Here is a 49,246-nt window from a genome sequence, read left to right as displayed (position 1 = left end):
CCCGAAGCCATGCTGGACTCGATTCAGCGGGCATTACGTCCCGGGGGCAAGCTCGCGATTATCGATTTTCGCAAGGAGCCAGGGGAAAGTTCCGCCTGGGTGATGTCCCATGTCAGGGCGAATCGTGATGAAGTAGTCGACGAAGTAACTGCCGCCGGTTTTATCCTGATCCGTGAGCCGCAGATGCTCGAAGAAAATTACTTTTTGATTTTCCGCCGTCCGTGAATCAATCATTCGAAAATCATCTCCAGGCGCAGCGTCACCGATTGTTCGGCGTCAAAGTCGTTTTCACGCTGGTATAACACCCTGGGGAGCAACTCCATAAACAGATAATCGGAATGAATATTCTGGCGATACCGGATTTGTGCCAGGTAGTCGGTGGCATGCCAGCCCGGCTCGGTAATACCGTAAACCCCGATCTGGTAGGCCATCCCGCGTCGGGGGCTCAGGCTGTGCAACAGGGAAAAAACCTGGCTGGGCTCATAGTAATCATTTTCATCGGTATAACGAACAAAGCTGGAAGAGCGGAACAGAATATCGTCGGTAATACCGTAGTCCAGGACAAATTTGGTGTCCGATCCGAAGCCTTTTTCCTTGAAGGTATAAAAGGTCTGGCTGGGCCGAAACAGCCAGTTACCGGTTTTGTAGTTACGATCCATGCGCAAGCGCAGGTAAATATCGATCGGCTTGTCGAATTTGACACCAATTGAAGGCTTGAAACGCCATTCTTTCTCGTCACCCAGTGTCGCCTGAATCCCGCCGTAATACGCTCTCTCCCGGGCGGCCTCGCTCGGGGAGTCTTCCAGCGTCCTGTCCAGATCATCGCGCTGTTCTTCCGGATCGCTCTCAAAGGTCAGTTTGAGCTTCTCCTCGGTTCGCGGCAGGCGCATCTTGACTTTGACATCACCGATATAGCGGGTATCGCCGACCTCATCAAACACCATATCGGCCGTGAGTCGCACATAACTGCCGGTCTTGTCATAAAAAACCCGTTCCTCGGCGAAAAATTCGTCCATGGCCGTCGCCATCTCATTCAACCCATAGGACAAGCTGCCCTGGGGCCGATCGAGAAAGGAAAAAAAAGGTTTGCTGGCGGAACTGTCATCAATCGACGAGTTTTGCCGATCCAGGCAGTCGTCATCAAACGGTTCGCACTCTCCCGCTTCAGACTCAGGCGATGCAGCCAGTGACAAGCCTGACCACATCAGTAGCGTCAGGCTGGTAAGCAGACATATCTGAGAGAAAGGCTTCACGTTATACAATAAGACAAGGTGACGGTTACGATTAAGGGATGACTCACTTATTATTATAATAGTGAGCCATATAATGGATAGAGCCTAGCCGGGCAACCTCAGGCTGTCAATTACCGCCAAGCGCAATCGATCGCTGTCATTCGCTCTCAACACAGACCTTACGCGATAAAAAACGGCAAAGCCACTTGGGGAAGTTATTTTCATGCAGCGTCTTGATTAATCACGCAGATATCATATGCACCAGGCTGATTCGCGGCCCTTTATGTCTCTGTGTTTAAAATCTTTTCCTGAAGCGCTGGACAAAACTTTCGAAAACTCACTCAAGGCGTTCGGGTTCGGCCTTGCCAAGAATCCGCGCCAGCTGGATCCGGCTGGTGTCCCGAATGCTCTGCGGTGAAAGGCGACGATCCTGGAACAGGAACTTTTTCAACAGCGCATCCTGTTGATAGATGATCTGTTCCGCGTTTGGACTGAAGGCCTGCTTATAACTCAGGCGGGCGATGTGCCCCAGATTGATGCCGCGTCCGTCGGACAGGATCAACATGTGCGGATAGAGCCGCCGGGCGGGATCCGGGGCGGGAAAGTCCACTACATCCAGCAGCGTCACCGGTTTGTTCTCCAGTGTCACCGCCAGGTTGATATCGCTGGGTTTGATCAGCACCAGATAGATCGACTCACCGATCATGTCGCGTACCGAGGCCAGTTGTCGATCGTAATCCGCCGAGGGCCAGAGATAGCCTTCGTGTTGCGGTTTGTGGGACGCTTCCGGTTCGGCCATATTCAGCTGACAGACTATTCAGTAGTTCTCATCCTAATATAAACGGCCAGCGGCTTACAATGCCCGACTCGGTTAACTATTTTGCCGTCTTTGCACGGAAGTATCGCCATTTCTATGCTTTACTCTAATTCAACTTTCATCAGGAAGTGACATTATGAAACTCAACCTTGCCAGACAAATTCCACTTCTACTCGCCCTCTCCCTGAGTGCGCCATTGGCACTGGCCCAGGATGCGGATGCACCGATTTACGGCCAGCAACTGATGAGCGAGGAGGAACGGGTCGAACATCGCGAGCAAATGCGTAACATGGACTCCGAAGAGGAACGCGAAGCCTTTCGCAAGGAACACCATGAACGGATGCAGCAACGGGCTGAGGAGCGGGGTGTCGAGCTGCCCGATGAGCCCGGCCAGCGCGGCATGGGTATGCGTCGCGACGGAGAACGTGGCCGGGGCATGGAACCGGGTCAGGGACGTGATCAGCACATGGAACAGGGTCAGGGTCGTGGCCAGGGCATGGGCGGCGGCAGAGGCTCCGGCCAGGGCAATAATGAAGGCGGTTATTAACACGCCGCGCTGCCTGCCGACCATGAACGGTCGACTCTAATAACAAAACCCCGCTACGGCGGGGTTTTGTTTTGTCAGACAGGCTGCATCATTCAGAACGGAATATCGTCATCGAAATCCCCCATCGGGACCGGCTCGGGCTGACCACCACCGCTACCGGCACCACCACCGCTGCTGCTCTGACCGCTGTCGTAGTTGTTGTCAAAATTGGCGGTACCGCCGCCGCGCGAGTCGAGCATCTGCATTTCGTTGGCGACGATCTCGGTGGTGTAGCGATCGTGGCCCTCTTTGTCCTGCCACTTGCGGGTCTGCAGTTTACCTTCGATATAGACCTTGGAGCCCTTCTTCAGGTACTCGCCGGCAATCTCGCCCAGGCGGCGGAACATCACCACCCGGTGCCATTCGGTCTTCTCCACCTGTTCGCCGGTGTTCTTGTCTTTCCAGCTTTCGGAGGTGGCGATCGACACATTGGCAATCGCCGCGCCGTTGGCGGAATAGCGCACTTCCGGATCGCGCCCCAGGTTGCCTACCAGAATTACTTTATTAATGCCCCTTGCCATGTTCGTCCTCTCCCTTCGTGCAATGATTACGCTGATGTTCAGCCTTGTGCTGTTACCGAATAGGCAAACAGCGCTGTTTGATCCAGTTTCGGCTTGTCGACCTTGAGGTAGGCGACGCCCTCCTCGGCAACAATAATGGCTTCGATTACCCCCGGCACTGCGCTCAATTTGCGGACCAGCTCCTCGGCCTGCTGCTCGTCCAGGTTGCCCACATTCAACAGCTGGCTGGTGTAATAAGACGGCTGACGCATGCTGACCACCAGCAGCAGCCAGATCCCCGCCAGGGCCATATTAAACAGGAACAGGCTGGTCAGCGTATAGTGCTCCGCCAGCCAGCCGCCGGCCGTCCCGCCGACAAACACCCCCAGAAACTGCGCCGTGGTGTAGGCGCCCATGGCCGTGCCCTTGCGGGTCACCGGCGCCAGTTTGGCCACCAGGGACGGCAGGCTGGCCTCCAGCAGGTTGAACGCCACAAAAAACAACCATAGCACGAAGACCATGCCCGCCATAGAGTCGATGCCCGACGCCAGAGCGGCCTGGACCGCCAGCATCAGCCCGACGGCGAAGACAAGTATCTGTTTTACCATGCGTTTTTTCTCGGCCAGGAAAATAAACGGCATGATCACCAGCATCGACAGGAACAGTACCGGCAGATAGACCCGCCAGTGGCTGGCCCCGGGCAGGCCGAAGCGCTGCTCCAGCAGCCCCGGCACCACCACGAAATTGGCCATCAACAGCAGATGCAGGATGAAAATCCCGGCGTCAACCCGCAGCAGCTGGGTATCGCGCAGCACCTGACCCAGCGAGGTCGTCTCCACCTCGGTGTCGCGGTGAAAGCGCACACTGACCGGTCTCGGTACCGCCCGCAGCACCAGCACGATGCCCAGCGCGGCCAGGCCCGCCGTAACCCAGAAAATCCCCGGCACCCCGAACCAGCCGTGCAGCAGCGGTCCGACCACCATGGCCAGCGCAAAGGAGAGCCCGATGCTGATGCCGATCAGGGCCATGACCTTGAGCCGGTGTTCCTCGCGGGTCAGGTCCGCCGCCAGCGCCAGCACCGCACTGGCAATGGCGCCGGCGCCCTGCAGGGCCCGGCCCAGGATCACCCCCCACATGGAATCTGACAGGGCCGCAATGACGCTGCCAAGCGCGAACACCAGCAGGCCGCCGAGGATCACCGGCTTGCGGCCGATGCGATCGGAGAGCATGCCCAGGGGAATCTGCAGCAGTGCCTGGGTCAGGCCGTAGATGCCCAGAGCCAGTCCGGCCAGGGTCAGGGTATAGCCGTGCAACTCGTGGGCGTAGAGGGTGAAGACCGGCAGGATCATGAACAGCCCCAGCATGCGGGAGGAGAATACCCCGGCCAGGACCAGCGCAATGCGCCGCTCGCCTTTGGTCATCGCGTTATCGTGCATTGATTAAGTTCAGGAGAAGTCCAGCTTGAGAAAAGCGGGATAGTCCCAGTCAGACTATCGGTAAAAAGCCGATGTTAGCAGGAACCTCCCGCCCGGGAAACACTGACCCGGCAAGCCCACCAAATACGCATTCCCAATGCCGGTACAGGGATGAAGTGCGCCAGTACCGCGTAAAGTCAAAATGACACCATCATGAGCAACCTGCCTCGTCCCCCGATCACAGAAACAACGTATCGGCTTCCCCGTGATGGCGAAAACGTCGTATAGTAGCGTGTTTGGCTGTAGCAGGAAGAATTCATGGACACGATCCACATCAAGGGTGCCCGCACCCACAATCTCAAGAACATCGATCTGGATCTGCCGCGCGACAAACTGATCGTGATTACCGGCCTGTCCGGTTCCGGCAAGTCGTCGCTCGCCTTCGACACCATCTATGCCGAGGGCCAGCGCCGTTACGTGGAATCATTGTCCGCCTATGCGCGCCAGTTCCTGTCGGTAATGGAAAAACCCGATGTGGATCACATTGAGGGGCTGTCTCCGGCCATCTCGATCGAGCAGAAGTCCACGTCGCACAACCCCCGCTCCACGGTCGGCACCATCACTGAAATCTATGACTATCTGCGCCTGCTGTTCGCCCGTGCCGGCGAGCCGCGCTGCCCGGAACATGACATTGTGCTCGACGCACAGACCGTCAGTCAGATGGTGGACCACATTCTCGCCCTGCCCGAGGCTACCAGGCTGATGCTGCTGGCGCCGGTGATTGACAATCGCAAAGGCGAGCACGACCAGGTGTTCGACACCCTGCGCGCCGAGGGCTATATCCGCGCCCGGGTCGACGGCGAGGTGGTGGAACTGGATGATCTGCCCAACCTGGACAAGCGGCGCAAGCACACCATCGAGGCGGTGGTGGATCGTTTCAAGGTGCGCGCCGATCTGCAGACCCGGCTGGCCGACTCCATCGAGACCGCACTGAATCTGGGCGGCGGCGTGATCCGGGTCGCCTGGATGGACGACGACCACCCGGATCTGGTCTTCTCCGCCAACTACGCCTGCCCGGTCTGCGGCTACTCGCTGAGCGAGCTGGAGCCGCGGCTGTTCTCGTTTAATAATCCTGCCGGCGCCTGCCCCGGTTGCGACGGCCTGGGCATGCGCCAGTATTTCGATCCCCAGCGGGTGGTCAGCCACCCGGAACTGAGCCTGAGCAGCGGCGCCATCCGCGGCTGGGACCGGCGTAATGTCTATTACTTCCAGATGCTGCTGTCGCTGTCGCGCCATTACGACTTCGACATGGACGCCGCCTTCGAGGATCTGCCGCAATCGCTGCAGCAGATCATTCTCCACGGCAGTGGCGAGGAGAAGATTGAATTTGTCTATTTCAACGAGCGCGGCGGCGAGCACAAAAAGCGCCAGCCGTTCGAGGGGGTCATTCCCAACATGCAGCGCCGCTATCGCGAGACCGAGTCCAACGTGGTGCGCGAGGAGCTGGCCAAATACCTGAATCATCAGGCCTGCCCCGAGTGCCACGGCACCCGGCTGAACAGCCAGGCCCGGCATGTGTTTGTCACCGACAAGACCCTGCCCGATGTCACCGCCATGGCCATCGATACGGCGCATCATTTTTTCAGTACCCTCGAGCTGCCCGGCCGACGCGGCAAGATTGCCGAGAAAATCCTCAAGGAGATCACCTTGCGGCTTAACTTCCTGGTCAACGTGGGACTGGAGTATCTGAGCCTGGATCGCAGCGCCGACACCCTCTCCGGCGGCGAGGCGCAGCGTATCCGCCTGGCCAGCCAGATCGGCGCCGGGCTGGTGGGGGTCATGTACGTGCTCGACGAGCCCTCCATCGGCCTGCACCAGCGGGATAACAGCCGGCTGCTCAATACCCTTTATCATTTAAGGGACCTGGGTAACACCGTGATCGTGGTAGAGCACGACGAGGAGGCGATTCTGAGCGCCGATCACGTACTGGATATCGGCCCCGGGGCCGGCGCCCACGGCGGCCATATCGTGGCTCAGGGCACGCCACAGCAGATTATGGCGAGCCCCGACTCCCTGACCGGCCAGTACCTGTCAGGCCACAAGGCCATTGCCGTCCCGGCCCGACGCACCCCCACCGGGGAGCGCTGGCTGTCGATCCGCGGCGCCCGGGGTAACAATCTGCAGAATGTGACAATCGACATCCCGGTGGGGCTGATGACCGCCGTCACCGGGGTCTCCGGCTCGGGCAAATCGACCCTGATCAACGACACTCTCTATCTGCACGCCGCCGCCGAGATCAACCAGGCGGGCCAGGAACCGGCGCCCTGCGACGAGATCGTCGGCCTCGGCCAGTTCGACAAGGTGGTGGACATCGACCAGAGCCCCATCGGCCGCACGCCCCGCTCCAACCCGGCCACCTATACCCAGCTGTTTACCCCGATCCGGGAGCTGTTCGCCGGCACCCAGGAGGCTCGCGCACGAGGTTACAACCCGGGACGCTTCAGCTTCAACGTCAAGGGCGGGCGCTGCGAGGCGTGCCAGGGCGACGGCGTGATCAAGGTGGAGATGCACTTTCTACCGGATATCTACGTGCCCTGCGATGTCTGCAAGGGCAAGCGCTACAACCGCGAGACGCTGGAGATCAAATACAAGGGCAGGAACATCTATGAAGTGCTGGAAATGACCGTCGAGGATGCCCTGAGCTTTTTCGACGCCGTGCCGGCGATCAAGCGCAAGCTGCAGACCCTGATGGATGTGGGCCTCACCTATATCAAACTGGGTCAGAACGCCACCACCCTCTCCGGCGGCGAGGCGCAGCGGGTCAAGCTGGCGCGCGAGCTGTCCAAGCGCGACACCGGCAATACCCTGTATATTCTGGATGAGCCGACCACCGGCCTGCACTTTTACGACATCGAACAGCTGCTGGCCGTCCTGCACCGCCTGCGCGATCACGGCAACACCATCGTCATCATCGAGCACAATCTGGATGTGATCAAAACCGCTGACTGGATCATCGACATGGGGCCCGAAGGCGGTAACAAGGGCGGTGCCCTGGTCTGTGCCGGCACGCCCGAAGAAGTGGCCGAACACCAAAACTCACATACCGGCGTTTATCTCAAGCCGGTGCTCGAGGCCCGGCAGAAACGCGAAAAGAAGCGCGCATAGCCTTTTAGCAATAAACCACCGAAGACACCGATAACCCAGTACCGACAACACCGAAAATAATCATTCGGTGAGTTTCGGTGTCTTCGGTGTTTCGGTGGTTAGCTGTGCTCCCCGGATTTTTTCGTGATCTGACAAACAGTCAATCAATCGCTATGCTGTTGACATGACATTACGAAATACTTTTGGGCTGGTCATTCCGTTGCTGGCAGGCAGCGTCTCTGCGGCCGAGCCGACGCCCGAACAACTGGAGTGGCTGGAAAGCGACGAGCTGACGCCACCCGAATTTCAAGTCAATATGGGCGAACTCGAGTTTCTGGCCACCCCGCCGGACAAACCGGTGCCCCATTCGGACAATACCTTCTGGATCGAACCCGGTACGTTACAAAATGGCTGGCTGAAACTGCGCCAGTGTCACGAGAACCTGGATCCGGTCCCGGAACTGGAAGTGACCTATCAATACCAGCAAATGCGTGACCTGAGAATCGTGGAAAACCACAACATCGGCCATGCAGAAGTGATCGCCAACTCGATACAGATGACCGATCTGCAACGCAACAACCGTCTCTGCGTCGAGGCCCGGATCCGGGTATTTTACAAGGAAGGGGAAACATACAAGCTGATCAACGGTCCCTATCACCGCCGCTTTCTCGACGGCTACTATCCTTATCATGTCACCTTGCGGATGCATTATCCGGCTGAACTGCTTGCAGCGGGCGCGATACAACCCGCCGCCCGCCCCGGTCTGACAATACAACGTCAAACGGGAAAGTTGACCATCGAGGCGTGGTTCGAAGGTCGGCTGATGACCGAAGTCATCTTTCATCGGCAGCACTAATCTTCGTCAGCCAGCTTGATGGTCTCGCCAATCTGAAGTCGCAGATGTTCGCGAATACTGTCGCTGTCCATCGCCAATTCCACCAGCCCCGATGAATTACGGTACCAGAACGGCCGGCCCTTTTCCGCCAGGGAAAAGGTCCGCGCGTAATAGAGTTTCTGCTCGCCGATCAGCAATTGCTGATCGCTGCTGAGTGCGTCGGCACGGATCCCGGTCATGGCGTTGCCATAGTGATCGAAATAGATGATCTCGTACAGATCCGACGGCCAGTCGAGACTCAGCAAGTCCGTGACGGAAATCTGTTCGGCCTCCGGCATGCGCCCCAGCGCCAGTTGCGCCGCCACCGGCGCGAACAGATCCCGGCCGTGGAAGGAGTCGGACAGTTGCGGCGGACGCCAGGTGATTTCCCAAACCTCAACCTCCCCGGCCAGTTTGATCACCGTATTGAACAGCATGTTAGCGGGTCCGACAAACCAGCGGTTGTCTGCCCGCACGATGACCGGTCGCCGATGCGGATGCCCGACGCCCGGATCCACCACTGAAACAAACACCGCCTGCTCCGGGAATGGCTCACATAACGCAGCCAGCAGATAGGCTGCAGCACGAGGATTGAATACCGGGGCATCGTGCATCAGATCGATGACCGGCACATTCGGGGCATGTCGGGCCAGCACGCCCTTCATCTGCCCGACATAGGGTCCCTCATAGCCAAAATCAGTGAATAAAACAATCATCCCCATTCCCCCATTCACTCGAACAGCGAACTTTCCACCATCAACTGCTGACGGTGTGAGTTACACCGAAAACACCGATTGACACTGAACTCACTGAATTTTTATTTTCGGTGTCTTCGGTGGTCTTCAGTGTATTCAGTGGTTCCTGTTATTTGTCGAGGCAGCGACACAAACAAAAAAGCCGGGCATTGCCCGGCTTTTTACTCTGAAACTGAACCCGTAGTTCAGGCTTCGGCGTTTTCGCTTGCAGTTTCCTCGGCGGAAGATTCCGGTGCCGGGCGATCGACCAGTTCGACATAGGCCATCGGTGCGTTGTCGCCAGTACGGAAACCGCACTTGAGAATCCGCAGGTAACCGCCGGGACGTTCCTGATAGCGTGGACCCAGTTCGTTGAACAGTTTGGTCACGGCCTCGCGATCGCGCAGGCGGTTGAACGCCAGGCGACGGTTGGCCACACTGTCCGTCTTGGCCAGCGTGAGCAAGGGTTCGACTGTGCGCCGCAATTCCTTGGCCTTGGGCAAGGTGGTGCGGATCAATTCATTCTGGAACAGGGAAACCGACATATTACGGTACATCGCCTTGCGATGCGGGCTGTTCCGGTTGAGCTTTCGACCACTTTGACGGTGACGCATGGTTCTAAATCCTAAACTAGATTCGTTAAACAGTCAGAAGCTTCAGGAAGCTTCCTTGTCCTTCAGGCTTGCCGGCGGCCAGTTTTCCAGGCGCATACCCAGTGACAATCCACGGGAGGCCAGCACGTCCTTGATTTCGGTCAGGGACTTCTTGCCCAGGTTCGGTGTTTTGAGCAGTTCCACTTCGGTGCGCTGAATCAGATCACCGATGTAGTAAATCTGTTCTGCCTTCAGGCAGTTGGCGGAGCGGACAGTCAGCTCCAGATCGTCGACCGGACGCAACAGAATCGGATCGATTTCCGGTTCCTGCTCGGCGGGGCTGGTCTCTTCCTTGCCACGCAGATCGACAAAGGCAGAGAGCTGGTCCTGAAGAATCGTTGCCGCACCGCGGATCGCTTCTTCCGGATCGATAGTGCCGTTGGTTTCAAGTTCGATTGTCAGCTTGTCCAGATCGGTACGCTGTTCAACACGCGCGCTGTCGACCACGTAGGCAACACGCTGTATCGGGCTGAAACTCGCATCCAGTTGCAGGCGACCGATGGGATGATCCTCTTCTTCCTCGTCACCCCGGGTATTGGCGGCTTCATAACCCCGCCCACGGGTAATCTTGAGAGTCATGTTCAACTCGCCTTCCTTGGTCAGATTGGCCAGCACATGATCCGGATTGATTACTTCTACATTCTGAATCAGCTGAATATCCGCGGCAGTAACCTGACCGGGGCCTTTTTTGTTCAGCGTCAGGGTGGCTTCGTCCTCGCCCTCCATTCGCAGGGCAACACCCTTGAGATTCAGCAGGATGTCAACGACATCTTCCTGAACACCTTCAATAGTGGTGTACTCATGCAGGACACCCTCGATCTCCACTTCGGTGATGGCGGCGCCGCTCATCGAAGACAGCAGGATTCGACGCAGGGCATTACCCAGAGTATGTCCAAAGCCACGCTCGAGCGGCTCGAGAGTGACTTTGGCATGGGTATCGCTGATTTGCTGAATATCAACAATTCGCGGAGTCAGAAAATCTGATACTGAGGCCGTCATCTATGTCCTCTCAATTTAATGTTCAAAAGTCCCTGTGTCGTGCTCAAACTGATTACTTGGAGTACAGTTCGATGACCAGGTGTTCTTTGATATCAGTCGGCAATTCGCTGCGTTCCGGTACGCTCTTGAACGTACCCGTCAGCTTGTCGGTATCGACTTCCAGCCATTCGGCAAATCCCCGGTTCTGGGCAGCTTCGGTGGCGCCCTTGATGCGCAGCTGATTGCGGGCTTTTTCCGCAACAGCAACAACATCGCCTGCCTGGATCTGCATGGAAGGGATGTTCACCTTGCGACCGTTAACGGTAATCGCATTGTGCCGAACCAGTTGACGCGCCTCGGAACGGGAAGCACCAAAACCCATGCGGAAAACAACATTGTCCAGACGGCATTCCAGCAATTGCAACAGATTGTCACCGGTCGAGCCTTTGAGACGATCGGCTTGTTTGTAATACCCGCGGAACTGTTTTTCCATGATGCCGTAGGAGCGACGCATTTTCTGCTTTTCACGCAGCTGGGTCGCGTAGTCGGACAAACGACCACGGCGCTGACCGTGTTGCCCCGGCGGAAACGGGCGATTTTCAATCGCACATTTACTGCCGTAGCATTTCTCGCCCTTTAAAAACAGTTTTTCGCCTTCACGGCGGCACAGGCGGCATTTTGAACCAATATATTTAGCCAAGGTATTCTCTCCCGCTTATACGCGACGTTTCTTCGGAGGACGGCAACCATTATGCGGAATGGGCGTCACGTCTGCGATGTTGGTGATACGAAAGCCTTTTGCATTCAATGCACGTACGGCGGATTCGCGTCCCGGACCCGGGCCCTTGACCCAGACTTCCAGATTTTTCATTCCATATTCCTGCGCCATCTCACCGCAACGTTCGGCGGCAACCTGGGCGGCAAACGGCGTGCTCTTGCGCGAACCGCGGAAGCCGGAGCCACCGGCAGTCGCCCAGCACAGCGCATTGCCTTGACGATCAGAGATAGTCACGATCGTGTTATTAAATGATGCATGGACGTGAGCAATCCCGTCGGAGACATCGCGTTTGACTTTTTTACGTGTACGAGTAGCTTTAGCTTTGGTTGCCATATTTCCAGAAACCTAATTTAATGAAACTTATCGTCTAATCGGTTTGCGCGGTCCCTTACGGGTACGGGCATTGGTCCGGGTACGTTGGCCGCGCAGCGGCAATCCACGGCGATGACGGATTCCACGGTAGCAACCCAGGTCCATCAACCGTTTGATATTCATAGATACTTCCCGACGCAGATCACCTTCCACGCTGATCTTGCCGACTTCGTTACGCAGTTTCTCGACCGCGTCGTCATCCAGATCACGAATCTTGGTGCTCGGGTCAATCCCCGCGTCGTCACAAATCTTCCGGGCGCGGGTACGGCCAATGCCGTAAATCGACGTCAGCGCGATATCCGCGTGCTTGTTCACCGGGATGTTGATGCCTGCAATACGGGCCATCTAGCCTTACTCCTAAACGTTCAAATCTTTATTTAACAATTCCCAACCAGGCCTTGCGAAACGGGCAATTTTAATCGCTAACTGCCTGCCCTAGCAAGGCTTTTTCCGTTTTTTCACTCGCGCCGGGTCAGCCCTGGCGCTGTTTGTGGCGCGGATCGGTACAGATCACCCGGATCACGCCATTGCGCTTGATGATCTTGCAGTTCCGGCACATTTTCTTGACTGATGCACGCACTTTCATCGCAGTCTCTCCAAATTCCAGTTCAGCTCGGGCCGCCCCTCAGGCTGGATGATCAGCCCGTCGACGCGGGATACAGAGGTCTTTCACTCGTGGCCCCCGAGGGGACCCTGTCTGGCGGGGCCGGGGTTTATACCCCTGCCCAGGTTCAGGTTGTTCAGCGCAACATGCCCGAGGGACCCTGGCCCTTCAGGTTGGCCTTTTTCATCAAGCTTTCGTACTGATGCGACATCAGCAGCGACTGGGTCTGGGCCATGAAGTCCATCACAACCACGACCACAATCAGCAGCGAGGTCCCGCCAAAATAGAACGGAACCCCCCAGGCCAGAATCAAAAATTCCGGTAACAGGCAGACGGCGGTGATATATACCGCGCCAACCAGGGTCAAACGCCCCAGAATCGAATCGATATAACGGGCCGTCTGTTCACCGGGGCGAATGCCGGGGACAAAGGCACCGGAACGCTTCAGGTTGTCTGCTGTTTCTTTCGGGTTAAACATCAACGCCGTATAGAAGAAACAGAAAAATATAATCGCAACAGCATAGAGCAACACATACAGCGGCTGCCCAGGCGACATCATGGTGGAGATATCCTGCAGGATACCTGCCGCCCCGTCGGTACTGCCGCCAAACCACCCCAGCAAGGTGGAGGGAAACAGAATAATGCTCGAGGCAAAGATCGGCGGTATAACGCCGGCCATGTTGATCTTCAACGGCAAATGGCTGCTTTGCGCCGCATACATCTTGCGCCCCTGCTGACGCTTGGCGTAATTGACCGTGATCCGGCGCTGGCCACGTTCCATAAAGACCACAAATGCGGTCACGCCAAGGGCCAGGGCAAATAGCACCAGAATCTTGCCGTAGGCCAGATCGCCGGTCCGGCCCATTTCCATCGTTGTCCCGAGCGCCGTCGGCAGCCCGGCGACAATACCTGCAAAAATAATCAGTGAAATACCGTTACCGATACCGCGCTCGGTAATCTGTTCACCCAGCCACATCAGGAACATGGTACCGGTCACCAGCGTCACCACGGTCGTAAAGAAGAACGTATTGTGATCGATGATCACCAGCCCTTCCTGACGTGACAACGCGACCGCGACACCCAGTGCCTGAAAAGTCGCCAGACCCAGCGTCGCTAACCGGGTGTACTGGGTAATCTTGCGTTTGCCGGCGGCCCCTTCCTTACTTATCTGCTCAAGCTTGGGGTGGACCTTGGTCAGCAACTGCATGATGATCGAGGCCGAGATATACGGCATGATCCCCAGTGCAAACAGCGACAACCGGGCCAGCGCCCCACCGGAGAACATGTTGAACATGTCCAGTATGGTGCCGCGCTGTTGTTCCACCATTTGTGCCAGTGATTCGGGATCAATGCCCGGCACAGTAATAAAAGAACCAACCCGGAATACCAGCAGGGCACCGAGTACGAACAACATGCGTTGACGCAGCTCGGTAAACTTGCCCCCGGCCATCGCATTGGCCATTCCCTGTCGCGAAGCGCCCATCCCTCGGCTTACTCTTCGACCTTGCCGCCGGCGGCCTCAATAGCTTCCCGGGCACCTTTGGTGACGCGAATGCCTTTGAGGGTAACAGCTTTTTCAAGCTTGCCGGATAACATGATCTTTGCCCGTTGAATTTCCTTGCTAATCAGATTGGCCTTTTGCAGCACTGCCATATCAATCACGTCGGCATCGAGATTATTCAGTTCATGCAGGCGAATTTCATCGGTGACACGCGCAATACGTGATTTGAAGCCGACTTTCGGCAGACGGCGTTGCAAGGGCATCTGACCGCCCTCGAATCCCACCTTGGTGAAACCGCCGGAACGGGCTTTCTGTCCTTTGTGACCACGGCCGCCGGTCTTACCCAGACCGGAACCGATTCCCCGGCCACGACGTTTGGCCGGTTTTCTTGCTCCCTCGGTCGGCTTGAGGTTATTCAAACGCATTCTCAATTCTCCTCAACCTTTACCATGTAATGAACCCTGTTGATCATGCCTCGAGTACACGGGGTATCTTCTACCTCAACAGTGTGATGCATACGACGCAAACCCAGGCCTGTAACACAGGCTTTATGTGAAGCCAGTCGACCGTGCATGCTGCGCACCAGAGTTACTTTGATAGTCTTGTCAGCCATGATTTATTCCACAATGTCCTTGACACTCTTGCCGCGCTTGGCCGCAACCTGCTCCGGCGAGGTCATGTTTTTCAGACCATTAATCGTTGCACGCACGACATTAACCGGGTTGTTACTACCGATACATTTTGCCAGTACGTTGTGCACGCCAACCACATCGAACACGGCGCGCATCGGGCCACCGGCGATAACACCGGTACCATCTGAAGCCGGCTGCATATACACCTTGGCGGCGCCATGCTCAGCATTGATCGAGTATTGCAATGTGTGGTTGTTCAACGGCACCTTAACCATGTTTTTGCGCGCATCTTCCATGGCCTTTTGTATGGCAACCGGTACTTCGCGTGCCTTGCCGCGACCAAAACCGACACGACCGTTACCATCACCGACAACAGTCAGGGCCGAGAAGCCGAAAATTCGTCCACCTTTGACCACCTTGGCAACACGACGGATACCAACCAGGCGTTCCTGTAAGTCTTCAGCGTTCTGTTCTTTGTCAAATGCAGCCATAATTCATTAACCTTTAGAATTGCAAGCCGGCTTCGCGCGCAGCGTCCGCCAGGGCCTTGACCCGGCCGTGATATTTAAAGCCGGAGCGGTCAAAAGCCACACTGGTGACACCTGCCGCTTTGGCCTTTTCCGCAATGGTTTTGCCGACTACTGCCGCGGCATCAACATTGCCTGTATTTTTGACATTACCTTTAACATCAGTCTGCACGGTACTGGCTGCGGCCAAAACTTCACTGCCATTGGCCGCAATCACCTGGGCATAGATATGCCGGGGTGTGCGATATACCGACAGACGCGGCACAGCCAGCTCACGAATCTTGGCTCGAGTGCGGCGTGCACGACGTAAACGAGTAGTCTTTTTATCCATCGTTTTACCCTGCCCTTATTTCTTCTTGGCTTCTTTGCGGATAATACGCTCATCCGCGTATTTCACGCCCTTGCCCTTGTAGGGTTCGGGCGGTCGAAAGCCGCGGATTTCCGCCGCGACCTGGCCAACCTGCTGTTTGTCGATACCGCGGATCACGACCTCTGTTTGGCTCGGTGTTTCAGCCGTGACACCTTCCGGCAGTTCATAGTTAATCGGATGCGAGAAGCCCAACGTCAGATTCAGTACTTTGCCCTGTGACTGCGCTCGATAACCGACACCGACCAGCTCAAGTTTCTTTTCAAAACCGTCGCTGACCCCGGTAACCAGGTTATTAATGACAGCCCTGGCAGTACCACTTTGCGCGATCGCTTCCGGACCTTTCTCACGAGGCAAAAAGGTGAGATTGTCCTCTTCGCGAACAATTTCAACAACTGGATGCACGGTGTGCTCCATAGTGCCCTTTGAACCTTTCACACTGACATGCTGGTCATTAATTGTGACCTCCACACCAGAGGGAATACTAATTGCTGTTATTCTCGCCATGACGCGCTACCCTAGAATTACTGCACGGTACAAACCACTTCACCACCGAAGCCGGACTTACGCGCGGCACGGTCGGTCATCAGACCCTGGGAAGTGGAAATAATTGCAACACCCAAGCCACCCATCACACTCGGCAGCTCATTCTTACTCTTGTAAATGCGCAACCCAGGACGACTAACCCGTTTGATTTTTTCAATAACCGGCTGCCCCTGGTAATACTTCAGTTGAACAATCAGCTGAGGCTTGGCATCGTCGTCACCACCCTTGCTGAAGTCGGCAATATAACCTTCATCCTTCAGCACCTGGGCAATTGCATGCTTCTCTTTGGAATAAGGCATGCTCACGCTCGTCTTGCCGGCGCCAAGTGCGTTGCGCACTCTTGTCAACATATCTGAAATCGGATCTGTCATCATTTCGTTATTTCTCCAGGCTCTCAGCTCTTGCCATCAGCCTAATCTGTTACCAACTACCCTTGCGCAGACCAGGCACGTCACCCTGCATGGTGTGCTGACGCAGTTTGTTACGGCACAGCCCGAACTTACGATACACAGCATGCGGGCGACCGGTAATCCGGCAGCGACGCTGCAAACGGGCCGGGCTGGCATCGCGCGGCAATTTCTGCAGCTGATGCTGGGCTTCCATCCGCTCTTCAATCGAGAGACTCGGATCCTTGACCCTGGCTTTTAATGCCGCGCGTTTATCGGCGTATTTTTTAACTGTCTTGATACGCTTGGCTTCGCGCTCAACCATGGAAACTTTTGCCATGTTCTTCTCCTACCCTTGGCCTTTCAGCGGAAAGTTAAACGCCGCCAGTAGCGCGCGCCCTTCCTCATCGGATTTAGCAGTCGTGGTGATAGTAATATCCATCCCCCGAATCGCGTCGATCTTGTCATACTCGATTTCCGGGAAAATGATCTGCTCACGAACGCCCATGCTGTAATTTCCACGACCATCGAACGATTTCGCATTCAGACCACGGAAGTCGCGAACACGCGGGATCGCAATATTAATCAGTCGATCCAGAAACTCATACATGCGTTCACTGCGCAGCGTGACCTTGCACCCAATCGGGAAACCTTCGCGCACCTTGAAACCGGCAACGGACTTTCGTGCGTTGTTCACGATAGGCTTCTGACCGCAAATCCTGGTCATATCGGCTACCGCATTTTCCAGAATCTTCTTGTCACCAATAGCTTCGCCCACACCCATATTAAGTGTAATCTTGGTGATCTTGGGTACTTCCATCACGCTCTTGTAACCAAACTGATCTTTCAGACTGGAAACAACAGTTTCTCGGTAAAAATCCTGCAATCTTGCCATTGTTGCAACCTAAACGATTAAGCGTCTAAAACTTCGCCATTGGATTTAAAGTAACGGACCTTGCGACCATCTTCGAGGGTCTTGAATCCGACCCGGTCAGCTTTGCCGGTTACCGGGTTATAGAGAGCCACATTGGAAATATCCAATGGCTTTTCCATTTCCACAATACCGCCTGCAGCACCGGCAGCGGGATTCGGTTTCTGATGTTTTTTGACGACATTGATGTTGTCGACAAGAATACTGTCTTCATCCATCATCACACGTGAAACGGTGCCACGCTTGCCTTTGTCTTTGCCTGTGATGACAATAATTTCATCACCTTTTCGAATCTTGTTCATGGCTTTACTCTCTGCCTTACAGTACTTCAGGTGCCAGTGAAATGATCTTCATGAACTTTTCTGTACGCAGTTCACGGGTAACCGGACCAAAAATACGGGTACCGACCGGCTGTAGCTGGGTATTCAGTAATACGGCTGCATTGCTATCAAAGCGAATCAGCGAACCGTCAGGACGACGCACACCTTTACGGGTACGTACGACTACAGCATTGAAAACTTCGCCTTTTTTAACACGACCACGCGGGATCGCTTCTTTGATGCTCACCTTGATAATGTCGCCAACACCGGCGTAACGGCGCTTGGAACCACCGAGCACTTTAATACATTGTACGCGACGAGCACCGCTATTATCGGCGATGTCGAGCATGGTTTGCATCTGAATCATCTTGAGCGACTCCGCTAAACTCTATTCAATTCAGGCCTTAAATAATCGCGGCCCGTTCAACAATCGATTCCAGTGCCCAGGTTTTTGTCTTGGACAGCGGACGACAGGAGGTAATGATAACGATATCGCCTTCATTACACTCGTTATTGGCGTCATGAGCGTGCAACTTGGTGGAACGCTTGATGAATTTTCCATACATTGGATGCTTCACTCGACGTTCGACCAACACGGTAATGGACTTGTCCATTTTGTTACTGACAACCCGCCCGGTTACGGTGCGTTTTACTGATTCACTCATTATGCCTTACCTGCTTTCTCATTCAGGATGGTTTTAACGCGCGCGATATTGCGACGAACAGCCTTTAACTGATGAGTACGATTCATCTGACCGGTCGCCGTCTGTATGCGAAGATTAAACTTTTCGCGCGTCAGCTCCAGAAGCTCTTTATTCAGATCTTCAATATTCTTTTCACGCAATTCGCTAGCTTTCATTACAGTACCGTCCGCGTTACAAATGTGGTGGTGATCGGAAGCTTGGCCGCAGCGAGGCGGAACGCTTCACGCGCCACTTCTTCTGAAACACCTTCCATTTCATACAACATACGTCCCGGCTGAATCTGGGCCACCCAGTATTCAACATTACCTTTACCTTTACCCTGACGAACTTCCAGCGGCTTCTGGGTAATCGGCTTGTCCGGGAAAATACGAATCCAGATCTTGCCGCCACGCTTGATATAGCGGTTCATGGCACGACGAGCCGCCTCAATCTGGCGGGCCGTAATCCGGCCACGGCCGGTGGCTTTCAGACCGTACTCACCAAAGCTGACCTTGCTACCACGTTGAGCAAGTCCGCGGTTACGGCCTTTCTGTTGTTTACGAAATTTTGTCCGTTTCGGCTGCAGCATGCTTCAAACTCCCAATCTCAACCCGCTGCCGATTTTGCAGCTTCGGATTCACTGTCAGCGTAATGCCCGATGATCTCACCCTTGAAGATCCAGACCTTGACACCGATGATGCCGTAAGTGGTTTGCGCTTCGGCCAGACCGTAGTCGATGTCTGCCCGCAGGGTATGCAAAGGTACACGTCCTTCGCGGTACCACTCAGTACGTGCGATTTCGGCGCCGTTCAGGCGGCCCGCAACGTTGATCTTGATGCCCTGGGCACCCAGACGCATGGTGTTCTGTACCGCACGCTTCATGGCACGGCGGAACATGATGCGGCGCTCAAGCTGTTGGGCCACGCTCTCGGCAACCAGCTGGGCATCCAGTTCCGGCTTGCGCACTTCTTCAATATTAATGTGCACTGCCGGCAGACCCATCATTTGGGTCACTTCGTTACGCAGACGCTCGATATCTTCACCTTTTTTTCCGATAACCAGACCGGGGCGCGCAGTGTTAATAGTGATATTTGCGCTGCCCTGGGTCCGTTCAATCTGAATCCGGCTGACAGAAGCCTGTTTCAGGCGCTGTTTGAGAAAATCACGAACAACGAGATCCTGATTCAGGTAATTAGCATAATTCTTGTTATCGGCATACCATTTAGACGTCCAGTCCTTGACGATACCAAGACGAATGCCTGTAGGATGTACTTTCTGACCCATCAGCTTCTCTCTTACTTTTCTGCCACAGTCACACAGATGTGACTGGTGCGTTTAAAAATATGGTTGGCCTGGCCCTTGGCACGTGCTTCCCAGCGCTTGTAGGTCGGACCTTCATCAACAGTGATCTTTGTAACCTTCAGCTCATCGATATCCGCGCCGTCATTGTGCTCCGCATTGGCAATCGCGGATTCCAGCACTTTTTTCACGATACTGGCGGATTTTTTGGAACTGAAAGTCAGGGCCTGCAATGCGCGCTCGACCGGAAGTCCCCGGACCTGATCAGCCACCAGGCGACACTTCTGCGGCGAAATGCGTGCATAGCGTAATTTTGCAGCGGTTTCCATTTTCTAAAACCTCTTACCTGGCTTTCTTGTCAGCCACGTGACCCTTGAAGGTCCGCGTCGGCGCGAATTCGCCCAGTTTGTGACCGACCATGTTTTCAGAAACAAGGACGGGCACATGCTGGCGACCATTATGTACAGCGATTGTCAAACCCACCATTTCCGGCAACACCATGGAACGACGCGACCAGGTCTTGATGGGTTTCTTGCTGTTTGTTTCCACTGCCTGATCGATCTTTTTAACAAGATGCAAATCAACGAATGGACCTTTTCTGATAGAACGTGGCACTGTGCTAGCTCTCTCTATCGGTTATTTCTTGATACGACGACGACGGACGATCATCTTATCCGTACTCTTGTTACTCCGGGTCTTGTAACCCTTGGTCGGCACACCCCAGGGGGTGACCGGGTGACGGCCGCCGGAGGTACGGCCCTCACCACCGCCGTGCGGATGATCGACCGGGTTCATAACCACACCGCGAACGGTGGGACGCACACCCCGCCAGCGCTTGGCGCCGGCCTTGCCGAGTTTACGCAGGCTGTGTTCACTGTTGCTCACTTCACCAATGGTGGCGCGGCAATCTGCATGCACGCGACGCATTTCGCTCGAGCGCAGGCGAATCGTGGCGTAATCGCCTTCGCGCGCAACCAACTGCACGGAAGCACCGGCGCTGCGGGCCAACTGGGCGCCTTTGCCGGGTTTCATTTCAACGGCGTGAACAGTAGTTCCCACCGGGATGTTACGCAGCGGCATGCAGTTGCCCGCCTTGATCTGGGCACTGGTACCGGAAACTACGGTATCACCCGCTTTAACACCCTTGGGCGCCAGGATATAGCGACGCTCACCGTCTTTATAAAGGACCAGCGCGATACGCGCGCTGCGGTTGGGATCATACTCGATCCGCTCGACGGTTGCATCGACGCCATCCTTGTTACGCTTGAAGTCGATCAGGCGATAATGCTGCTTGTGACCACCACCCTTGTGGCGTGTAGTAATCCGGCCCTGGTTGTTACGACCACCAGTGCGGGACTGCTTTTCCAGCAACGGCGCATGCGGTTTGCCCTTGTAAAGATCGTCGGTAACGACCTTGACGACAAAGCGGCGCCCAGCGGATGTCGGTTTTGACTTTACAATCGCCATTTTTAATTCCTTAAACCTTACTCAGTGCCCATAAAGTTGATGTCCTGACCGGCTTTAATGCGCACATAAGCTTTTTTCCAGTCTTTGCGGCGGCCGGTGCCAAACGAAGTACGCTTGGTCTTACCTTTCACGTTTGCCACCTGAACACCTTCTACTTCGACGTTAAACAGCAGTTCAACCGCCTTTTTAACTTCAACCCGGGTCGCACTGGGTACAACCTTGAAGACCACCTGATTGGCGCTATCCGCCAGGAGGGTGCTTTTTTCGGAGATGTGCGGCTGCAGCAACACGTTCATCAAACGTTCCTGATTCATGCCAGCACCTCCTGAAGCTTTTCAACGGCGGCAGCGGTCATTAACACTTTGTCATGGCCCACCAGATTGACCGGATCGACATAGCCGACTTCACACAGGCCGACCTTGTACAGATTACGGGCCGACTTGAACAGCGCATCGTCAATTTCGTGGGTCACAATCATCACATTGTCCATACCCAGGCCGGCGAGTTTTTCCACCAGCTCTTTGGTCTTCGGCGCATCCAGCTTGAGATCGTCGATGACCACCAGGCGCTCCTGGCGAACCAGTTCCGACAGGATGGAACGCATTGCAGCGCGGTACATCTTGCGGTTCAGCTTCTGCGACCAGTCCCGGGGCTTGGCGGCAAACGTCTTGCCACCGCCTGTCCAGATCGGACTGCGAATGGTCCCGGCACGAGCGCGACCGGTGCCTTTCTGACGCCACGGCTTGCGACCACCACCACTGACATCGGCGCGGTTTTTGTGCGCACGCGTCCCGGCACGGCCACCCACCAGATAGGCGGTCACGGCCTGATGCACCAGGGTTTCGTTAAAGTCAGCACCGAACACGGCATCTGAAACCTCGACGGATTTCTTGGAGGCCTTGCCTGTGGCTGTTGTTAAACCTAATTCCATCGTCTGCGTCCTCTTAACCTGCCTTGACCGCGGGGCGTACGATGACACTGCCGCCCTTGGATCCGGGTACAGCACCCTTGACCAGCAGCAGATTGCGATCGTTGTCGACCTTGACCACTTCCAGATTCTGGGTGGTACGGTTTTTGTTACCCATCTGGCCGGCCATGCGCTTGCCTTTCAGCACCCGGCCCGGCGTCTGACACTGGCCGATAGAACCCGGGGCACGATGCGCCAGCGAGTTGCCATGGGTCGCGTCCTGGGTGTGGAAATGGTGACGTTTGACCGCACCGGCAAAACCTTTACCTATACTGGTGCCTCTTACGTCAACTTTTTGTCCGGCTTCGAACATATCCACCTTGATTTCACCGGCGAGCGAGAAATCCTCGCCTTCGCCGTCCGCCAGGCGGAATTCCCACACGTCACGGCCCGCTTCGACACCGGCCCTGGCAAAATGCCCGGCCTGGGGCTTGGTGACACGGCCGGCTTTACGTTTGCCGGTGGTCACCTGAACGGCGCGATAACCGTCCGCGTCAACTGTTTTCAGCTGGGAAATCCGGTTGGGTTCAACCGCGATCACAGTCACCGGCGTCGATACGCCGTCATCTGTAAAGATCCGGGTCATTCCCACCTTGCGCCCAACTACACCAATAGTCATTTGTCGTGCTCCACTCAGCAATCCGGTTAGTTCAACTGAATCTGAACATCCACGCCCGCGGCGAGATCCAGCTTCATCAGGGCGTCCACGGTCTTGTCCGTCGGATCCACGATATCCATCAGACGCTTATGTGTACGCAGTTCATACTGGTCACGCGCATCCTTGTTGACGTGCGGCGAAATCAGGATCGTGTAATGTTCCTTTTTCGTCGGCAGCGGAATCGGGCCTTTAACATGGGCACCGGTACGCTTGGCCGTTTCAACAATCTCGCGGGCGGATTGATCGATCAGACGATGATCAAAAGCCTTGAGACGGATGCGAATGTTCTGGTTCTTGGCTGCCATATATGTTTACTCAATAATCTTCGATACGACACCGGCGCCGACGGTCCGACCGCCTTCGCGAATCGCAAAGCGCAGGCCTTCTTCCATCGCAATCGGGGCAATCAGGCTCACGGTCATCTGCACGTTGTCCCCCGGCATGACCATTTCCACCCCTTCGGGCAGGTCACAGGCACCGGTCACGTCGGTAGTCCGGAAATAAAACTGCGGCCGATAGCCGTTGAAAAACGGGGTGTGACGCCCGCCTTCGTCCTTGGACAGAACGTACACTTCGCACTCGAACCTGGTGTGCGGCTTGATGGAGCCCGGCTTGCACAGGACCTGGCCGCGCTCGACGTCGTCACGCTTGGTGCCGCGCAGCAGCACGCCCACGTTGTCCCCCGCCTGACCCTGGTCCAGCAGCTTGCGGAACATTTCCACGCCGGTGACAGTGGTCTTGGCGGTGTCTTTCATGCCGACGATTTCCACGTCTTCACCCACTTTGACAATCCCGCGCTCGATACGCCCGGTCACCACGGTGCCGCGACCGGAGATGGAGAACACGTCTTCGATCGGCATCAGGAAGGTGCCGTCAATGGCCCGTTCCGGCGCCGGAATGTAGGCGTCCATTTCCGCCACCAGCTTCTCGATGGAGGGCACGCCAATTTCGGAGCTGTCCCCTTCCAGCGCCTTGAGCGCGGAACCGGTGACCACCGGGACGTCGTCGCCGGGGAAGTCATAGGAAGAGAGCAGCTCGCGCACTTCCATTTCCACCAGTTCCAGCAGTTCGGCGTCGTCCACCATGTCCGCCTTGTTCAGGTAAACAACAATGCTCGGCACGCCCACCTGGCGGGACAGCAGAATGTGCTCGCGGGTCTGCGGCATCGGGCCGTCGGCGGCCGAAACCACCAGAATCGCCCCGTCCATCTGCGCCGCACCGGTGATCATGTTCTTCACATAGTCCGCATGGCCCGGGCAGTCCACGTGCGCGTAGTGACGGTTCTCGGTTTCGTATTCCACGTGCGCGGTGGCAATGGTGATGCCGCGCGCTTTTTCTTCCGGCGCGCTGTCAATCTGGTCGTACGCCCGGCTTTCACCGCCGAACTTCTCGCCCATTACCTTGGTGATCGCCGCCGTCAAGGTCGTCTTGCCATGGTCTACGTGACCAATGGTCCCGACATTCACATGCGGCTTCGTACGTTCAAATTTTGCCTTGGACACCGTCTTACCCTCTAATTCTGTTTATGTATTGAATCAGGATGCTTTCTTAATCACTTGCTCTGCGACACTCGCAGGCGCTTCACTGTATTTGGCAAACTCCATGCTGTAGCTGGCGCGTCCCTGGGTCGCGGAGCGCAGGTCGGTCGCATAACCGAACATTTCCGCCAGCGGTACTTCAGCATGAATCAGCTTGCCGGCCGGGCCGTCTTCCATGCCCTGAACCATCCCGCGACGGCGGTTCAGGTCGCCCATGACGTCCCCCATATACTCTTCCGGGGTCACGACTTCCACTTTCATCATCGGCTCCAGCAAGACCGGATTTGCCTTTCTGGCGCCTTCTCTGAACCCCATGGAACCGGCGATCTTGAAGGCCATTTCCGAGGAGTCCACCTCGTGGAAGGAGCCGTCAAACAGAGTGACTTTGACGTCCACCATCGGAAAACCGCCGATAACGCCATTTTCCATCTGTTCCTGAATCCCTTTGTCAACCGACGGGATGTATTCCCTGGGAATCACACCGCCGACAATGTCGTTCACAAATTCGTAACCGCCGCCCTGTTCCTGCGGCTCAATCCGCAGCCAGACGTGACCGAACTGACCGCGCCCGCCCGACTGGCGTACAAACTTGCCTTCCTGCTCGACCTTCTTGCGCAGGGTCTCGCGGTAGGCCACCTGCGGCGCGCCGACATTGGCGTCAACCTTGAACTCGCGCTTCAGGCGGTCGACGATAATATCCAGATGCAGCTCGCCCATTCCGGAGATGATCGTCTGCCCCGACTCCTCGTCGGTATGTACCCGAAACGAGGGATCTTCCTGGGCCAGTTTCGACAGGGCGATCCCCATCTTTTCCTGGTCGGCCTTGGTTCTCGGCTCGATGGCCACCGAGATAACCGGCTCGGGGAACTCCATCCGTTCCAGGGTGATTACCTTGTTCGGGTCACACAGGGTTTCACCCGTAGTAACATCCTTGAGCCCGACAGCGGCGGCAATGTCGCCGGCGCGGACTTCTTTCAGCTCTTCGCGCGAATTGGAGTGCATCTGCACCAGTCGCCCAATTCGCTCTTTTTTGCCCTTGATAGGGTTGTAAACCGTATCCCCGGCTTTCACCACGCCGGAGTAGACCCGGAAAAACGTCAGACTGCCGACAAACGGGTCGGTGGCGATTTTAAACGCCAGCGCGGCAAACGGCTCGTCATCATCCGACTTGCGCAGCGCCTCGGTCACGTCGTCTTCCAGCACGCCCCTGATCGCCTTCACTTCAATCGGCGAGGGCATGTAGTCAACCACCGCATCGAGCATGGCCTGCACGCCCTTGTTCTTGAACGCCGAGCCGCACAGCACCGGCACAATTTCGTTGGCCAGGGTGCGGGCCCGCAGGCCCTGCTTAATCTCGTCAGCGGACAGGTCGCCGTTTTCGAGATAACTTTCCATCAACGCTTCGTTCGCTTCGGCGGCAGCTTCCACCATCTGCTCGCGTAGCGCCTGCGCCTTGTCCTGCAATTCAGCGGGGATGTCCCGCTGATCGTAAGTGGCGCCAAAATCAGTTTCGTTCCAGTAAATCGCCTTCATCCGAATCAGGTCGACGATACCCTGGAAATTTTCTTCGGCACCGATATTCAGCTGAACCGGCACCGCATTGGCGCCGAGGCGCTTTTTAATCTGTTCGACCACGCGCAGAAAATCGGCGCCGGCGCGGTCCATCTTGTTGACGAAGGCCATGCGCGGGACTTCGTACTTGTTCGCCTGGCGCCAGACTGTCTCTGACTGGGGCTCTACCCCGCCGACCGCGCAAAACACGGCACAGGCGCCATCCAGTACCCGCAAGGAGCGCTCCACCTCGATGGTGAAGTCCACATGCCCCGGGGTATCAATAATATTGATCCGGTGCTGCGGATACTGTTGATCCATGCCCTGCCAGAAGCAGGTCGTGGCGGCGGAGGTAATCGTAATGCCGCGCTCCTGTTCCTGCTCCATCCAGTCCATGACCGCCGCGCCGTCATGGACCTCACCAATCTTGTGCGAAATCCCGGTGTAGAACAGGATCCGCTCGGTCGTCGTCGTCTTGCCGGCATCGATATGGGCCATGATGCCGATATTGCGATAACGATCGATTGGTGTTTTGCGGGCCACTCTCTTTAACTCAGTATCAAATTACCAACGGTAGTGGGCAAACGCCTTGTTCGCCTCCGCCATCCGATGGGTGTCTTCGCGTTTTTTCACGGCCGAGCCGCGATTTTCGCCGGCTTCCAGCAGCTCGCCGGCCAGCCGCGCACCCATGCCTTTTTCGCTGCGCTTGCGCGCAGCTTCCACGAGCCAGCGCATGGCCAGCGCATTGCGCCGTGCCGGACGGACTTCGACCGGCACCTGGTAAGTCGCGCCACCGACACGGCGGGATTTGACCTCAACCATCGGCCGGATGTTGTCCAGGGCTTTTTCCAGCGCCTCGACCGCGTCCGCGCGGGTCTTGCCCGAGACGGTCTCGAGCGCGCCGTACACGACTTTTTCGGCCACGGATTTTTTGCCATCGAGCATTAACATATTGATAAACTTGGCAATCAGTTCCGATTTGTATTTCGGATCCGGCAGGATTGCCCGTTTTTCTGCTTGTCGCCTTCTTGCCATCGTCTATTCCGCGTTGTCAGTGATTCAGCGTCAATTCGCTGCTATTAATAATGAACCTAGGATTTGGGTCGCTTGGCGCCGTATTTCGAACGGCCCTGCCGACGGTCTTTAACCCCGGCGGTATCCAGCGAACCACGTACCGTGTGATAGCGCACACCCGGCAGATCCTTGACACGGCCGCCACGAATCAGCACGACCGAGTGTTCCTGCAGGTTATGGCCTTCACCGCCGATATAACTGGCGACTTCATAGCCGTTGGTCAGGCGCACACGGGCCACTTTACGTAACGCCGAGTTCGGTTTTTTCGGCGTAGTGGTGTAAACACGCGTACAGACCCCGCGACGTTGCGGGCACGCTTCCAGTGCCGGGACGTTGCTCTTCTGGGGCCGGCGTTTGCGCGGCTTACGTACTAACTGGTTAATGGTTGCCATAAGTCTTTGTCTTTCTTAGTCCAGAAAATAAACGACAGGCCGGCGCACCGACCTGTCGTGAGGCGCGAGATTTTATGGGGCTGCGGGGTTCCTGTCAACAGTATCCCGCCCCCGATCGCGAATTTTTGGGGTTTTTAGCCCCGCAGCCCGGGATAAACCCGATCGCCACGCACAGCTGCCCACCGACCCGCGGCGTCAGGCAAAAGCCATGACTCTACATGCGGGTATATGGGCAACCCGGCCGGGGATCAGTTTTGCTGATCCACCGATTCGGCGTCGCCCGACGATTCGATCTCGGCCGCGGCGGCCGCCAGTGCAGCTTCGGCCGATTCGGCCTCCTTGCGCTGACGCCGGCGCTCCTTGTGAAACGCCTGGCCGGTCCCGGCCGGAATCAGCCGACCGACGATGACGTTCTCCTTGAGACCGCGGAGATCGTCGATCTTGCCGGTGACGGCTGCTTCGGTCAGTACCCGGGTGGTCTCCTGGAAGGAGGCCGCGGAGATGAACGATTCGGTCGCCAGCGAGGCCTTGGTGATGCCCAGCAGAACCGGCTCGAACAGCGCCGGCTGACGGTCTGCTGTCAGCATCCGCTCGTTCTCTTCCAGCATCCGGGAACGCTCCACCTGCTCGCCCTTGAGGAAGCCGGTATCGCCCGGGGAGGTGATATCCACCTTGCGCAACATCTGACGCACGATCACCTCGATGTGCTTGTCGTTGATCTTCACACCCTGCAGGCGGTAGACGTCCTGCACCTCGTTGACGATATAGCGCGCCAGCTCCTCGACACCCAGCAAACGCAGTATATCGTGGGGGTTGGGCTCACCTTCGGCGATGATCTCACCTTTTTCCACATGCTCACCTTCGAACACGGTGACATGGCGCCACTTGGGAATCAGCTCCTCATAGGTGTCGCCTTCGTTCGGTGTGATCACCAGACGCTGTTTGCCCTTGGTCTCCTTGCCAAAGCTGACCGTCCCGGAGATCTCCGCCAGGATGGAGGACTCCTTCGGTTTGCGCGCTTCGAACAGATCGGCCACCCGCGGCAGACCCCCGGTGATGTCACGGGTCTTGGAGGATTCCTGCGGAATCCGCGCAATGGCGTCACCCACGCTCACCGCATCCCCGTCCTTGAGGGAGATGATCGCGCCCGACGGCAGATAATAGTGCGCGGGCAAATCGGTGCCGACGATATTCATGTCGTTGCCGGCCTCGTCGATCAGCTTGACCATCGGTCGCAGATCCTTGGCCTGGCTGCTGCGCTGCTTGGGATCCATGACCACCAGACGGGAGAGACCGGTCACCTCGTCGACTTCGGCCTGTACGGTGACCCCCTCGATGATATCCATGAACTTCACCTGACCCTCGACTTCGGTGACGATCGGGTGGGTATGCGGATCCCAGTTGGCAACGATCTGGCCGGCCTCGACGGCATCGCCATCATTGGCCGAGATCACCGCCCCATAGGGCACCTTGTAACGCTCGCGCTCGCGCTTGTTCTCATCCAGCACGGTGATTTCCCCGGAGCGGGAGACCGCAACGTGGTTGCCACTGGCGTGCTGGATAGTCTTGATATTGTGCAGCCGCACCGTCCCCTTGTTCTTGATCTCGATGTTGCTGACCGCCGCAGAACGGCTGGCGGCACCCCCAATATGGAAGGTCCGCATGGTCAGCTGGGTACCCGGCTCACCGATGGACTGAGCGGCGATGACGCCCACCGACTCGCCCTGGTTGACCAGGTGTCCGCGGGCCAGATCGCGGCCGTAGCAGACGGCACAGACACCATGCAGGTTGTCACAGGTAATCGGCGAGCGAACCTGAATGTGGTCGATCCCCATCCCTTCGAGTTTGGCGACCCAATGCTCATCCAGCAGGGTCCCGGCCGGAATAATCACTTCGCCATCGGCGCCCTCGGCATCCTCGGCGGTCACACGACCCAGCACCCGCTCGGAGAGGGGTTCGACCACGTCGCCACCCTCGATGAGCGAGGAGATCAGCATGCCGTTGTCGGTGCCGCAATCGTCGCCGGAAACCACCAGATCCTGGGAGACATCCACCAGACGGCGGGTCAGGTAACCGGAGTTGGCAGTCTTCAGGGCGGTATCCGCCAGCCCCTTACGAGCACCATGGGTGGAGATAAAATACTGCAGAACCGACAGGCCTTCGCGGAAGTTGGCGGTAATCGGCGTTTCGATAATGGAGCCGTCCGGCTTGGCCATCAGACCACGCATCCCGGCCAGCTGACGAATCTGTGCCGCGCTACCGCGGGCGCCGGAATCGGCCATCATGAAGATCGAGTTATAAGACGGCTGGCGGACAATATTGCCGTCCTTATCCTTGATCTCATCGACGCCCAGCTTGTCCATCATGGCCTTGGCGATCTGATCATTGGTGTGCGACCAGATATCCACGACCTTGTTATAACGCTCGCCGTTGGTGACCAGACCCGAGGTATACTGCCCCTCGATCTCCTTGACCTCTTCTTCAGCGGCAGCCAGGATTTCAGCCTTCTCTTCGGGGATTTCCATATCATCGGCACCGAAGGAAATCCCGGCCTTGGTGGAATAGGCAAAACCGGTATACATAATCTGGTCGGCAAAAACGACTGTCGCCTTCAGTCCCAGCTTGCGATAACAGGCATCGATCAACCCGGAGATCGCCTTCTTTTTCATTTCCATGTTAAAGAGGCTGAACTCCATGCCTTCCGGGGCGATTTCGTACAACAGGGCACGACCAACAGTTGTTTCCTGCAAGGAGACCTTCTCGGTCTTGTTCCCCTCGTCATCAATTTCGAATTCATGGATACGCACCTTGACCCGGGCCTGCAGATCCACGACCCCGTTGTTATAGGCCCGATCCACTTCCTTCACATCGGCGAAGACCATGCCCTCGCCCTTGCCGTTGACCCGTTCACGGGTCATCCAGTACAGCCCCAGCACCACGTCCTGGGACGGCACGATGATCGGCTCGCCGTTGGCCGGCGACAGAATGTTGTTGGAGGACATCATCAGCGCACGCGCTTCGAGCTGCGCTTCCAGCGAGAGCGGCACGTGCACGGCCATCTGGTCGCCGTCGAAATCGGCGTTGAACGCCGTACAGACCAGCGGATGCAGCTGAATGGCCTTGCCTTCGATCAACACCGGCTCAAACGCCTGGATACCCAGACGATGCAGGGTTGGCGCACGGTTGAGCATCACCGGATGTTCACGGATGACCTCTTCGAGGATATCCCACACTTCCGGGCCTTCGCGCTCGACCATTTTCTTGGCCGCCTTGATGGTGGTGGCCAGGCCGCGCCGTTCCAGCTTACTGAAAATAAAGGGTTTAAACAGCTCCAGGGCCATTTTCTTGGGCAGACCGCACTGATGCAGACGCAGCGCCGGGCCGACCACGATCACGGAACGACCGGAGTAGTCGACACGCTTGCCCAGCAGGTTCTGGCGAAAACGGCCCTGCTTGCCCTTGATCATATCAGCCAGGGATTTGAGCGGACGCTTGTTGGAGCCGGTAATCGCCCGACCGCGACGGCCGTTGTCCAGCAGCGCATCGACCGATTCCTGCAGCATGCGTTTTTCGTTGCGCACGATGATGTCCGGCGCGTTCAGATCCAGCAGCCGTTTCAGACGGTTATTACGGTTAATGACCCGGCGATAGAGATCGTTCAGATCGGAGGTGGCGAAGCGGCCGCCTTCCAGCGGGACCAGCGGACGCAGTTCCGGCGGCAGCACCGGCAACACGGTCATGACCATCCACTCCGGCTTGTTGCCGGACTCGACAAAGGCTTCGATCAGCTTGAGGCGCTTGCCGAGTTTCTTGAGTTTGGTTTCGGACTTGGTGGCGCCCATATCTTCGCGCACCTTCTCGGCTTCCTGCTGCAGATTGATATTGCCCAGCAGGGCCTGGACCGCTTCGGCCCCCATGCGGGCGTCAAATTCATCGCCGAACTCTTCAATCGCTTCCAGGTAAGCTTCATCGGTCAACAACTGACCCCGCTCCAGGGTCGTCATGCCCGGCTCAACTACAACGAAAGCCTCAAAATAGAGCACCCGCTCGATATCCCGCAGGGTCATATCCAGCAGCAGCCCCATGCGCGAGGGCAGGGACTTGAGGAACCAGATGTGCGCAACCGGGGAAGCCAGTTCGATATGGCCCATGCGCTCGCGGCGGACCTTGGCCAGGGTGACTTCGATGCCGCATTTCTCACAAATCACGCCGCGATGTTTGAGGCGCTTGTACTTGCCGCACAGGCACTCGTAATCCTTGATCGGACCAAAAATCTTGGCACAGAACAGGCCATCACGCTCCGGCTTGAAAGTCCGGTAATTGATGGTCTCCGGCTTTTTAACCTCACCAAAGGACCAGGAACGAATCTTTTGCGGCGACGCCAACCCGATGCGAATTGCATCGAAATCTTCGGTCTGGCCCTGTTGTTTCAGAATCTTGAGTAGGTCTTTCACGTTGCCACTCCTAATAAAAGTTCCGAGTTACGAGGGACGAGTAACGAGGAAATAAAACAGGCCTCGTCACTCGGCCCCTGGCCCTCGTCCCTGGATTTAGTCCGTTTGCTCGAGTTCGATATCGATACCAAGTGAACGGATTTCCTTCAGCAGTACGTTGAAGGACTCCGGCATGCCCGGTTCCATACGATGATCGCCGTCGACGATGTTCTTGTACATCTTGGTCCGGCCGTTGACGTCATCGGACTTGACGGTGAGCATTTCCTGCAGGGTATAGGCGGCACCGTAGGCTTCCAGCGCCCAGACCTCCATCTCACCGAAACGCTGGCCACCGAACTGGGCCTTGCCGCCCAGCGGCTGCTGGGTCACCAGACTGTACGGACCGGTCGAACGGGCGTGCATCTTGTCGTCGACCAGGTGGTTCAGCTTCAGGATGTACATGTACCCGACGGTGACCGGGCGATCGAATTTCTCGCCGGTGCGCCCATCGTACAGATCGGCCTGGCCGCTTTCCGGCAAGTCTGCCAGACGCAGCAGGCGTTTGATTTCAGCTTCATTGACGCCGTCAAACACCGGCGTGGCCATCGGCACACCCGCACGCAGATTGCTGGCCAGCTTCAGGACCTCTTCATCCGTCAGGGACTTGAGATCTTCCTTCTGACCTTCGCTTTTGTTGTAAATGTCTTCCAGCAACTTGCGAATTTCCGCGATTTTGGTCTGGGCCTTGAGCATGTCACCCAGTTTCTTGCCCAGCCCCTTGGCCGCCCAGCCCAGATGCGTTTCCAGTACCTGACCGACGTTCATGCGCGAGGGCACACCCAGCGGACTGAGTACGATATCGATAGGCGTCCCGTCGGCACTGAACGGCATATCTTCGACCGGGCGAATCATGGAGATAACACCCTTGTTCCCGTGGCGACCGGCGATCTTGTCACCCGGCTGCATGCGGCGTTTGACCGCCAGATGCACCTTGACCATTTTCAGCACGCCCGGTGCCAGATCATCACCGGTCGTCAGCTTGCGCTTCTTCTCTTCGAATTTTTCATCAAAGTCCTTGCGCAGCTGCTTGATCTGCGCGCCAATGGCTTCCAGCTGGGCATTGGCGTCGTCGTTACGCAAACGGATTTCGAACCATTTTTCCCGCGGCACCTCTTCCAGATAGGCCCTGGTCAGCTTGCTGCCGCTTTTGAGCTTGTTCGGACCGCCATCGGCCACCTTGCCCACCAGCATGTGTTCAACACGCTGGTACGCATCGTCTTCCATGATGCGGCGCTGGTCGTTGAAGTCCTTGCGAACGCTTTCCAGCTCGGACTCTTCTATGGCGATCGCGCGCGAGTCTTTTTCCAGCCCGTCGCGGGTGAAGACCTGCACGTCGATCACGGTGCCGACGATGCCGGAGGAGACCCGCAGCGAGGTATCTTTCACGTCCGAGGCTTTCTCACCGAAAATGGCACGCAGCAGTTTTTCTTCGGGTGTCAGCTGGGTCTCGCCCTTGGGCGTGACCTTGCCAACCAGAATGTCCCCGGGTTTGACTTCGGCACCGATATAAACGATACCGGCCTCATCCAGCTTGGCCAGTGCCGACTCGCCGACATTGGGAATATCGCCGGTGATTTCTTCGGAGCCCAGTTTGGTATCGCGGGCGACGCAGGTCAGCTCCTCGATATGGATGGTGGTGAAGCGATCTTCTTCGACCACCCGCTCGGAGATCAGGATCGAGTCCTCGAAGTTGTAACCGTTCCAGGGCATGAAGGCGACCAGCATGTTCTGGCCCAGCGCCAGTTCCCCCAGATCGGTGGAAGGCCCGTCGGCCAGCACATCACCGCGGGCGATCTCATCGCGGACATTCACCAGCGGTCGCTGGTTGATGCAGGTATTCTGGTTAGAACGGGTATATTTGGTCAGGTTGTAGATATCCACACCGGACTCACCCGCCACGGTCTCATCGTCATTGACCCGCACAACAATACGCGAGGCATCGACCGAATCGACTGTACCGCCACGCCGGGCCACCACGGCCACACCGGAATCCACGGCCACGGTGCGCTCGATCCCGGTGCCCACTACGGGCTTCTCAGCACGCAGGGTTGGCACAGCCTGACGCTGCATGTTGGCGCCCATCAGTGCGCGGTTGGCGTCGTCGTGTTCCAGGAACGGAACCAGTGCCGCCGCAACCGAGACGATCTGCTTGGGCGAAATATCCATATAGTCAACCTTGTCCGGGGTCGACATGGCAAATTCGTTCAGATGGCGACAGGAAACCAGATCGTCGCTCAGATTACCCTTGTTATCCACGCCGGCGTTGGCTTGGGCGATAGTAAACTCGCCTTCGTCAATCGCGGACAGGTAATCGATCTCCTCGGTGACCTTGCCATTTTTCACCCGGCGGTACGGGGTCTCCAGAAAGCCGTACTGATTGGTCCGTGCGTAAACTGCCAGGGAGTTAATCAGACCGATGTTCGGCCCTTCCGGGGTCTCAATCGGGCAGACCCGGCCGTAATGGGTCGGATGCACGTCACGCACCTCGAAGCCCGCGCGTTCGCGGGTCAGACCGCCCGGGCCCAGTGCGGAAATACGCCGCTTGTGGGTCACTTCCGACAGTGGGTTATTCTGATCCATGAACTGGGAGAGCTGGGAGGAGCCGAAGAACTCCTTGATCGCCGCGGAGACCGGCTTGGCATTGATCATCTCCTGGGGCATCAGGTTTTCCGATTCCGCCAGGGACAAACGCTCCTTGACCGCGCGCTCGACCCGCACCAGCCCCACGCGGAACTGGTTTTCGGCCATCTCGCCCACGGAACGGATACGCCGGTTACCCAGATGGTCGATATCGTCGACGTTGCCCTTGCCGTCACGAATGCCGATCAGGGTCTGAATCACGGCCAGGATATCTTCCTTGGACAGGGTGCCTTCGCCGGTGACTTCCTTACGACCGATACGACGGTTGAATTTCATGCGGCCGACGCCGGAAAGATCGTAGCGATCCTCGCTGAAGAACAGGTTGTTGAACAGGTTCTCGGCCGCTTCCTTGGTCGGCGGCTCACCCGGGCGCATCATGCGATAAATCTCTACCTGGGCTTCCAGCTGGGTAGTGGTGGTATCGATTTCCAGGGTTTTGGAGATATACGGGCCGTGATCCAGATCATTGGTGAAAATGGTCTGGAATTCGGTGACATTGGCCTCGCGCAACTGCTCCAGACGCTCGGGGATGAGGGTGTCATTGGCCTTGGCCACCACTTCGCCGGTATCTTTGTTGATAACGTCGTGTGCCAGTACCTTGTCGTGCATATACTCGTCCGGCACCGCCAGTTTCTTCAGCCCGGCCTTTTCTATCTCGCGGATATGCCGCGGGGTAATGCGGCGGCCTTCTTCGACCAGCACCTTGTTCTTGATCTTGATATCAAATGTCGCGGTTTCACCACGCAGGCGATCGGCAACCAGATCGAGTTCAAAACCGCCATCCTTATTCATATGGAAGGTATTTTTCTCGAAAAACAGATCCAGCATCTCTTCGGTACTGTAACCGAGGGCGCGCAACAGTATGGTGACCGGCAACTTGCGGCGGCGATCGATGCGGGTAAACAGACAATCCTTGGGATCGAATTCAAAATCGAGCCAGGAACCACGGTACGGAATCACCCGGGCATTGAACAGCAGCTTGCCGGAGGAATGGGTCTTGCCCTTGTCGTGATCGAAAAACACGCCGGGCGAACGGTGCAGCTGGGAGACGATAACCCGTTCGGTACCATTAATAACAAAGGTTCCGGTCTCGGTCATGAGCGGAATTTCGCCCATGTAGACTTCCTGCTCGCGGATGTCCTTGACCGTGGGGTTCTTGGCTTCCTTGTCGTAGATGATCAGGCGCACCTTGACCCGCAGCGGAGCTGCATAGGTCACACCGCGCATCTGACACTCTTTCACATCAAAGCCCGGGGTTCCCAGCCGGTAGCTGACATATTCCAGCGCTGCATTGCCGGAATAGCTGACTATGGGAAAGACCGATTTGAACGCCGCATGCAAACCCTTGTCGTCACGCTGATCTTCGTTTTTTTCAGCTTGCAGAAATTCCCGGTAGGAATCGGTCTGCATGGCCAGAAGATAGGGGACTTCCAGGATGGTAGGACGACGACCAAAGTTTTTACGAATCCGTTTCTTATCAGTAAACGAGTATGCCATTGGTCACCTTGCTCGTAGCAGTTAGTCGCGAAACTGGCATTCCCGTGTATTCATTGTTCACGGCTGGCTCGCCGTAAAACAACAAATACACAGCAGGCCAGTGGCCCATTGGCCACCAGCCCGCTGCGGGAATGGTTATACCATTTGTTGACCGCGGGCCACTGGCCCGCAATCTTTTCATGAAGCAAGCCGCTTTTATTTCAGCTCGACCTGAGCGCCGGCTTCTTCAAGCGTCTTCTTCACTTCTTCGGCGTCGTCCTTGGAAGCCCCTTCCTTCACAGTGGCAGGGGTGCCTTCCACCATTTCCTTGGCTTCTTTCAGACCCAGGCCGGTAATACCACGGACTGCCTTGATGACAGAAACCTTGTTATCACCAAAGCTGGTCATGACGACGTCGAATTCGTCTTTCTCTTCAACAGCGGCTTCACCACCCCCGGCCGCAGCGGCCGGGGCAGCAGCAACAGCGGCTGCGGCGGAAACGCCGAACTTCTCTTCCATTGCTTCGATCAGTTCGACCACTTCCATTACGGTCATATTTGAAACCGTTTCCAGGATTTCATCTTTAGAAACTGCCATTTTACCTTCTCCTAATCACTAAAATATCAAGAGGCCTGTTTAGCGTCACGAACAGCCGCGACGGTACGGACCAGTTTGCCAGGCACTTCATTAAAGGTACGCGCCAGTTTGGTAATCGGAGCCTGCATCACCGACATAAGCATGCTGATGGCTTGCTCCTTGGTCGGCAGGCTGGCCAAACGGTCCAGTTCTGAAGCAGACAGCAACTGTCCACTGACAGAAAGGGCCTTGACTACCAGTTTGTCATGTCCCTTGGCGAACTCTTTGATGACTCGCGCCGCTGCACCCGGATCTTCTTCCGAAAATGCCAGGATCATCGGACCCACGAGCGTATCGTTCATGCAGGCAAAGTCCGTCCCTTCCAATGCACGTTTGGCCAGCGTATTTTTCACGACACGAAGATAAACACCACCGGAACGTGCCTGAGCACGCAGGTTATTCATGTCATTGGACGCCAGTCCAATATATTCCGCCACCACGGCGGAATGTGCATTCGCAGCGACTTCAGCGACTTCGGCCACTATGGCTTTCTTTTGTTTCAGACTGAGAGCCACGCGAACATACCTCCATTTCTGACAGGTTAAACAGCTCACCTGTCGTTGGACGAACATGAAACATCCCGCTGGATGTCCCACCTTTAGTGACCCAAGGCAGAATTAAATCTGTTCGGGCACACCATCTGCGTAGGCCGGGGCAACCCCATTAAGCCGTTAAAACAACGACACCCACGGTCTTTGATGGACGCTGCTCGGGGACAGAATTAAATTCTGCCCCTTGAAACAACGGCCACAAAGTTTGTAACGATCAGAGCGCCAGCGACGCCTGATCGACGGAAATTCCCGGACCCATGGTCGTGGAGACAGACACTTTCTTCACATACTGTCCCTTGGCGGCTGACGGCTTGGCCTTTTTCAGATCCGCCAGCAGGGCTTCCAGGTTTTCCTTTAAATTGTTGGCATCAAAATCCACATTGCCGATAGCGCAATGGATAATACCGCCCTTGTCGGTGCGGTAGCGCACCTGACCGGCCTTGGCATTTTTTATCGCGCCTTCGACGTCCGGAGTCACGGTACCGACTTTCGGGTTCGGCATCAGACCGCGCGGACCGAGAATCTGGCCCAGCTGGCCAACCACACGCATGGCGTCCGGAGTGGCGATAACCACATCGAAATCCATGTTGCCCTGTTTGACTTCTTCGGCCAGGTCCTCGAAGCCGACAATATCGGCACCCGCGGCTTTGGCCTTGTCGGCATTCTCGCCCTGAGCAAAGACGGCGACCCGGACAGTTTTGCCAGTGCCATGCGGCAGGACGGTCGCACCACGCACAACCTGATCGGATTTACGCGGGTCGACACCCAGATTAACCGCCACTTCGACCGACTCGACAAATTTGACGCGCGGCAGTTCTTTCAACAGACCGAAGGCCTCATCGATCGGGTAGATTTTGCTGGGATCCAGCTTTTCACGAATTGCTTTTTGACGTTTGCTCAACTTGGCCATTTACATACCCTCCACATCAAGACCCATACTCCGCGCGCTACCGGCAATGGTGCGCACCGCAGAATCCATATCCGCGGCAGTCAGATCCGGATCTTTGGCCCGGGCAATCTCTTCCAGCTGCTCGCGGGTGACCTTGCCTACCTTGTTACGGTTGGGCTCACCCGAACCGCTCTGGATACCGGCGGCCTTTTTCAGCAGAATCGACGCCGGCGGCGTCTTCATGATGAAGGTAAAGCTGCGATCACTGTAGACGGTGATCACAACCGGGATCGGCAATCCTTTTTCGGTTTCCTGGGTCTGGGCGTTAAACGCCTTGCAGAACTCCATGATGTTCACACCATGCTGACCCAGCGCAGGACCCACCGGCGGCGACGGATTCGCTTCCTGTGCCGGGACCTGCAGCTTGATATATGCTTCGACTTTCTTGGCCATTATTTACCTCACTTTGGGTCCAAACGCCGTTTCGCCTGCGGCTACTCGGGCTCCCCTGTTTTTAAGTACCGAGGGACGAGGTACGAGTGACGAGGAATAAAGCATACGGCATCACCGTATCCAAACTTCCTCGTCACTCGTCCCTTTGTCCCTCGTCCCTGTCAGGTCGAGAGGAGCTTTTAGCTCTTCTCGACCTGACTGAAGTCCAGATCCACCGGCGTGGAACGGCCGAAGATCGACACTTCCACGCGCAGGCGGTTCTTTTCGTAATCCACTTCTTCAACAACGCCGTTAAAGTCGTTGAACGGCCCGTCGTTGATCCGGACCACTTCGCCCGACTCGAACAACACCTTGGGCCGCGGCCGTTCGGTGCCTTCCTGGATGCGCTCCAGGATCGACTGGGCTTCTTTTTCGCTGATCGGCGCCGGCTTGTCGCTGGTGCCGCCGATAAAGCCCATCACCCGGGGCGTGTCCTTGACCAGATGCCAGGTTTCATCATCCATATCCATCTGCACCAGCACATAGCCCGGGAAGAATTTGCGATCGCTTTTGCGCTTCTGACCGTCGCGCATTTCGATGACTTCCTCGGTCGGCACCAGGATCTGTCCGAACTTGTCTTCCATACCATTGAGCTTGATTCGCTCTTCCAGTGAGCGCTTGACCTGCGCTTCAAAACCGGAATAGGCGTGGACGACGTACCAGCGTAATGCCATCTACTCAGCCTCCCTGACCGGTAATGAGTTTCACCGCCCACAGCAAAAACATATCGAATAACCACAGCACGATGCCGATAATCGTCACCATGACCACCACCATCAGCGTCGTCTGGGTGGTTTCACGCCGGGACGGCCAGACAGACTTGCGCGCCTCAAGGACGGCACTGCGGCCGAAATTCCAGGCATTCAGACCCGGTTGTGAGGTCGCCGCCACGGCCACCGCCACACCCAGCACCGCCAGCAAACCCAGCACCCGATACAGCAGTGCCTCGTTCGCAAACTGATAAAAGCCGGCAATGCCGGCCAGCACCAGTAATACGGCGACTGTTAGCTTGATCTTGTCTGCCATCGTTGTCCTGTTAACCCCGGCGAATCATCATTCGATAATTCGCCGCGCGTTTGGCAGGCCAGGAGGGAATCGAACCCCCAACCTGCGGTTTTGGAGACCGCCGCTCTGCCAATTGAGCTACTGGCCTAAAAACAGGGACGAGGGACGAGGAACGAGTAACGAGGTAAAAAAGTAGCGAGCGCACATAGTGTGCGCTCATCACATCCGTCATTACGCGGCTCTCGACCCGGGCCCTTTATTCAATAATCTTCGATACCACACCGGCGCCGACGGTCCGACCGCCTTCGCGAATCGCAAAGCGCAGGCCTTCTTCCATCGCAATCGGGGCAATCAGGCTCACGGTCATCTGCACGTTGTCCCCCGGCATGACCATTTCCACCCCTTCGGGCAGGTCACAGGCACCGGTCACGTCGGTGGTCCGGAAATAAAACTGCGGCCGATAGCCGTTGAAAAACGGGGTGTGACGCCCGCCTTCGTCCTTGGACAGAACGTACACTTCGCACTCGAACCTGGTGTGCGGCTTGATGGAGCCCGGCTTGCACAGGACCTGGCCGCGCTCGACGTCGTCACGCTTGGTGCCGCGCAGCAGCACGCCCACGTTGTCCCCCGCCTGACCCTGGTCCAGCAGCTTGCGGAACATTTCCACGCCGGTGACAGTGGTCTTGGCGGTGTCTTTCATGCCGACGATTTCCACGTCTTCACCCACTTTGACAATCCCGCGCTCGATACGCCCGGTCACCACGGTGCCGCGACCGGAGATGGAGAACACGTCTTCGATCGGCATCAGGAAGGTGCCGTCAATGGCCCGTTCCGGCGCCGGAATGTAGGCGTCCATTTCCGCCACCAGCTTCTCGATGGAGGGCACGCCAATTTCGGAGCTGTCCCCTTCCAGCGCCTTGAGCGCGGAACCGGTGACCACCGGGACGTCGTCGCCGGGGAAGTCATAGGAAGAGAGCAGCTCGCGCACTTCCATTTCCACCAGTTCCAGCAGTTCGGCGTCGTCCACCATGTCCGCCTTGTTCAGGTAAACAACAATGCTCGGCACGCCCACCTGGCGGGACAGCAGAATGTGCTCGCGGGTCTGCGGCATCGGGCCGTCGGCGGCCGAAACCACCAGAATCGCCCCGTCCATCTGCGCCGCACCGGTGATCATGTTCTTCACATAGTCCGCATGGCCCGGGCAGTCCACGTGCGCGTAGTGACGGTTCTCGGTTTCGTATTCCACGTGCGCGGTGGCAATGGTGATGCCGCGCGCTTTTTCTTCCGGCGCGCTGTCAATCTGGTCGTACGCCCGGCTTTCACCGCCGAACTTCTCGCCCATTACCTTGGTGATCGCCGCCGTCAAGGTCGTCTTGCCATGGTCTACGTGACCAATGGTCCCGACATTCACATGCGGCTTCGTACGTTCAAATTTTGCCTTGGACACCGTCAGGCCTCCCCTGTTGCGAATTTAACCAAAAACCCATTACCACTATTTGTATATACAACCTGGAGCCCATGGGCGGATTTGAACCGCCGGCCTCACCCTTACCAAGGGTGTGCTCTACCCCTGAGCTACATGGGCTAAAAAACAGTGACGAGTAACGAGGGCCGAGTGACGAGTAATGACTCTTTCGCTCGTATCAACCGTAAACTTAGCCCGGTTTTCCTCGTCCCTCGTCCCTGAGACCTCCGTCCCTTTGTTAATTTGGAGCGGGTGATGGGAATCGAACCCACATAGTCAGCTTGGAAGGCTGAAGTTCTACCATTGAACTACACCCGCTATATTCAGGGACGAGGTCAGAGTAACGAGTTACGAGGGCCAGCCCTCTGCATCTCATCACGTCCCGGGGTGGTAGCTGCACCAAGCCCGCTCCCGCCGCGTTACGATTCCGGTTTTCCTCGTCCCTCGTAACTCGGCCCTTGTAACTTTGTGTTTGGTGGAGGGGGGAGGATTCGAACCTCCGAAGGCTGAGCCGTCAGATTTACAGTCTGATCCCTTTGGCCACTCGGGAACCCCTCCGCGCGCACGAAGCTGCGTATTTTCGTCGAGCAATAGGGCAGTGTCAACCGCAAGTGGCGAAAATACCTTGGTTTTCCGCCACCTGCGGCCGATTTTTGCACTCTGCCGACAAAATGGCCCGGATCCTGTCCGGGCCTTTGAAATTCTGGAGCTGGCGAGAGGAGTCGAACCCCCGACCGGCTGATTACAAGTCAGCTGCTCTACCAACTGAGCTACGCCAGCATGATGACCGGCATCACCGGTATCGACCAGGCGCGCATTCTAAGAAATTGTCTCTATAAAGGCAATTTTAACGACGGTTTTTTGCCGAACCCGTTTGGATCTCTGCCGGCGGCTCACAGCGGCGTTCGATCTGGCGCAATCCGGCATACCCTTCCTGTAATTGTGCCAGTTGCGCTTCGGAAAGGCTGCCGGTTTCGCGCGGCCAGTCCAGCCAGTACTCGTCGATCGGCAGCCGGACATTCTCCCAAATCGGCTCGAAACCGAGTTCGCTCAGCTGATTGATGCGTCGATGCGCCGCCTCAAAGGTGGAGAACACGCCCAGCGAAACCCCGTTGGCGTTCGGGCCGGTGGCAATCAAAAAATAGTCTTCGATCTTTTTGGCCTTGAGTTCGGCCACGGCAGCGCGTGCCTCGACCCGCGAAGACAGCGGGGGTAACAGCACCCAGTACCCCTTGCGCCCGGCCTCCTGACTCGTGCGCCGCCAGCTCGTCATTTCCCATTGTTGCAAGCGTTTACTCAGCGCCTCGGCCTGGGGTGGCTCTTTCAAGGGACCAAGGCTGTAACACCAGGCCCGCCCCTCCTCGGCCTGCTGCTGTTTTTCATGCAACAGCACCAGCCGCTGAACATCCGTCGGTAGGGCCGCGTCCGGCTCGGCCGTGGTCAGGCCGCCGCGATAGTGCCAGGCAAACAGGCTGATATTCACCAGCAGCAACAGATAGATCAGCCATTTCATCCGTCTTTCCTCTTGCAACCGTGAGACGTCATTCTTGCGCGACGCAGGCCAGCCCCTGCAGGACCAGATCCGGCACCAGCCGGCCGGGTTGGCGCAGATGCGCCTGAATATGTGCTGCATCCCCGCCGGTCAACAGCCACTGCAGGCGATTGTCATACCGGGACTGCAGATCGACCATGAGTCGATCGAGCAGCGCGGTCACACTGCGCAGGGCGCCGTGACTGATACAACTGCCGCTGGAGTCACCGGGCGCCAGGTCATCGCTCAATGACGGCGCGGTGTTGATCTGGCCAGTGCGTTCCAGCAAACAGCGTTGCATCATCCATAAACCCGGCACGATATAGCCTCCCTGATGGACGCCGTCAGCGCGCAGCAGATCGACGGTAATCGCGCTGCCGCAATCAATGACGCCCACATGCTGGTCAGTCAACCGGTGGGCGGCGATCAGTGCCACCCAGCGGTCACTGCCCAGGGTGTGCGCTTCGGCATAGGCATTGATCACCCCCTGTTGACGGGAAACCGCTTGCAGGAGAGTCACCGGGAGCTGCCAACGCTGACGGCACCATTGTTCCAGCTGCGCGAAACATGTCTGCTCGGCAACGCTGGCACATAACACGCTGGCCGGCGCGCTCAGATCGATCCACCAGTTTTCGAACAACGGCGCCAGTTCCACCTCGGTATAGATCGCTTCATCGCCAAAGCACAGCTCGCCCTCCTGCAGCAAGGCCCACTTGATCCGGGTATTACCGAAATCAATCAGCAGTTGCATGATATTGCTCCGGTTCGGCTCGCAGCGAGATCTCCCCGCTGCAGTAACTTTCCTGGCGACCGCCGCGTTCGATAAGCAGATTACCCTGCCCATCAATGCCCACGGCGCGGCCACGTACCGTGCGCTGCGGCAACAAGAGCTGCACCGGCCTGCCCGCCACCGCGTCCCAGCGCCGCCAGTCGTCCAGAAACGGCGTCAAGCCGTCCTGCTCATAACGGGCCAGGGCGGGTAACAGTTCATCGAGCAGGCTCGTCAACAATCGCTGGCGGGAGATCGGTCGCGGCAAGCTGTGCTGCAAATCCGTCCAGGGCTGATCGATATCCGTCGCCACCGTCTGTGGCATGTTGACATTCAAACCGATCCCGCAGACCACGCGACACGGTCCACCCGCCTCACCCTGCATCTCCAGCAGCACGCCGCAGAGTTTTTTGCTCCGTGACAAAATATCATTGGGCCACTTGAGTTCCAGATCTTTCACCCCTTGGGCCGTCAGCGCCCGTACCACGCTCACGGCCACCGCCAGACTCAGCCCGGACAGATTGGCGGGGCCCCCCTGAAAACAACCTAACAGGGAAAAATAGAGATTGGCGCCCAAAGGGGAGACCCAGGTCCGGCCGCGTCGACCGCGTCCCTGGCGTTGATGCTCGGCCGCCACCACGGTGCCGCAAGGTGCATCCACGGCCTCCATCAGCCACTGGTTGGTCGACTCCAGTGACCATTCGATCTGCAAATGTCCCAGGTGCCGCCTTGCCTCGGGCGAAAGAGCGGCGATAATATTATCCGCCTCCAGCAACTCCAGCACGGCCGACAATCGATAGCCGCGTCCCTGTACCGCCTGAACCGGAATGTTGTATTGTTCCGACAGAGACCGGATCTGTTTCCATACCGCGCTGCGGCTGAGTCCCAGCCGGCTCGCCAGGGCAGTCCCGGAATGAAAACGGCCATCGGCCAGAATGGACAAAATATTACGCAAGCGTTGCATTAATCGGATTTACCCTGCCACATGTCCATTGTTAACGAACCGGTTGCCCGTTATTTCCCACCCTCATCGGGACACTACGCGATCAAACCGGGATTTTACAGGCTTGGTCACGACTTTGGTAATGGTGCGGCCGATCACCGGCTGTTTCAGCTGGATCGGCAATTTAGCCACTATCGTCGGGCCAAACAGTCCGCCCGCAGCGAGGATCTCGACAAATACCTCTGTTTCACCGACGCAGGCCGTACTTGGGAGCCGATGCTAAACCGGTTTGTTATCGCACAGCTGTGTGCCGAATACCCCGAACAGTTCCACTTGCAGCAGACGGGCGATCGACAGCAACTCGACTGTCATCTCACCGGCGACTCACTGGTATTTGCCGCCGATGGCCGGTACCTGGATTACCGACCCGGCGAGCAGCATACCGCGCCGCCCTATCGCAGCGGTCTGGATGCGCTGGCCATGCAGATCCAGGAGGATCTGGCGCTGGTCTGTCTCAACGGCGCGGAAAATCGTCTGTGCGCCATTCATCTTTGCCAGCCCAATCACTGGGATCCGCGCGAGAAGATCGGCGGGGATTTTGCCGGGATTCATCAACCGGTACCGGATATGGCGCGCATCAATGCCCGGGCAGGACAATTATTACAGACCTGTCTGCAACAGGGCCCGTTTGTCCGCTTTGCCTGGGGGATTGCCACGGACGCGCGACTCAATCACCATCCCGAACCGCCGCCCGGAATCGATCACCAACAATGGCAGGGCCGGGCCTTTGATCCGGCCCGCCCGGCGGCATGGCTGCGGGTGGAACGACAGGTGTTGCAAGCACTGCCGCAGACTCCTGCTGTTTTATTTACTATCCGAACCTATCACACGCCGCTGACCCGCTTATCGGTGAGGGAGCAACGGTTACTGTATCAGGCCATCGCCGGGATGGGACCGCGGCATCGTGAATACAAGGGGCTGGCCGATCCGGCGCCACTGCTCAGCTGGCTTCATGCGTTATCGAATTCAGCCTGATTCGGCGGGCAATATTCTCACCGCCAGTACGTCACAGGGTGTCCCATGCAATACGGCATTGGCGGTCGAGCCCAGCAACAGACCAACACCGTGACGTCCGTGTGTGCCAACCAGTATCAGATCGGCCTTCATCTCTTCGGCGACCCGCAATATTTCGGATTTCACCGAACCGGCCTCGACCCGCACGCGGGCCTCGCTGAGGTGAAAATCATCGCGTTTACGCTGTAAAAACGTCTCGGCCTGTTTATAAAGACTCTCTTCAAAATCAGCCGGCAGCGTCGTGATCAAATCGTAACTGTTTTCGGTCACGACCGGCTCCACCACGTGCAACAATGTCAACCTGGCCGTTTCCTGACTGATTAGCTCACTGGCCCGCTCAAGTACCTGATCCGCTTCATCGGAAAGATCCAGGGCCAGCAAAATAGTTTGGTAAGAATCCATCTGCCACATTTCCTGTTGTACTGTGTGATCAAGAGTATAGAAAAGCCGTTAGTGACTGCAAACCGGACTCTGGACTCCTGCTCCACCAGCGATTAATCTGCACTGAATACGAACAAACTGCCTGCATAAAATATCAATACCCGACAAGGATACTGCCGATGCTGACAGCGACCATCTGGCTAAGCTTTGCCTTTGGCGCCGGCCTGTTAATGCGCCTGATTGGTCTGCCGCCCCTGGTCGGTTATCTGGCCGCCGGTTTTCTGCTCAGTGCCAATGGTCATGAAACCAATGCACTCATCGAGGCTGTTGCCCATGCCGGCGTGTTGTTACTGCTGTTCAGCGTCGGCCTGAAATTACGCCTGAAAAGCCTGATCCGCAGTGAAGTTCTGGCCGGTTCCCTGTTACACATGGGCCTCACCATCGTTCTGCTCTGGGCCATTTTGAGCCAGTTCGGCAATCTCTCCTTCGAAGCCGCCGTCATGATCGCCATTGCGCTGTCGTTTTCCAGTACGGTGGTTGCCGCCAAGGTCCTGGAAAACAAGAAAGAATTACGTGCCTTCCATGGGCGGCTCGCGATCGGGATCCTGATCATGCAGGATCTCGTCGCCGTCGCCATACTCAGCCTGGCCGGTGGCGTTACCCCTTCTCCCTGGTCTTTTCTGTTGCTCGGTTTCTTCTTGCTCCGCCCGCTGCTGCACTGGTTGCTGGATATCTGCGGACACGGCGAGCTGGTTATTTTATATGGACTGTTGCTGGCACTGGTGGTCGGTGGCGGCAGTTTCGAGGAATTCGGGCTCAGCTCGGAGCTGGGAGCCCTGTTACTGGGTATCATTCTGTCTGATCACAAGCGGGCGAGCGAGCTTTCCAATGCCCTGTGGGGTCTGAAGGAAATACTGCTGGTTGGCTTCTTTTTACAAATCGGCCTGTCGGGTCATCCCACGCTGCTCACTCTTGAGCATGCACTCTTGCTCAATCTGCTGTTGCCCCTCAAAGCCCTGATGTTTTTCTTTATCCTGCTGCTGTTCCGTCTGCGCGCGCGCAGTGCGTTTCTCACCGGCCTGAGTCTGGCCAGTTTCAGTGAGTTCGGCCTGATTATCGCCAGTGTTGCCGAAGCCCAGGGCTGGATCTCCACCGACTGGCTGGTTCTGCTGGCGGTGACCGTGGCAGTCTCCTTTGCTATCACGGCGCCATTGAATCGTTATTCACACGAGTTGTATCAACGGTTCGGCAAAGGGCTCAAACGGTTTGAAAGTCGTCACCGCCATCCGGATGATGAACCGATTAATGTCGGCAGTGCGCATATTCTGATCGTCGGCATGGGACGGGTCGGTACCGGTGCCTATGACACGCTGAAATCCAGTCATTTGCGGACCGTCGGGCTCGATTCGGATCCGGGCAAGGTCGAAAATCACCGTCGCCAGGGACGGCGGGTTCTGTACGCCGATGCCGAGGACCCCGGTTTGTGGGCGGGACTCAATCTCAAGGGGGTGCGGATCATTATGCTCTGCATGCCGGAATTGTCCGCCAAGTTGATGGCCATTCAGCAACTGCGCGAACGGGGTTTTGATGGCCAGATCAATGCCACGGCACTGTTCAATGAGGAAGTCGAACAACTGAAAAACAAGGGCGCCGATCTGGTTTACAACTATTATGACGGCATTGGTGTCAGCTTCGCCGACAAGACCCTGCAAACCCTGCCCAATGAACTCACGCCCTCGGTATTTCGCCGTTGACCTGTCCGCTGCAACGGCCATTCCTGTCAGATCTGCGCGAAAGACAATCATGCATAAAAAAAACCCCGTCCTCTTTCGAGAGCGGGGCTTTGGTATTGACGTCCAGGATGGACTAATGCCGCGGAGGCCATGGATGGCCGAGAGCGGTGAAAGCCTGGCGGTGACCTACTCTGACTGCGCACATCCCTGTGCGCAGCCCTTCGGGCAGCCTTCGGCTGTCCAAATTCGCTCCCGGCGAATTTGTCACATGAACCCTTGCAACAAAAAAGTTGCGGTCTAACCGGCAAGCCACAAAAGAAAAACCCCGAAGTGCCAACAAAGGCACTTCGGGGTTTTTAAATTAAAGCCTGGCGGTGACCTACTTTCACATGGGGAGACCCCACACTATCATCGGCGCTGAGGCGTTTCACTTCTGAGTTCGGGATGGGATCAGGTGGTTCCACCTCGCCATTGCCGCCAGGCAAACTGGTTGGGAAAAACGGGGTCAGAGATGAATTTCCTGATGATCCCGTTTATATGGAAAAAGAGGTTAGAGAAAAGTTCGTCTCTGACCCCATTTTTCCTCCCGAATTTGGATTAGGTAGAAGGTAATGCTTTTTGATTGTATTACTTGTTGGTGACCTTACTGACCCAAAAAACTTGGGTGTTATATGGTCAAGCCTCACGGGCAATTAGTACTGGTTAGCTTCATACATTACTGCACTTCCACACCCAGCCTATCAACGTTGTAGTCTTCAACGGCCCTTTAGAGTGATCAAGTCACTGGTGAGACCTCATCTTGAGGGGGGCTTCCCGCTTAGATGCTTTCAGCGGTTATCCCTTCCGAACTTAGCTACCCGGCAGTGCCACTGGCGTGACAACCGGAACACCAGAGGTTCGTCCACTCCGGTCCTCTCGTACTAGGAGCAGCTCCTCTCAAGTCTCAAACGCCCACGGCAGATAGGGACCGAACTGTCTCACGACGTTCTAAACCCAGCTCGCGTACCACTTTAAATGGCGAACAGCCATACCCTTGGGACCGGCTACAGCCCCAGGATGTGATGAGCCGACATCGAGGTGCCAAACTCTCCCGTCGATGTGAACTCTTGGGGAGAATCAGCCTGTTATCCCCGGAGTACCTTTTATCCGTTGAGCGATGGCCCTACCACTAAGAGCCACCGGATCACTAAGACCTACTTTCGTACCTGCTCGACATGTCTGTCTCGCAGTCAAGCACCCTTATGCCTTTGCACTCAATGCACGATGTCCGACCGTGCTGAGGGTACCTTCGTGCTCCTCCGTTACCTTTTGGGAGGAGACCGCCCCAGTCAAACTACCCACCACACACTGTCCCCGACCCGGATAACGGGCCTGGGTTAGAACCTCAAACATACCAGGCTGGTATTTCAAGGATGGCTCCACTGCAACTGGCGTCGCAGTTTCAAAGCCTCCCAGCTATCCTACACAAGTAGGCTCAAAGTTCAGTGTGAAGCTATAGTAAAGGTTCACGGGGTCTTTCCGTCTAGCCGCGGGTACGCTGCATCTTAACAGCGAATTCAATTTCACTGAGTCTCGGGTGGAGACAGCGTGGCCATCGTTACGCCATTCGTGCAGGTCGGAACTTACCCGACAAGGAATTTCG

The 49,246-nt window shown here is 56.8% G+C and carries 55 protein-coding genes, 5 tRNA genes, 2 rRNA genes and 1 pseudogene (1 of these 63 only partly in view); 6 read left to right on the top strand and 57 right to left on the bottom strand.

Annotation, left to right across the window (positions count from 1 at the left end; all coding sequences use genetic code 11):
• Nucleotides 1-225, top strand: a pseudogene (locus U5J94_RS02855) (SAM-dependent methyltransferase); the annotation flags it as partial.
• Nucleotides 226-230: 5 nt separating this feature from the next.
• Here the strand turns inward: U5J94_RS02855 and U5J94_RS02850 are convergent.
• Together U5J94_RS02850 and U5J94_RS02845 are read right to left on the bottom strand one after the other, a co-directional pair.
• The gene (locus tag U5J94_RS02850; protein ID WP_322564124.1) at nucleotides 231-1,193 is read right to left on the bottom strand and encodes a hypothetical protein; all 963 of its coding nucleotides are present in this window, start codon (nucleotides 1,191-1,193) and stop codon (nucleotides 231-233) included.
• 376 nt (nucleotides 1,194-1,569) lie between these two features.
• Nucleotides 1,570-2,031, bottom strand: a complete 462-nt coding sequence (locus U5J94_RS02845) for a hypothetical protein (protein WP_322564123.1) — start codon at nucleotides 2,029-2,031, stop codon at nucleotides 1,570-1,572.
• Between the two features lie 154 nt (nucleotides 2,032-2,185).
• Here U5J94_RS02845 and U5J94_RS02840 point away from each other — a divergent pair, with 154 nt between their 5' ends.
• On the top strand, nucleotides 2,186-2,596 hold the full coding sequence (locus U5J94_RS02840; RefSeq protein WP_322564122.1) for a hypothetical protein: 411 nt from the start codon (nucleotides 2,186-2,188) through the stop codon (nucleotides 2,594-2,596).
• A 92-nt stretch (nucleotides 2,597-2,688) separates the two neighbouring features.
• Here U5J94_RS02840 and ssb read toward each other — a convergent pair whose 3' ends face one another.
• Both ssb and U5J94_RS02830 read right to left on the bottom strand, forming a co-directional pair.
• The gene (ssb, locus tag U5J94_RS02835; RefSeq protein WP_322564121.1) at nucleotides 2,689-3,156 is read right to left on the bottom strand and encodes a single-stranded DNA-binding protein; all 468 of its coding nucleotides are present in this window, start codon (nucleotides 3,154-3,156) and stop codon (nucleotides 2,689-2,691) included.
• Between the two features lie 38 nt (nucleotides 3,157-3,194).
• A complete protein-coding gene (locus U5J94_RS02830) occupies nucleotides 3,195-4,571 on the bottom strand; it encodes an MFS transporter (protein ID WP_322564120.1) in 1,377 nt (458 codons plus the stop codon).
• A gap of 297 nt (nucleotides 4,572-4,868) precedes the next feature.
• Here U5J94_RS02830 and uvrA point away from each other — a divergent pair, with 297 nt between their 5' ends.
• Together uvrA and U5J94_RS02820 are read left to right on the top strand one after the other, a co-directional pair.
• A complete protein-coding gene (gene uvrA / locus U5J94_RS02825) occupies nucleotides 4,869-7,715 on the top strand; it encodes an excinuclease ABC subunit UvrA (RefSeq protein ID WP_322564119.1) in 2,847 nt (948 codons plus the stop codon).
• Between the two features lie 163 nt (nucleotides 7,716-7,878).
• Nucleotides 7,879-8,550, top strand: a complete 672-nt coding sequence (locus tag U5J94_RS02820; RefSeq protein WP_322564118.1) for a hypothetical protein — start codon at nucleotides 7,879-7,881, stop codon at nucleotides 8,548-8,550.
• Here U5J94_RS02820 and U5J94_RS02815 read toward each other — a convergent pair.
• From U5J94_RS02815 to birA, 50 genes are all read right to left on the bottom strand, one after another.
• On the bottom strand, nucleotides 8,547-9,284 hold the full coding sequence (locus tag U5J94_RS02815) for an SAM-dependent chlorinase/fluorinase (protein WP_322564117.1): 738 nt from the start codon (nucleotides 9,282-9,284) through the stop codon (nucleotides 8,547-8,549). The genes U5J94_RS02820 and U5J94_RS02815 overlap by 4 nt on opposite strands.
• Before the next feature lie 224 nt (nucleotides 9,285-9,508).
• Nucleotides 9,509-9,916, bottom strand: a complete 408-nt coding sequence (rplQ, locus tag U5J94_RS02810) for a 50S ribosomal protein L17 (protein WP_322564116.1) — start codon at nucleotides 9,914-9,916, stop codon at nucleotides 9,509-9,511.
• A gap of 42 nt (nucleotides 9,917-9,958) precedes the next feature.
• Nucleotides 9,959-10,954 carry a DNA-directed RNA polymerase subunit alpha gene (locus U5J94_RS02805; RefSeq protein WP_322564115.1) on the bottom strand — a complete coding sequence of 332 codons (996 nt, stop codon included), beginning with the start codon at nucleotides 10,952-10,954 and terminating at the stop codon, nucleotides 9,959-9,961.
• Between the two features lie 52 nt (nucleotides 10,955-11,006).
• The gene (rpsD, locus tag U5J94_RS02800) at nucleotides 11,007-11,633 is read right to left on the bottom strand and encodes a 30S ribosomal protein S4 (protein WP_322564114.1); all 627 of its coding nucleotides are present in this window, start codon (nucleotides 11,631-11,633) and stop codon (nucleotides 11,007-11,009) included.
• A 15-nt stretch (nucleotides 11,634-11,648) separates the two neighbouring features.
• Nucleotides 11,649-12,044, bottom strand: a complete 396-nt coding sequence (rpsK, locus tag U5J94_RS02795) for a 30S ribosomal protein S11 (RefSeq protein WP_322564113.1) — start codon at nucleotides 12,042-12,044, stop codon at nucleotides 11,649-11,651.
• 27 nt (nucleotides 12,045-12,071) lie between these two features.
• On the bottom strand, nucleotides 12,072-12,428 hold the full coding sequence (gene rpsM, locus U5J94_RS02790; protein ID WP_322564112.1) for a 30S ribosomal protein S13: 357 nt from the start codon (nucleotides 12,426-12,428) through the stop codon (nucleotides 12,072-12,074).
• A 127-nt stretch (nucleotides 12,429-12,555) separates the two neighbouring features.
• Nucleotides 12,556-12,669 carry a 50S ribosomal protein L36 gene (rpmJ, locus tag U5J94_RS02785; protein ID WP_310693154.1) on the bottom strand — a complete coding sequence of 38 codons (114 nt, stop codon included), beginning with the start codon at nucleotides 12,667-12,669 and terminating at the stop codon, nucleotides 12,556-12,558.
• A 154-nt stretch (nucleotides 12,670-12,823) separates the two neighbouring features.
• Nucleotides 12,824-14,170, bottom strand: coding sequence for a preprotein translocase subunit SecY (secY, locus tag U5J94_RS02780; protein ID WP_416224137.1), 1,347 nt, complete (start codon nucleotides 14,168-14,170; stop codon nucleotides 12,824-12,826).
• Nucleotides 14,171-14,178: 8 nt separating this feature from the next.
• Nucleotides 14,179-14,613 carry a 50S ribosomal protein L15 gene (gene rplO, locus U5J94_RS02775; RefSeq protein ID WP_322564111.1) on the bottom strand — a complete coding sequence of 145 codons (435 nt, stop codon included), beginning with the start codon at nucleotides 14,611-14,613 and terminating at the stop codon, nucleotides 14,179-14,181.
• Nucleotides 14,614-14,615: 2 nt separating this feature from the next.
• The gene (gene rpmD / locus U5J94_RS02770) at nucleotides 14,616-14,801 is read right to left on the bottom strand and encodes a 50S ribosomal protein L30 (RefSeq protein ID WP_322564110.1); all 186 of its coding nucleotides are present in this window, start codon (nucleotides 14,799-14,801) and stop codon (nucleotides 14,616-14,618) included.
• Between the two features lie 3 nt (nucleotides 14,802-14,804).
• Complete coding sequence (rpsE, locus tag U5J94_RS02765) at nucleotides 14,805-15,311, bottom strand: 30S ribosomal protein S5 (protein ID WP_322564109.1); 507 nt, start codon at nucleotides 15,309-15,311, stop codon at nucleotides 14,805-14,807.
• A 13-nt stretch (nucleotides 15,312-15,324) separates the two neighbouring features.
• On the bottom strand, nucleotides 15,325-15,678 hold the full coding sequence (rplR, locus tag U5J94_RS02760) for a 50S ribosomal protein L18 (RefSeq protein ID WP_322564108.1): 354 nt from the start codon (nucleotides 15,676-15,678) through the stop codon (nucleotides 15,325-15,327).
• Nucleotides 15,679-15,693: 15 nt separating this feature from the next.
• A complete protein-coding gene (gene rplF / locus U5J94_RS02755) occupies nucleotides 15,694-16,221 on the bottom strand; it encodes a 50S ribosomal protein L6 (protein WP_322564107.1) in 528 nt (175 codons plus the stop codon).
• A gap of 17 nt (nucleotides 16,222-16,238) precedes the next feature.
• Complete coding sequence (rpsH, locus tag U5J94_RS02750) at nucleotides 16,239-16,634, bottom strand: 30S ribosomal protein S8 (RefSeq protein ID WP_322564106.1); 396 nt, start codon at nucleotides 16,632-16,634, stop codon at nucleotides 16,239-16,241.
• 46 nt (nucleotides 16,635-16,680) lie between these two features.
• Nucleotides 16,681-16,986, bottom strand: a complete 306-nt coding sequence (rpsN, locus tag U5J94_RS02745) for a 30S ribosomal protein S14 (RefSeq protein WP_322564105.1) — start codon at nucleotides 16,984-16,986, stop codon at nucleotides 16,681-16,683.
• Between the two features lie 9 nt (nucleotides 16,987-16,995).
• The gene (rplE, locus tag U5J94_RS02740) at nucleotides 16,996-17,541 is read right to left on the bottom strand and encodes a 50S ribosomal protein L5 (RefSeq protein WP_322564104.1); all 546 of its coding nucleotides are present in this window, start codon (nucleotides 17,539-17,541) and stop codon (nucleotides 16,996-16,998) included.
• 17 nt (nucleotides 17,542-17,558) lie between these two features.
• The gene (gene rplX / locus U5J94_RS02735) at nucleotides 17,559-17,879 is read right to left on the bottom strand and encodes a 50S ribosomal protein L24 (RefSeq protein WP_322564103.1); all 321 of its coding nucleotides are present in this window, start codon (nucleotides 17,877-17,879) and stop codon (nucleotides 17,559-17,561) included.
• Between the two features lie 16 nt (nucleotides 17,880-17,895).
• A complete protein-coding gene (gene rplN / locus U5J94_RS02730; RefSeq protein ID WP_322564102.1) occupies nucleotides 17,896-18,264 on the bottom strand; it encodes a 50S ribosomal protein L14 in 369 nt (122 codons plus the stop codon).
• Nucleotides 18,265-18,301: 37 nt separating this feature from the next.
• Nucleotides 18,302-18,562: a 30S ribosomal protein S17 gene (gene rpsQ, locus U5J94_RS02725; protein ID WP_322564101.1), complete on the bottom strand. Its 261-nt coding sequence runs from the start codon at nucleotides 18,560-18,562 to the stop codon at nucleotides 18,302-18,304.
• Nucleotides 18,562-18,756 (bottom strand): 50S ribosomal protein L29, encoded by a 195-nt coding sequence (gene rpmC / locus U5J94_RS02720; protein WP_322564100.1) that lies wholly within the window; start codon nucleotides 18,754-18,756, stop codon nucleotides 18,562-18,564. The genes rpsQ and rpmC overlap by 1 nt, the downstream gene beginning before the upstream one ends.
• Nucleotides 18,756-19,169, bottom strand: coding sequence for a 50S ribosomal protein L16 (rplP, locus tag U5J94_RS02715; RefSeq protein ID WP_322564099.1), 414 nt, complete (start codon nucleotides 19,167-19,169; stop codon nucleotides 18,756-18,758). The genes rpmC and rplP overlap by 1 nt, the downstream gene beginning before the upstream one ends.
• 17 nt (nucleotides 19,170-19,186) lie before the next feature.
• Nucleotides 19,187-19,864 carry a 30S ribosomal protein S3 gene (rpsC, locus tag U5J94_RS02710; protein ID WP_322564098.1) on the bottom strand — a complete coding sequence of 226 codons (678 nt, stop codon included), beginning with the start codon at nucleotides 19,862-19,864 and terminating at the stop codon, nucleotides 19,187-19,189.
• An 11-nt stretch (nucleotides 19,865-19,875) separates the two neighbouring features.
• Nucleotides 19,876-20,208, bottom strand: coding sequence for a 50S ribosomal protein L22 (gene rplV / locus U5J94_RS02705; protein ID WP_322564097.1), 333 nt, complete (start codon nucleotides 20,206-20,208; stop codon nucleotides 19,876-19,878).
• A gap of 13 nt (nucleotides 20,209-20,221) precedes the next feature.
• On the bottom strand, nucleotides 20,222-20,494 hold the full coding sequence (gene rpsS / locus U5J94_RS02700) for a 30S ribosomal protein S19 (RefSeq protein ID WP_134085335.1): 273 nt from the start codon (nucleotides 20,492-20,494) through the stop codon (nucleotides 20,222-20,224).
• A 21-nt stretch (nucleotides 20,495-20,515) separates the two neighbouring features.
• Nucleotides 20,516-21,346 (bottom strand): 50S ribosomal protein L2, encoded by an 831-nt coding sequence (gene rplB / locus U5J94_RS02695; RefSeq protein ID WP_322564096.1) that lies wholly within the window; start codon nucleotides 21,344-21,346, stop codon nucleotides 20,516-20,518.
• A 17-nt stretch (nucleotides 21,347-21,363) separates the two neighbouring features.
• Nucleotides 21,364-21,660: a 50S ribosomal protein L23 gene (gene rplW / locus U5J94_RS02690; protein ID WP_322564095.1), complete on the bottom strand. Its 297-nt coding sequence runs from the start codon at nucleotides 21,658-21,660 to the stop codon at nucleotides 21,364-21,366.
• The gene (gene rplD / locus U5J94_RS02685; protein ID WP_322564094.1) at nucleotides 21,657-22,277 is read right to left on the bottom strand and encodes a 50S ribosomal protein L4; all 621 of its coding nucleotides are present in this window, start codon (nucleotides 22,275-22,277) and stop codon (nucleotides 21,657-21,659) included. Before rplD ends, rplW begins: the two co-directional genes overlap by 4 nt.
• A 13-nt stretch (nucleotides 22,278-22,290) precedes the next feature.
• Nucleotides 22,291-22,932, bottom strand: coding sequence for a 50S ribosomal protein L3 (gene rplC / locus U5J94_RS02680; protein ID WP_322564093.1), 642 nt, complete (start codon nucleotides 22,930-22,932; stop codon nucleotides 22,291-22,293).
• A gap of 26 nt (nucleotides 22,933-22,958) precedes the next feature.
• On the bottom strand, nucleotides 22,959-23,276 hold the full coding sequence (gene rpsJ, locus U5J94_RS02675) for a 30S ribosomal protein S10 (protein ID WP_134085341.1): 318 nt from the start codon (nucleotides 23,274-23,276) through the stop codon (nucleotides 22,959-22,961).
• 6 nt (nucleotides 23,277-23,282) lie between these two features.
• On the bottom strand, nucleotides 23,283-24,473 hold the full coding sequence (tuf, locus tag U5J94_RS02670; protein WP_322564081.1) for an elongation factor Tu: 1,191 nt from the start codon (nucleotides 24,471-24,473) through the stop codon (nucleotides 23,283-23,285).
• 33 nt (nucleotides 24,474-24,506) lie between these two features.
• Entirely contained in the window at nucleotides 24,507-26,603 is a 2,097-nt protein-coding gene (gene fusA, locus U5J94_RS02665) for an elongation factor G (RefSeq protein WP_322564092.1), read from the bottom strand.
• Between the two features lie 21 nt (nucleotides 26,604-26,624).
• Nucleotides 26,625-27,095, bottom strand: a complete 471-nt coding sequence (rpsG, locus tag U5J94_RS02660) for a 30S ribosomal protein S7 (RefSeq protein WP_322564091.1) — start codon at nucleotides 27,093-27,095, stop codon at nucleotides 26,625-26,627.
• Between the two features lie 56 nt (nucleotides 27,096-27,151).
• A complete protein-coding gene (rpsL, locus tag U5J94_RS02655) occupies nucleotides 27,152-27,526 on the bottom strand; it encodes a 30S ribosomal protein S12 (protein ID WP_322564090.1) in 375 nt (124 codons plus the stop codon).
• A 248-nt stretch (nucleotides 27,527-27,774) separates the two neighbouring features.
• Nucleotides 27,775-31,980 (bottom strand): DNA-directed RNA polymerase subunit beta', encoded by a 4,206-nt coding sequence (rpoC, locus tag U5J94_RS02650; RefSeq protein ID WP_322564089.1) that lies wholly within the window; start codon nucleotides 31,978-31,980, stop codon nucleotides 27,775-27,777.
• A gap of 96 nt (nucleotides 31,981-32,076) precedes the next feature.
• Nucleotides 32,077-36,156, bottom strand: coding sequence for a DNA-directed RNA polymerase subunit beta (rpoB, locus tag U5J94_RS02645; RefSeq protein ID WP_322564088.1), 4,080 nt, complete (start codon nucleotides 36,154-36,156; stop codon nucleotides 32,077-32,079).
• Nucleotides 36,157-36,351: 195 nt separating this feature from the next.
• Nucleotides 36,352-36,732 carry a 50S ribosomal protein L7/L12 gene (gene rplL / locus U5J94_RS02640; protein WP_322564087.1) on the bottom strand — a complete coding sequence of 127 codons (381 nt, stop codon included), beginning with the start codon at nucleotides 36,730-36,732 and terminating at the stop codon, nucleotides 36,352-36,354.
• A 26-nt stretch (nucleotides 36,733-36,758) separates the two neighbouring features.
• Nucleotides 36,759-37,286 (bottom strand): 50S ribosomal protein L10, encoded by a 528-nt coding sequence (gene rplJ, locus U5J94_RS02635; protein WP_322564086.1) that lies wholly within the window; start codon nucleotides 37,284-37,286, stop codon nucleotides 36,759-36,761.
• Nucleotides 37,287-37,536: 250 nt separating this feature from the next.
• Nucleotides 37,537-38,232, bottom strand: coding sequence for a 50S ribosomal protein L1 (rplA, locus tag U5J94_RS02630; RefSeq protein ID WP_322564085.1), 696 nt, complete (start codon nucleotides 38,230-38,232; stop codon nucleotides 37,537-37,539).
• On the bottom strand, nucleotides 38,233-38,664 hold the full coding sequence (gene rplK / locus U5J94_RS02625) for a 50S ribosomal protein L11 (RefSeq protein WP_322564084.1): 432 nt from the start codon (nucleotides 38,662-38,664) through the stop codon (nucleotides 38,233-38,235).
• Between the two features lie 179 nt (nucleotides 38,665-38,843).
• Nucleotides 38,844-39,377, bottom strand: coding sequence for a transcription termination/antitermination protein NusG (gene nusG, locus U5J94_RS02620; protein WP_322564083.1), 534 nt, complete (start codon nucleotides 39,375-39,377; stop codon nucleotides 38,844-38,846).
• A 4-nt stretch (nucleotides 39,378-39,381) separates the two neighbouring features.
• Complete coding sequence (secE, locus tag U5J94_RS02615; protein WP_322564082.1) at nucleotides 39,382-39,729, bottom strand: preprotein translocase subunit SecE; 348 nt, start codon at nucleotides 39,727-39,729, stop codon at nucleotides 39,382-39,384.
• A 51-nt stretch (nucleotides 39,730-39,780) separates the two neighbouring features.
• A tRNA-Trp gene (locus U5J94_RS02610) sits at nucleotides 39,781-39,856 on the bottom strand.
• A gap of 108 nt (nucleotides 39,857-39,964) precedes the next feature.
• On the bottom strand, nucleotides 39,965-41,155 hold the full coding sequence (gene tuf, locus U5J94_RS02605) for an elongation factor Tu (protein ID WP_322564081.1): 1,191 nt from the start codon (nucleotides 41,153-41,155) through the stop codon (nucleotides 39,965-39,967).
• A gap of 63 nt (nucleotides 41,156-41,218) precedes the next feature.
• Nucleotides 41,219-41,293: transfer RNA gene (locus U5J94_RS02600), tRNA-Thr, on the bottom strand.
• 124 nt (nucleotides 41,294-41,417) lie between these two features.
• A tRNA-Gly gene (locus tag U5J94_RS02595) sits at nucleotides 41,418-41,491 on the bottom strand.
• A gap of 155 nt (nucleotides 41,492-41,646) precedes the next feature.
• Nucleotides 41,647-41,731, bottom strand: a tRNA-Tyr gene (locus tag U5J94_RS02590).
• A 146-nt stretch (nucleotides 41,732-41,877) separates the two neighbouring features.
• A tRNA-Thr gene (locus U5J94_RS02585) sits at nucleotides 41,878-41,953 on the bottom strand.
• A 67-nt stretch (nucleotides 41,954-42,020) separates the two neighbouring features.
• The gene (locus U5J94_RS02580) at nucleotides 42,021-42,686 is read right to left on the bottom strand and encodes an SPOR domain-containing protein (protein WP_322564080.1); all 666 of its coding nucleotides are present in this window, start codon (nucleotides 42,684-42,686) and stop codon (nucleotides 42,021-42,023) included.
• A 28-nt stretch (nucleotides 42,687-42,714) separates the two neighbouring features.
• The gene (locus U5J94_RS02575) at nucleotides 42,715-43,455 is read right to left on the bottom strand and encodes a type III pantothenate kinase (RefSeq protein WP_322564079.1); all 741 of its coding nucleotides are present in this window, start codon (nucleotides 43,453-43,455) and stop codon (nucleotides 42,715-42,717) included.
• Nucleotides 43,439-44,437 carry a bifunctional biotin--[acetyl-CoA-carboxylase] ligase/biotin operon repressor BirA gene (gene birA, locus U5J94_RS02570; protein WP_322564078.1) on the bottom strand — a complete coding sequence of 333 codons (999 nt, stop codon included), beginning with the start codon at nucleotides 44,435-44,437 and terminating at the stop codon, nucleotides 43,439-43,441. Before birA ends, U5J94_RS02575 begins: the two co-directional genes overlap by 17 nt.
• 21 nt (nucleotides 44,438-44,458) lie before the next feature.
• Here birA and U5J94_RS02565 point away from each other — a divergent pair, with 21 nt between their 5' ends.
• Nucleotides 44,459-45,451 (top strand): DUF3445 domain-containing protein, encoded by a 993-nt coding sequence (locus U5J94_RS02565; RefSeq protein ID WP_322564077.1) that lies wholly within the window; start codon nucleotides 44,459-44,461, stop codon nucleotides 45,449-45,451.
• On the opposite strand, the gene U5J94_RS02560 is transcribed toward U5J94_RS02565, so the two are convergent.
• Nucleotides 45,443-45,892 (bottom strand): universal stress protein, encoded by a 450-nt coding sequence (locus tag U5J94_RS02560; RefSeq protein WP_322564076.1) that lies wholly within the window; start codon nucleotides 45,890-45,892, stop codon nucleotides 45,443-45,445. The two genes, U5J94_RS02565 and U5J94_RS02560, sit on opposite strands and share 9 nt — an antisense overlap.
• 158 nt (nucleotides 45,893-46,050) lie before the next feature.
• Between U5J94_RS02560 and U5J94_RS02555 the strand changes: the two genes are divergently transcribed.
• Entirely contained in the window at nucleotides 46,051-47,625 is a 1,575-nt protein-coding gene (locus tag U5J94_RS02555; RefSeq protein WP_322564075.1) for a cation:proton antiporter family protein, read from the top strand.
• 345 nt (nucleotides 47,626-47,970) lie between these two features.
• On the opposite strand, the gene rrf is transcribed toward U5J94_RS02555, so the two are convergent.
• Nucleotides 47,971-48,086: ribosomal RNA gene (gene rrf, locus U5J94_RS02550) — 5S ribosomal RNA — on the bottom strand.
• A gap of 189 nt (nucleotides 48,087-48,275) precedes the next feature.
• Nucleotides 48,276-49,246 (bottom strand): 23S ribosomal RNA (locus U5J94_RS02545) (it continues 1,915 nt past the right edge of the window).

Source organism: Thiohalophilus sp. (genome assembly GCF_034522235.1).
Lineage (GTDB): Bacteria > Pseudomonadota > Gammaproteobacteria > UBA6429 > Thiohalophilaceae > Thiohalophilus.
Note: the sequence above shows the minus strand (reverse complement) of the source record. Positions and strands in the feature narration are given on the sequence as shown.

Bases quoted from the DNA above. Each gene is read 5' to 3' on its own strand.
- rpsC (WP_322564098.1), bottom strand. From the start codon at position 19,864: ATGGGTCAGAAAGTACATCCTACAGGCATTCGTCTTGGTATCGTCAAG.
- rpsK (WP_322564113.1), bottom strand. From the start codon at position 12,044: ATGGCAACCAAAGCTAAAGCTACTCGTACACGTAAAAAAGTCAAACGC.
- rpsG (WP_322564091.1), bottom strand. From the start codon at position 27,095: ATGGCAAGAAGGCGACAAGCAGAAAAACGGGCAATCCTGCCGGATCCG.
- rpsM (WP_322564112.1), bottom strand. From the start codon at position 12,428: ATGGCCCGTATTGCAGGCATCAACATCCCGGTGAACAAGCACGCGGAT.
- birA (WP_322564078.1), bottom strand. From the start codon at position 44,437: ATGCAACGCTTGCGTAATATTTTGTCCATTCTGGCCGATGGCCGTTTT.
- nusG (WP_322564083.1), bottom strand. From the start codon at position 39,377: ATGGCATTACGCTGGTACGTCGTCCACGCCTATTCCGGTTTTGAAGCG.
- U5J94_RS02580 (WP_322564080.1), bottom strand. From the start codon at position 42,686: ATGAAATGGCTGATCTATCTGTTGCTGCTGGTGAATATCAGCCTGTTT.
- rplL (WP_322564087.1), bottom strand. From the start codon at position 36,732: ATGGCAGTTTCTAAAGATGAAATCCTGGAAACGGTTTCAAATATGACC.
- U5J94_RS02815 (WP_322564117.1), bottom strand. From the start codon at position 9,284: ATGATTGTTTTATTCACTGATTTTGGCTATGAGGGACCCTATGTCGGG.
- U5J94_RS02565 (WP_322564077.1), top strand. From the start codon at position 44,459: ATGTCCATTGTTAACGAACCGGTTGCCCGTTATTTCCCACCCTCATCG.
- rpmC (WP_322564100.1), bottom strand. From the start codon at position 18,756: ATGAAAGCTAGCGAATTGCGTGAAAAGAATATTGAAGATCTGAATAAA.
- U5J94_RS02830 (WP_322564120.1), bottom strand. From the start codon at position 4,571: ATGCACGATAACGCGATGACCAAAGGCGAGCGGCGCATTGCGCTGGTC.
- rpsL (WP_322564090.1), bottom strand. From the start codon at position 27,526: ATGGCAACCATTAACCAGTTAGTACGTAAGCCGCGCAAACGCCGGCCC.
- secY (WP_416224137.1), bottom strand. From the start codon at position 14,170: ATGGGCGCTTCGCGACAGGGAATGGCCAATGCGATGGCCGGGGGCAAG.
- rplR (WP_322564108.1), bottom strand. From the start codon at position 15,678: ATGGATAAAAAGACTACTCGTTTACGTCGTGCACGCCGCACTCGAGCC.
- rpmJ (WP_310693154.1), bottom strand. From the start codon at position 12,669: ATGAAAGTGCGTGCATCAGTCAAGAAAATGTGCCGGAACTGCAAGATC.
- uvrA (WP_322564119.1), top strand. From the start codon at position 4,869: ATGGACACGATCCACATCAAGGGTGCCCGCACCCACAATCTCAAGAAC.
- rplE (WP_322564104.1), bottom strand. From the start codon at position 17,541: ATGGCAAGATTGCAGGATTTTTACCGAGAAACTGTTGTTTCCAGTCTG.
- rpsE (WP_322564109.1), bottom strand. From the start codon at position 15,311: ATGGCTGCATTTGACAAAGAACAGAACGCTGAAGACTTACAGGAACGC.
- rplB (WP_322564096.1), bottom strand. From the start codon at position 21,346: ATGGCGATTGTAAAGTCAAAACCGACATCCGCTGGGCGCCGCTTTGTC.
- U5J94_RS02805 (WP_322564115.1), bottom strand. From the start codon at position 10,954: ATGACGGCCTCAGTATCAGATTTTCTGACTCCGCGAATTGTTGATATT.
- U5J94_RS02575 (WP_322564079.1), bottom strand. From the start codon at position 43,455: ATGCAACTGCTGATTGATTTCGGTAATACCCGGATCAAGTGGGCCTTG.
- rpsN (WP_322564105.1), bottom strand. From the start codon at position 16,986: ATGGCAAAAGTTTCCATGGTTGAGCGCGAAGCCAAGCGTATCAAGACA.
- rplK (WP_322564084.1), bottom strand. From the start codon at position 38,664: ATGGCCAAGAAAGTCGAAGCATATATCAAGCTGCAGGTCCCGGCACAG.
- rplP (WP_322564099.1), bottom strand. From the start codon at position 19,169: ATGCTGCAGCCGAAACGGACAAAATTTCGTAAACAACAGAAAGGCCGT.
- U5J94_RS02555 (WP_322564075.1), top strand. From the start codon at position 46,051: ATGCTGACAGCGACCATCTGGCTAAGCTTTGCCTTTGGCGCCGGCCTG.
- rpmD (WP_322564110.1), bottom strand. From the start codon at position 14,801: ATGGCTGACAAGACTATCAAAGTAACTCTGGTGCGCAGCATGCACGGT.
- rplO (WP_322564111.1), bottom strand. From the start codon at position 14,613: ATGCGTTTGAATAACCTCAAGCCGACCGAGGGAGCAAGAAAACCGGCC.
- rplV (WP_322564097.1), bottom strand. From the start codon at position 20,208: ATGGAAACCGCTGCAAAATTACGCTATGCACGCATTTCGCCGCAGAAG.
- rplF (WP_322564107.1), bottom strand. From the start codon at position 16,221: ATGGCGAGAATAACAGCAATTAGTATTCCCTCTGGTGTGGAGGTCACA.
- rpoB (WP_322564088.1), bottom strand. From the start codon at position 36,156: ATGGCATACTCGTTTACTGATAAGAAACGGATTCGTAAAAACTTTGGT.
- rplD (WP_322564094.1), bottom strand. From the start codon at position 22,277: ATGGAATTAGGTTTAACAACAGCCACAGGCAAGGCCTCCAAGAAATCC.
- rplW (WP_322564095.1), bottom strand. From the start codon at position 21,660: ATGAATCAGGAACGTTTGATGAACGTGTTGCTGCAGCCGCACATCTCC.
- U5J94_RS02820 (WP_322564118.1), top strand. From the start codon at position 7,879: ATGACATTACGAAATACTTTTGGGCTGGTCATTCCGTTGCTGGCAGGC.
- rpsJ (WP_134085341.1), bottom strand. From the start codon at position 23,276: ATGGCAGCCAAGAACCAGAACATTCGCATCCGTCTCAAGGCTTTTGAT.
- rpsH (WP_322564106.1), bottom strand. From the start codon at position 16,634: ATGATGACAGATCCGATTTCAGATATGTTGACAAGAGTGCGCAACGCA.
- U5J94_RS02845 (WP_322564123.1), bottom strand. From the start codon at position 2,031: ATGGCCGAACCGGAAGCGTCCCACAAACCGCAACACGAAGGCTATCTC.
- rplA (WP_322564085.1), bottom strand. From the start codon at position 38,232: ATGGCCAAGTTGAGCAAACGTCAAAAAGCAATTCGTGAAAAGCTGGAT.
- rplX (WP_322564103.1), bottom strand. From the start codon at position 17,879: ATGAACAAGATTCGAAAAGGTGATGAAATTATTGTCATCACAGGCAAA.
- U5J94_RS02560 (WP_322564076.1), bottom strand. From the start codon at position 45,892: ATGGATTCTTACCAAACTATTTTGCTGGCCCTGGATCTTTCCGATGAA.
- ssb (WP_322564121.1), bottom strand. From the start codon at position 3,156: ATGGCAAGGGGCATTAATAAAGTAATTCTGGTAGGCAACCTGGGGCGC.
- secE (WP_322564082.1), bottom strand. From the start codon at position 39,729: ATGGCAGACAAGATCAAGCTAACAGTCGCCGTATTACTGGTGCTGGCC.
- rplN (WP_322564102.1), bottom strand. From the start codon at position 18,264: ATGATTCAGATGCAAACCATGCTCGACATCGCCGATAATAGCGGTGCT.
- rplQ (WP_322564116.1), bottom strand. From the start codon at position 9,916: ATGCGTCACCGTCAAAGTGGTCGAAAGCTCAACCGGAACAGCCCGCAT.
- U5J94_RS02840 (WP_322564122.1), top strand. From the start codon at position 2,186: ATGAAACTCAACCTTGCCAGACAAATTCCACTTCTACTCGCCCTCTCC.
- rpsQ (WP_322564101.1), bottom strand. From the start codon at position 18,562: ATGAGTGAATCAGTAAAACGCACCGTAACCGGGCGGGTTGTCAGTAAC.
- rplC (WP_322564093.1), bottom strand. From the start codon at position 22,932: ATGACTATTGGTGTAGTTGGGCGCAAGGTGGGAATGACCCGGATCTTT.